Here is a 52,890-nt window from a genome sequence, read left to right as displayed (position 1 = left end):
GAGTCCTGTTCGGGGAGCCACTTGCTTCCATAGCTCAGTAGGTAGAGTGCATCCATGGTAAGGATGAGGTCACCGGTTCGATCCCGGTTGGAAGCTCCATAGCAAAATTGAGGCCCGTTGGTCAAGGGGTTAAGACACCTCCCTTTCACGGAGGTAACAGGGGTTCGAATCCCCTACGGGTCACCACTTTCAATATTGAATTACAATATGGAGGCTTAGCTCAGCTGGGAGAGCATCTGCCTTACAAGCAGAGGGTCGGGGGTTCGAACCCCTCAGCCTCCACCATAAAGTTTACATGTTCTATTATGAAATAGGACAAACTATAAGAAGTACCTCGTTATTGGGGATTAGCCAAGCGGTAAGGCAACGGACTTTGACTCCGTCATGCATAGGTTCGAATCCTATATCCCCAGCCATGTTTGAGCCATTAGCTCAGTTGGTAGAGCACCTGACTTTTAATCAGGGTGTCGAAGGTTCGAGTCCTTCATGGCTCACCATTTAGTTTCACTTGTGCGCGTGTGGCGGAATTGGCAGACGCACTAGACTTAGGATCTAGCGTCTTTGACGTGGGGGTTCAAGTCCCTCCACGCGCACCATGTTTTTGCGGACGTGGCTCAGCGGTAGAGCATCGCCTTGCCAAGGCGAGGGTCGCGGGTTCGATTCCCGTCGTCCGCTCCATATTTTGCGCCCTTAGCTCAGCTGGATAGAGCGTTTGACTACGAATCAAAAGGCCGGGAGTTCGAATCTCTCAGGGCGCGCCACTTTATTCTTCATATGTAACGGGATGTAGCTCAGCTTGGTAGAGCACCTGGTTTGGGACCAGGGGGTCGCATGTTCAAATCGTGTCATCCCGATTGTTACATCTGCGGGTGTAGTTCAATGGTAGAACTCCAGCCTTCCAAGCTGGTAGCGTGGGTTCGATTCCCATCACCCGCTCCATAATTAAAAATGGTCACACTAATGTGACGTTATTGAATAAATCAATTTGAAAAGATTGATTTTTTTGTGCGTTTTTTCAAAAATAGATGTCATGTAATATTGATTATTTTAAACACCGAATCCAATAGAGAACAAAAGAGGCAATGTTAGAAATTAATCTAGCACTGCCTTTTCTTTATTCTGATTAATCAATTTATTGCTTTATCATTTACATATAATTTATACCCGTTAAAATCTATATTCGTATAATCCCCCTCAGAATCTTCGATACTGGTAACATAAGAATCGCCTGTTAATTTGATTTTTGATGTTTTATCTAATTTTAATGTAATAGATTTTGCACTGTTATCACCATTAATAATTCCTTCATAATATGATGAATCCTTCATAGTCATTGCTAATGTTGAAATCGAATCAATTACAATATTTCCGCTTGTTTTTTGATTAGACATCGCTAATGTAACATTCCCGCCATTACTTCCACCATTCCCCCAGGAATCTTTTTGAGCTCTTAAAAAGTTTCCGGTATTATCATTATTAATAAACTGATTATTAGTTAAAGTTATAGCTGCATTAGTGTTAGTTATATAAAATGTGTCTCCATTATTTGTAGTTATTTTACTATCTTTAGCGGTAAATTCAGCATTTCCAGCATCAGCATCTCCACTCATTGATTGATATAAGAATATATTCTTGTAAGTTGTGGATTGCCCGTTTAATTCAGTATTACTATCCGTTAATGCAGTATTATTTATGGTAACACTATTTTTCCCTTCAATAACAATTCCCTCTGAAGCTTTAGATATTAAAGCAGCATTATTAACCGTTATATTGGCAGTTGAATATATTGCAGGAGATCCTTTTCCGGTTGTTGTATATGTTCCTCCATCAACAGTTACAGTTCCTCCGCCTCGATCTGAACGAATAGCAGCACTACTTGTTCCAGCTGTATTTATTGTTAAATTAGTAGCATTCATTGTTCCTCCGCCCGTTGTCATTATTCCGCCGGAGTTATCTGCCTTAGTTGTAATTTTAGAATCACTTATTGTTGTTGTAGTTCCATTCGTTGTAGAGTTACTAGTTGTAGCCGAACCACCATAACTAAAGACTCCATTTGCTCCTGCTGCATTAGTTTCAATAGTTGCATTTTTTATAGAAAGAATAGAACCGCTTTTAGCCAGTATTCCGGAGTTCATACCATAAAAACTTGTATTATCCCCACCATCAGAATCTCCGGTTTTATTAACAGTTATGTTTGATAAAGTTGCATCAATTTTACCAGTTACTAAAATAGCATTTTCATCCGCACTCTCTGATGCATAATCACCACTTGTAATATTCTCATTCTCTGTAATTTTTGTTTTAGCAGAATATGTTACAGGTGTAGATGGTCCTCCAGGAACATTTACTGAATTACTGCTTAAGGTGGCAGCATTATTCATAAATAATTTTTCTGTAATGGCTTTATCCGTATAAGTAAGTCCGCCCGTTATAATTAAAGTTAATAATACGAATATTATGATTTTATAGGATGATATGAATGTTTCTTTAAATGATTTTTTATTAAATCCAGACATAATCAGATAAATGATCAAGGCAGCAATAACTAAACTTTCTAATCCAAAAAGTACGTAATAAACTGGTGTTATTTCAGAACTTACATTTTTGTTTCCCGTCGACTGCATATTTCCGCTTGGCATTTCTGGTGGCTGCTCCATAGCATTTGGATTTGCGCCCTCCGTATTTTGGCCATTACCACTTGGCTTCTCAGGTGGAGTTCCGCCATTACCTTCTGTCATTTCTCCTTGCATTTGACGATTTGACCCAAACAGATTTATTGTTTTTGTTAATGTAAAAGTATCATTATTATTTAAAGAAACTTTATTGCCTGCTTTATATGTTCCATCCGCATAAATACCATTGGATAAAGTTCCAGTGTGACTTCCATTGGTATATAAATAATAGTCACCATTTTCTAGTTTGGAGCTGCTTATAATAATCGTTTTAAAACTTTTGCTGGATTCAAATGTTACTATTTCATCATCATTCGTATTTGTTAATGAAACTAAAGTATTCGGACTTATTGTATTATTTAGAGTGAATGCAATCGTTGTTTGTTTAGAATTATCTTTTGGTGTTTCGATCATATCCATACCAACAGCTACAACTAAACCGCCATTAATGGTATAACCATTTTCCGTATCAATTCCAGAATCTCCGCCTACATCACTTCCCATAACAAATAATGCCCCGCCATTTATGATGGCGTTATTATTTGAGTCAATTCCATCTCCACCGGCATCTATATAAATAGTTCCACCATTAATAGTAAGGGTGCCCCCTTGATCTCCTCCAGTATTTAAACCATCATCATTAGATTTAATAACAACTTCACTACCGTTTATTGTAATAGGTTGATCCGTTGTGGCAATTCCTTCTCCTTCACTACCATTCACAATTAGTTTTCCTTTTCCATCAATGATAAGAGGAATATCACCATATATAGCACCATCATATTCAGTGTTACCGCTATCCGTTAAAGTGTTCGTTGTGCCTTCCTTTGTAGTAACTGTTAAACGGGTCCCTGTTAAACCAATAATAGATGATGTCTCGCTTGAGTTAATGGTTACGCCATTTAAAACTAACTCAACATCACCATCATTTACATCAACAATAACAGAATGATTAAATTCTCCAGATAACTCATAAGTACCGGTTTTTGTTATAGTTACATTTCCTTGATAATCACTTAAATCAATTTTTTCGGTTATAACTTCATTTGTTTTATCAAGTTCGATTTCTTCTTCATCATTTTGTTCTTCCGAGGGCAGATTATTTTCACCGCTTGGCATTTCAGGTGGAGTTCCACCATTTCCTCCTGTCATTTCTCCTTGTAATTGATTATTTGGTATTGAAGTTTGGGTTTTAGCGTAATAAATTGTAAATGCTGTGGTACCTATCATAAGTATTAAAATTAAAATCATAATTATGTTTTTTGCTGTCCTCTTCACTAGTTCTTCATCCCTTTCGCTATAGAAATGTATTAGACGGATTGTAGAACCGCTGGATATTCGCAGATCGTCTAGCACAATGGGGGAGATCACGACTTGCGCCAGAAAGGAAAACGTGAACGTTCTTTCACGTGATTTGTTTCACATGAAGGTACGAGCTTGCTTCTGCAACGAAAGAGCAGTGGCACTTAGCTTTACAATCCATTTATAATTATATACACCTAAATAAACAGAAATAATTAATCCAGAATTTAGTAACATCTAACAAATGCTTTTCCTCCATGTGATTTAATCAATTCCAGTAGAAAGTATACGCTGCAATGGAATAATTAGTGTATAATGAAGGTTTTTTTATATGACATTATATTCTTTTGTCGATTTGGCGAATTTTTTCGGTCGGAAAGTAAAGATTTTCGTGCGTTTTTATTGTATGATATTAGGAAGGCATTAAAAAAGATAAACTGTTAGTAGGGGTTTAGATGGGAGGAGTAACATGACTGAACTTACTGTAACCGCAAAAAGCAATTCTAATAATCTGCTGCGGCGTGATGTACGATTTTTGGGAAATATTCTTGGCGAGGTTCTTGTCCATCAAGGGGGCAATGAGCTTTTAGATATTGTTGAGAAAATTCGTGAAACCAGCAAATCGTTACGTTCCGTATTTTTACCTGAATTGTTCGCAGATTTTAAAAGGATGGTGAGTACGCTTGAACCAGACATTCGTCATCAAGTGATTAGAGCGTTCGCCATTTATTTTCAATTGGTTAACATTGCAGAGCAAAATCACAGAATCCGTCGGAAACGTGATTATGAACGTTCCGCGGGGGAAAGTGTACAGCCGGGTTCCATTGAAAGTGCAGTCCAGGATTTGAAAGATCGGAATTTTACGTATGAAGAAGTTCAAGAGATTCTCCACAGTCTCTCTTTGGAGTTAGTTATGACTGCACATCCAACAGAGGCGATGCGTCGTGCTATTCTCGACATCCACAAAAGAATTTCGGAAGATGTTATGCTCCTTGATAACCCAACGCTTACATTCCGCGAAAGAGAACAGCTTCGTGAGAAACTTCTTAATGAAGTCATTACGCTCTGGCAGACCGATGAGCTGCGCGAACGGAAACCAACCGTATTGGATGAGGTTCGAAACGGAATGTACTATTTTCATGAAACGCTGTTTCACATTTTGCCAGAAGTTTATCAAGAGCTTGAGCGCTGCCTGAATAAATACTATCCCGGTTCTGACTGGCATGTACCTGCATATCTCCGCTTTGGATCATGGATCGGTGGCGACCGTGACGGAAATCCATCGGTAACGGCTGACGTCACTTGGAAGACTCTTGAAATGCAGCGGAAACTGGCGATACGGGAGTATCAACGTATTTTGACAGGGCTCATGAAAAATCTCAGCTTCAGTGCAACGATCGTTAACGTATCCGATGAATTGAAGCAATCCATCAATACGGATCGTGAGAATGTTTCACTGAAGAAGATGGAAGTTTGGCACAATGAGAAAGAGCCATACCGGATTAAGCTTGCTTACATGCTGGCAAAAATGTCCCATGTATTGGACAGCTCGATGACTGGCAAAGAACGTTATCAATCTCCACAGGAATTCATTGAAGACTTGAAGATCATTGATCGAAGCTTGCGGCATCACTTTGCTGATTATGTAGCAGACACCTATATAAAAAAATTGATTCGTCAAGCTGAATTGTTCGGATTCCATACAGCTACACTGGATATTCGTCAGCACAGTCAAGAGCATTCAAACGCAATGACTGAGATTTTGGCAAAAATGAATGTGGTTAAGGATTATTCTGCGCTTGATGAAGAAGAGAAGATCGAGCTTCTGAACAAGCTTCTGAACGATCCTCGCCCGCTGACTTCGCCTTACCAGGAATACAGCGACAGTACTGAAGAATGTCTGGAAGTTTACCGCACGGTGTATCGCGCCCAGAAAGAGTTCGGTGTTAACTGTATTTCAAGTTATCTGATCAGTATGGCGGAAGGCGCGAGCGATGTCATGGAAGTTATGGTGTTCGCGAAGGAAGTTGGATTGTTCAATAAAGATAATGATGGAAACGTAGTGGCCACCCTTCAGGCAGTTCCACTCTTTGAGACAATTGAGGATCTGCATGCTGCTCCAGATATTATGCGCCGACTGTTTAATCTTCCGATTTATCGTGAAGGTGTTAAGGCGATGAATGATCTGCAGGAGATCATGCTGGGCTACTCTGATAGTAATAAAGATGGTGGGGCTGTAACAGCAAACTGGGAGCTTCAGGTTGCTATGAAGGAGATTACTGCGGTTGGTAGTGAGTTTGGTATCAAGCTGAAGTACTTCCATGGACGCGGCGGCTCACTAGGACGCGGTGGTATGCCGCTGAATCGTAGTATTCTTGCCCAGCCTGCAAGTACGATTGCCGGCGGGATTAAGATTACGGAGCAGGGCGAGGTTATCTCTTCCCGTTATTCCCTGAAAGGAATTGCATACCGCAGTCTTGAACAGGCAACTTCTGCATTGATTCGCGCTTCTATAAATGCTCGTTCTCCAGAAGAGAATGCGTCTGAGAAAGAGTGGGAGAAAATCTCCGCAGAAATTTCGTCCGTTTCTCAAAAAAAATATCAGGATCTGATCTTCCGTGATCCGGATTTCCTAAGCTTCTTTAAGGAATCCACTCCATTGCCTGAGGTTGGAGAGCTGAATATCGGTTCACGCCCTTCCAAACGCAAGAATAGCGATCGGTTTGAGGATCTGCGTGCCATCCCTTGGGTGTTTGCATGGACTCAGAGCCGTTATCTGCTTCCTGCTTGGTATGCGGCAGGCACAGGCCTTCAGAGCTATTACCAAGGCAATGAGGATAACCTGAAGACGCTGCAGGATATGTATAATAATTATCCGTTCTTTACTTCTATGATCGACACTCTGCAAATGGCTATGGCTAAGGCAGATTTGATCATTGCCAAGGAATATTCAATGATGACCAAGAACGATGTGGCTCGTCAGCGCATATTCGGCCAGATTAAAGAGGAGTTCAAGCTTACCAAGGAAATGGTTCTCAAAATCACGGGACAGCAGGAAATTCTGGACAATCAACCGGTGCTGCAGGAATCGATCCGTCTCCGCAATCCGTACGTAGATCCTTTGAGCTACTTGCAGGTGCAGCTTCTGAATGAACTGCGGGATCTGCGTGAAAAAGACGAGGATGATCCGAACCTGCTGCGTGAAGTATTGCTGACGATTAACGGAATCGCTGCAGGGCTCCGGAATACAGGTTGATACCTTGACTTGGAATTGAAAATGACAGGGATAGTCTAGAGCGGGGTTCCCTTCGGGAGAGCCTCGCTCTTTTCATTTCTATAAAGAATCAGGACTCGATTTGTTTAAACGCGATAACGTTATGTTTTCCGAATTGTGTTGCATTTTAGAAAAAGTTGAATTACCATTTTAATGATGCTTTTATGACTTTAGATGTTACCCATCAGACCATTCTGGGGGAGTTGTGGTGGACAATTTAGATGTAAGATTAGCAAAGCTTGCCCGTAAAGGGGATCAACGAGCTTTTGCAGAAATTGTAGAGCTTTATAAAGATAAAATTTATCATCTGGCATACCGGATGCTTAATAACCGGCATGAGGCTGAAGATGTGGTTCAGGAAACGTTCCTGCGGGTGTATAAGAACCTGGATCGTTATGATGAGAATCAGAAATTTTCAACCTGGATTTACAGGATTGGTACAAACCTTTGTATTGATCGGCTGCGCAAGCGCAAGCCGTCTTATTCACTTGATGCGGAGATGAACGATCAAGAGGGGATGGACGGTTATTCAATGATACCTAGTGATGATCGCACACCGGAGTCTGAGATGTTGCTATCCGAGACTCAGCGGATCATTCATCAGGCAATCGAATCTCTTCCTGCAAAATACAAAACAATTATGATTTTGCGGTATATTCAGGATATGTCACTTCAAGAAATAAGTGATGTGCTTAATCTCCCTGTAACAACGATAAAAACAAGGGTTCATCGCGGGCGGGAGTATCTTCGCAAGAAATTGGAGTTTAAGTTATAGTTTTTTCTAAAAAATTTTGAAACATCCCTGAATCCCAAACGTATTGAACAATAAGCAAGTCTTATGTCCCTGAATAGGGAGTAGACCCAGCAAAGAGATTGAACGAAAGGACTGGCTCATATGGATTGCAAATTGGCCGTCTCTTTGATGCATGATTATTTGGACAATGACTTGTCCAAACCGCAGCAGCTGGAGCTTAAATCCCATTTGCTGCAATGTGTTGATTGTCGTACCAGGTTCGAGGAACTGGAACAGACAGATATGCTTCTCTTTTCCTTGACTCATCATGATACAGGGCCTTCTGATGATTTGACTGATCGGATCATGGGGATGCTGCCTCAGCCAAAGAAACAAAAAGTCTGGATTACTTGGGTAAAGAATCATCCTGCAATCACTGCAGCAGCTCTATTTCTAGTGGTTATGCTCTTTAGTACCGTTAGTTTATGGAACCAGGATAACCAACTCATCGTAAAAGGCAGTGAGCTTGATAAACTTGTTATTGAAGGCAAGACGGTTATTATTCCGCCGGATCAGGTCATTACAGGTGATATAACCGTGGAGAATGGTAAGGCCCAGGTTTTCGGACAGATTCAAGGAAACTTAACCGTCATCGACGGAGAGCTTTTTCAAGCCTCTACGGCCCACATATCTGGACAAGTAAAGGATATTGATAAAGCAATGGATTGGATATGGTACAAGATTACCAATCTCTTCTCGGATGTCGCTTACCGCTAGAGAGTTTTGTACCTTGAGGAATAACGGCGCCTTTTTTCTCCGGAAAGAAGGCGTTTTTTTGTGAATTTTTGTTATTTTTTTGAAACTAAAGGGAGCTTGACTTGCATCAGAAGGTTTAACGTTATAACCTAGATAGTGTAGAGCACATACTAAATATATAGTCGCAGGCGTTATTAAGGGATGACGGGGGTTGCAGTATGGAGTATTTTGCGGACTTAACCTGGAGAGAGTCCATAAAGGATATAATCGATATACTTATCGTTACCTATATTATTTATCATCTGATACTGCTTGTACGCGGTACTCGGGCTGTTCAGCTGTTAAAAGGGATACTGGTACTGGTGCTTATTTGGGCGCTTAGTACCTGGTTTGATCTTTATACACTGAAATGGCTGATGAATCAGATATTTACGTTCGGTGTTCTGGCGATCTTTATTATATTCCAGCCGGAGCTGAGAAGAGGATTAGAACAGCTGGGACGGGGCAAGTTATTCGGTAGAACGACTGAAATGGATGAAGAAACGAATAAATTAATCGCAGAAACCATTAAAGCCGTGAATTATTTATCACGTAGGAAGATTGGTGCTTTGATTGTTTTTGAACGGTCAACAGGACTGAATGAATTCGTGGAATCCGGTATTCCTATGCGTTCTGTCATTAGTTCGGAGCTCATTATTAATATTTTTATTCCGAATACACCGCTGCATGATGGGGCTGTGATCATTCAGAACAATCAAATTGCAGCAGCAGGCTGTTATTTACCGTTGTCCGAGAATCCTTTTATAAGTAAGGAGCTTGGAACCCGTCACCGGGCAGCAATTGGAATCAGTGAAGTAGGTGACGCGATCTCTGTAATTGTATCGGAGGAGACGGGGCAGGTTTCACTTGCAATTAACGGACATGTAGTCCGTGATATCAAGGAAGAGTCACTTATCTCAAAATTATATGAAGAACTACGACCTGCCGCATCCATAAAGGAGAAACGTTCATTCTTCTGGAAACGGAAGGGAGATAGTGAGAATGGATAGATGGTTTAAAAATAATATGTCAACAAAACTTATAGCACTTGCAGTCAGCGTACTTTTATGGGGAATGGTTCATATGGATAATGGAGCCCCGGCCCCTCCAACGACAATTATTGATACGAAGGTCATTGAGGATGTCAAAATCCAGACGTATGGATTCGATGATAGTGAATATGCGTTGACAGGCATAAATATAGATCGGGTAAACCTGGAGGTCAGAGGCCGCCGGTCGGATATTACAACGATTTTTGCAGATGAATATAAGGTAAAGCTTGATTTACGGGGTGTAAAGGAGCCAGGAACTCATACGCTGCCTTTGACAGCGTCGTATCCAAGCGGAGTAGAGCTGGTATCCATAAATCCGTCTGTTGTAACAGTAACTGTAGAGAAACGTTTAACGAAGCCATTTAATGTAGTAATTGGAACAGAGGGAGAACTGGCTAAGGATTACAGGGCAGGAACTCCTGTGTTAATCGAACCAGGCAGTGTGAATGTTACACTTCCAGAGTCTGAGCTTGCTCGCTTGGCTGAGGTCAAAGGGATCATTGATCTGGATGGGGCTGACGAGAATATTGTGGAGAAAAAGGTAAAACTCGCGGCATATGATAAGGAAGGAAAGGTGATGGCTGATGCCATCATAGAACCTTCTACGGTGGCCGTGGAAGTTCCTGTAGAGGCTTCTTTTGTCACGGTGCCGTTAGAGATTGAATATACAGGGCGTCTGCCTGAGGATCTGGTTCTTTCGAAAGTGAGCACGAAAGTGAAAGAGGTTAAATTGTTCGGAAGCAAAGAAGCTCTTGCAGGAGCTAAGACCTATACAGGAGCCACTATTAATTTATCCAATGTGACAAAGTCAGGAATAACAGTTCTTACGGCCGACTTGACTCCGCCAGAAGGTTTTGAGAAAATCGAGCCTAGTTCTGTTCAGGTGGAAATTGCCGCTGTTTCTCACGGGGAGCGGGTGATGGAAAGAATACCTGTAACTCTGAAGGGAGTGCCTTCAGGGATGGAAGCTAAAATAACGGAGCCAAAAAATCAAACCATGTCGATGACGCTGACAGGAGCACCGGATCTGCTGAATAATCTGCAGCCTTCCGATATTGAACTTGTTGCTAATATGGCTGGATTGAAGGCTGGAACGCATGAGATACCACTTCAGGTCACACTGCCGAACTTTATCAGTCGGGTTGATCAGAAGCGTCTTGTTGTCAAAGTAGAATTAACGGAGATTGATAAGCCTGTAAGCAGCAAGCCGGTAACGAATCCGGATGAAGGTACGAATACGGATAAACCGGCAGCACCAGAAGACAAACCCGTATCAGGCAGTGGAACGGGAAATGGCAGCAGTAATGGTAATGCGGGGGATCAGCAGACAGGGGATGAAAATACAGAGAATCCTGGCACTACACCTCCTGCCGGAGATGAGGATGAAGCTGGAACACCGTCAGGAAACAGTACCGACTCAATCAATGAATAACTATTATCGAGAAGACTAAAGGAGCTAATATAACATGGGGAAATATTTTGGAACAGATGGTGTCAGAGGAGTTGCTAATAGAGAATTAACGGCTGAAATGGCTTATAGTATTGGACGATGCGGGGGATATGTCCTGACAGGTGACAAAGATAAACCGACGGTTGTCATCGGCATGGATACTCGTGTATCCGGAGCAATGCTGGAGTCTTCTCTGGTAGCGGGCCTATTGTCTATTGGTGCACACGTTATTCGTTTAGGTGTCGTGTCGACACCTGCGGTAGCATACATCACAAGACTGCTTCATGCAGACGCTGGTGTCATGATCTCAGCTTCCCATAACCCGGTAGAGGATAACGGAATCAAGTTTTTTGGCGGGGATGGATTTAAGCTAACGGATGAGACGGAGCTGAAGATCGAAGAGCTGATGGACGCAGAGAAGGATGAGCTTCCTCGTCCGATTGGTAAGGACCTGGGCGAAGTCATTGTGGATAATGAATCTAAATATAAATACCTTGAGTATTTGAAAACAACCATTGCAAACCGTTTCGACGGACTCAAAATTGTTCTTGACTGTGCTAACGGTGCTGCTTATGAGCTTGCTCCTAAATTGTTCCGCGAACTCGGAGCAGAGGTCATCACGCTTGCGGCTGAGCCAAACGGGCTGAACATTAACGATCAATGTGGATCGACACATCCTGAACATTTGAAAGAAGAAGTGGTACGTCACGGTGCTGACCTTGGACTTGCATTTGACGGCGATGCAGACCGCTTGATTGCTATTGACCACACCGGAGAAGAAGTGGATGGTGACTTTATTCTCTGCATTTGTGGGGAAGCGATGAATCGTGCTGGCAAGCTGAAGCAGGGAACTGTCGTATCGACGGTGATGAGTAATATCGGATTCTATAAAGCTTGTGATACCTTGAAGCTGAAAACAGCTAAAACGGCTGTAGGCGACCGTTATGTGATGGAAGAAATGCGCCGTGGAGGATTTAACCTTGGTGGTGAGCAGTCCGGCCATGTTATTTTCCTGGATTATAATACGACAGGTGATGGTATCCTAACAGGCATCCAGCTTGTGGATACGATTGTATCTTCCGGTAAACGTCTAAGTGACCTGAAATGCAGTATGCGGAAGTATCCACAAGTGCTTGTGAATGTCCGTGTTGGTGACAAGAGCAAATATGAAGGAAATGAACCGATCAAGGCAGCCGTTATCGAGGTTGAGCAACTGCTTGGTGATAATGGCCGTGTATTGGTTCGTCCTTCTGGAACCGAATCCCTAATCCGCGTTATGGCTGAAGGGCCGGATAAAGACGAGCTTGACCGTTATGTTGCAAAAGTTGCAGATGTTGTGAAGCGGGAACTGGCGTAAGTCGCTGGTAACAATTTTAAAGGTATAAGGGGCTAAGCCTCGCTTGGGCCGGTGGGACTATAAAAATGGTTTCACCGGCTTTGTTGTGGGGTATTGAAAACAAAGAGTGTACATATTGGCCCCCGAACATGGATAAGGTGCCCAGTTGCAAATGTAATAGGGCATGAATATAATGAAGAATGTCATTCAAGAATAGAAAGCGGGGATAGTGAGGTTACGAAGATTCACAAGCGCCAGAGCTTGAGGCTGCGAGGGAACGGCAAACCTGTGAACATCGAAGTTCAGAGGAGAAGAGCCATCGGCAGAGCAAGCTGACGAGGTGGAGGTGTTCGAAATGTTCGGCGGGGGCCTCCCGGTTATCTGCACCAACCGTAAGTCGGATCGGAAAATGAACGGGCGACTGTTCATACAACGTACCGGCAGGTGCCATCATACTATAAGAAGCCATGAGTGTGCGATACACGCGTTGTCGGCGGTGGAAGAAGAGTGCATTCATGTTTCATGTTGATTCTCTATCGGACTATAAGATGTCTGATATGTTATGAACGCTGCTAACTGAATAGATTAAGTCTTCTTCCGAGATGCCGCACGCTCACCGCGTTGTTTCCACACGATCATATATGGAACAAACGGAGGAATTATACGATGTGTGGTATTGTCGGATATATTGGAAATCAGAAGACTCAGTCGGTATTGATCGAAGGATTGAAAAAGCTGGAGTATCGCGGATACGATTCTGCGGGAATTGCTGTATTTACAAATGAAGGCCTTCGTATTACAAAAGCAGAGGGACGTCTAGCTAACCTGGAATCCAAGCTCGAGGCAGATCCACTTGTCGGCACTGCCGGAATTGGACATACCCGCTGGGCTACTCACGGGAAACCATCTGATGTGAACTCCCATCCACATACAGATGAAAGCCATAAATTCTCGGTGGTCCACAATGGTATCGTGGAAAACTATCTGGAGCTGAAGGAAGAGCTGATCGAGCAGGGACATAACTTTGTATCGGATACAGATACGGAGGTTATCTCCCATCTGATTGCGCGTGAATATGAAGGAGACATTGTTAAAGCGGTACAGAAAGCTATTGCCCAAATGAGAGGTGCATTTGCTCTTGGGGTACTAACTGAGTATGAGCCTGATAAATTGATTGCTGTGCGCCAAGCCAGCCCACTAATTATCGGTCTTGGTGATGGGGAGAACTTCATCGGATCTGATATTCCAGCAATTCTGAAATATACGCGCGATGTGTACATTTTGAATGACGGGGAGATGGCACTGCTTACAGCAGATGCTGTCGAACTGATGACAATCGAGGGGAACTTTATTTCTCGGGAAATGATTCGTGTCGATTGGGATGCTGTAACAGCAGAAAAAGGCGGTTATGATCACTTTATGCTGAAGGAGATCCATGAACAGCCGAAAGCATACCGGGATACAATGCTCGGTCGAGTGGATAAAGCGGGACGTAAGGTTGTATTGCCTGAGCTTAAATTGACGAACGAGCAAATTGCGAATATCCGTAATATCCAGATCATTGCTTGCGGTACGGCATACCATGCCGGTCTGATCGGTCGCAATGTCATTGAATCACTGGTTCGTATTCCTGTTGAAAATGACGTAGCATCCGAATATCGCTACCGCTCGCCAATCGTGACGTCAGAGACACTGGTGATCGTGGTCAGCCAATCTGGTGAGACTGCAGATACATTGGCTGCACTGCGTGAAGCGAAGCGCAATGGTGCGCACGTACTTGCCATTACCAATGTGGTGGGCAGCTCGATTGCCCGTGAAGCGGATGATGTGCTTGGTACGCTGGCCGGTCCGGAGATCGCCGTTGCGTCTACCAAAGCTTATACCTCCCAGTTGATTGCTTTTTATCTGTTCGGCCTGTATTTGGCTCAGGTTCGCGGCACGATTACAGAGGATGCTGCGTCTGAGATGCTTGCTGCGATGGAAGCTCTGCCTGAGCAGGTGGAATCCATGCTGGCGAATACAGAAGCGATTAAACATTATGCGGAGCAAATCTCGAAGCATGAGCATTTATTCTTCATCGGTCGCGGACAAGATTATGCCGTAGCTCAAGAAGGATCGCTTAAGCTGAAAGAAATCTCCTATATTCACTCTGAGGCTTATGCAGCAGGTGAATTGAAGCATGGCACGCTTGCGCTGATCGAAGAGGGCATCCCGGTGATCGCCTTGGCGACACAGGAGGATGTGCTCGAGAAGATGGTGAGCAACATCAAGGAAGTGAAGGCTCGCGGTGCTGACGTGATGGTGATCACGCATGAAGAGCAGGTTGTGAACTTGCTGAAGTCCGTGGATCAAGCCTTTGCGATTCCGAAGACGCTGCCGATTCTGACAGCAGCATTGTCAGTCGTTCCGCTGCAGCTGCTTGCTTACTATGCTTCGCTGGCACTCGGTCATGACGTGGATAAGCCACGTAACTTGGCGAAGAGTGTGACGGTGGAGTAGGCTGGGGATAAAGTTGTTCTTAAATTGTAAAGTGACAATAAAGTTGTTAAATTTACAATAAATTCCTTTAAAAAATAATAAATTTGTTTAAATTCCTTATAGAGCTAAAGAGGCAGTTTAGCTTAATAAGACTTATTAGCTTGGAGAAAGATATTTTTTTATTTCACAGATTATCTAATCAAAAAAAACGACAGCACCTTAATTTGAAGGTGCTGTCGCTGTCTCGTTATTTTGCGTTGTATTTAATACTACTACTCCACTTATGATTAATAGTATGCCTATTATTTTGAGAGTGCTTAGAACTTCACCCCATAATAAAACACTGACTAATGTAGTTAATACGGTTCCTGCTCCAGCCCATATAGCATAAGCTAAACTTAATGGCATTATTTTTAGAGTTAATCCTAAGAAATAAAAAGAAAGTCCATAACCAATTATAGCCCCGATTGATGGGAATAATATGGTGAATCCTTCTGCCATTTTGAGCATTGTTGTAGCGAATACTTCACCTACAATAGAGAGTGCTAATAAAATGTATGCTTTCATATATAGTCCTCTTTTCTTTAAATTAATGTGTTCCACCTAAATTGAGGACAATAACTCCTCCGATAATTAAGATTAATCCTAATAGTTTTTTGCTATTGAAACCTTCTTTAAATATAATTATGCCAATTAAAGCTGTCAGAGCTGTCCCCACTCCAGACCAAATAGCATAAGCCATACCTAGTGGAATTGTTTTTAATGATAAGGATAAAGCGTAGAAAGCTAAAGCATAACCTAATATTATTCCTAAAATAGGCAGTATTTTTTTGAACCCATTAGACGCTTTTAGCATTGTGCTTCCAAATACTTCTCCTAAGATTGCTGTAATTAATAATAAATATCCATTCATAATCATCCCTCGCACTTAGTCATTTTCATTAATTGATCAAACACTTCATTGACCCTTTGTTTTTCTAAAGGAGCTACATTCAAGGTTTGTGAGTAGTAAAGACCGTCTAACGTCAATCGGATGAGATCGACAGTTGTTGAATCTAACCCGTCATCTTGTATTTTTGTTAATATCGATTTATAAACCTCAGATATACTTTCTGATACTTCGGAATCCAAAATGGAAGATGCCAGAACTCCGACATTCAGTTCTGCATTTTCAGTTAAATCGGCTTTAGATGCTTCTATAAATGCACGAGTCCACCTTCCTGTCTGAATTGGATCACTATCCGCGATTTTAGAAAAATTGTTTTCAAATTCTTGAAAGATGTATTCCCCTAACCAAGCTATAAGTTTTTCTTTATTTGGGAAATGATATAATAAACCACCCTTACTAATTCCAGCTTTTTTAGCAACTGCGTCTAGAGTAAGTGAGTTAAAGCCATCAGCTAATACAAGCGTTTTCGCTGTTTCTAATATTAGTTGCCGTTTAATATCAGCTTTAGATTGCATTCTAATGTCCTCCTTAACTAATTGTGTTTTTATTATACCGTCCAGACGGTTTTTTTACAATGAATAAATTATGTGAAATAAAGCACTTAAACAAACTGGGGCGTTAGTTGAATAACAAGTACAGTCACTTCCTATCCGGAGGTGGCTGTTTCTACATATTAGATAAAATAAAGCAAACAATCCTTACGAAAACAGCCAAATATAAAGGAGTGTTTGACATGAGTAAAGGGTGCATTAAGGCAGTTTATTATCAAGAAAGTATGCCGATATTTGAAGTTGTACAAAAGGTAAAAAAATACGAACAAAGTAAGTATGAAAATGATGATCGATATAAAGGGGGATTCGGTTCATATTCTAGAGCGGTCGATTCAATCCCTTTAACAATTATTTTTAAAGTTAAGTCATATCAACTTAATCAAGATGTTTATGTAGATTTAAAGGAAGAAATCCTCTCTCATAATAATATGAAGAAAGTGTCTAAAAAGTTAATAGCGTATCTTCAAGATAATAATGAAGGAAAAAAAGTTAGAATATCGAAGATGGATAGTGAATGGACTATTAATCTGGATGATATTGAATCGATTACAGATAAAGTACTAAACAGTTTTTAAACAACTTTATTAAACCAAATTTGAATGAGTAAATAATTATACGTTAAAAATTAAACAACTTTAAAACCACCTTTCAAATTTAGCGATAGGTGTTTTTGCATTTATACGGTTAAAATTAAACAACTTTATTATCTGCACACATAAATTAAATTGATTGTGTGGATTTAAAATAAAGTCGCGATGTTTATAAAAAAAGATGCGAGGTTTAAAATAAAGTTACGACGTTTATAAAAAAGTTGAAAGCTTTGCCCCTTTGGATATGATTATCTAAAGGGGTGTTTTTGTGTCGAAAAGAAAAAGAACATCTAAAATTGATAAGTGGATTAAAGGGGGTCGAGAAGAATTTTATACAGCCGTTACCTATTCATTTTGAGGTAGAACGTCGATTGTCTACATTGATTCGGAGAGGTTACTTGGCGCGAAATCCATTAGATTGAACATTTCTAGAGCGTGTTCGGGTGTTGTATGAATTGCGTGAAGAAGAGGAAACAGCTCATAAATATATAGATGAACGACTAAATTATATACGTTTAACTGCCGATAGCTTATCCATTATCGGTATTTCTGGAATTGGTAAAACAACAGCAATTGAACGTCTTTTGCTTATGTATCCACAAGTAATCAAACATGAAGAATACAAAGGACAACCGTTTAATCGAACTCAAATTGTTTGGCTTAAAATTGACTGTCCATATGATGGAAGTTTATCTACCTTTGCAAAGCTTTTTCAAAGCAATTGATGATTTACTAGGCACTCGATATTTAGAAAAGTACGGTTATTTGAAACGTCTGACATCGACAATGTTATTGCACATGACATCGTTAAGGGTGATGGAATGCCTAAAGTATCTTTGGTACCGCCAAGATTTTGAAATCCTGACGGCATCACAATCCTTGAATGTATTTTTTGAATTTCTGTGAAAATGAACTATTCCTAATTTTCATCCATTTAGACCGGTAAAATGATTCGTACAGTTGTACCTTTTTGTGGCGTGCTTTTTACATTAATAGATCCTCCATGAAGCTGAACCAATTGTTTCGTAATGGCCATCCCAAGACCGGTTCCACTACTGGAATCGCTTGTATTTGTGCCACGGTAATAGCGCTGGAAGAGCTTATCGTTTTGTTGTAAGGTCTCTGTTTATTGATCAAGTGTTGTAATCAGTTCCTTATAGATCCGATATTTCCTTTTTAGTCTCCCTTTTTTATTTAACATGATCGGGTATTGATGGAGATTATATGGTTGTTCATATAAACCTCCTCCAAGGTTTTGAATCCATTTTATCATCGTAATCAATGTAGCCCCGAATTTATGTGCATATCAGAAGATACCCATTACCAATAGAAGAAATAACACTATAAAATTGTGCATCTTTCATAAGAGAAAATTAAGGGGGAATTTCAGTAGGGGTAAGAAAGAAGGCTTATAATAATGGTAGATGGATGAAAACGATTTTTGATACGATTCCCTATCATTAGTATACAGAAAAAAGAGGGAAATCAATAACCGGAATAGGGAATTTTAATCAGGAAAGGTGGAAATGGATCGTCTACATTTAGTTGGACATAAAAAATAGGGGCTAGTAGAATGAAATCAATACTATTAGGAGCGGATCTACTATGCCAAAACAAAGACGCACATTTACAGCAGATTCCAAAAGACAAATGGTTCAGTTATATGAAAACGGAAAGCCAAGAGCATCCATGTGAGAGAGTATGAGCTTAGTCCATCTGCACTAGATCGCTGGATTTAACAAGCCCAAACCTCAGGGTCGTTTTCTGAAAAAGATAACCGAACCGCTGAGGAGAATGAGCTCCTCGCTCTTCGTAAACGAGTTCAGCGGCTTGAAATGGAGAATGACATTTTAAAGCAAGCCGCGCTGATCATGGGACGAAAGTAAAGATCATTAAGCAAAACAGTGATAAATACTTAGTATCGGCAATGTGCGAAGTCCTGCAAATCGCTAGAAGCACGTTATATTATGAAGCGAAAGAAAAAGATAACGAAGACGAAGTAACGACAGCCATTATTGAGATTTTTCATGCGAATCGTAAAGCGTATGAAACACGCAAGATCAAAGTCAAACTTAAGGAACAAGGATTCATCCTTTCCAGGCGCCGAATCGGTCATATCATGAAAGAGCAGGGTCTTGTGTCCACGTACGATAGCGCAGTATAAGCCGCATAAGACGCTTGTAACGAAGCAACAACAGCAAATGTGTTGAAGCGTGAGTTCGATTAAACCGAAGCAAAACGCTTCGTGGTCAGCGATCTCACTTATGTCAAGATTCAGCAGAAGTGGCACTACATTTGTGTGCTCATTGACTTATTTAATCGAGAAATCATTGGCCACAGCGCATGTCCCAATAAAGACGCTGCTCTAATTTCTCGTGCCTTTGCCACGGTAGAAGGCAACTTAAGCGACATTCAGTGGTTTCATACGGATCGTGGAAGTGAATTTAAGAACCAGGACATGGACGAGCTGCTGGGGACTTTTGATATTGGTCGCTCTCTGAGCATGAAAGGCTGTCTTTACGACAACGCCGTTGCTGAAGCCACCTACAAAGTGATGAATACAGAATTCGTAAACCAGATGAATTTTCAAAGCCTTCATCATCTAAAGTTGGAATTATATGATTATGTGAACTGGTTCAACAAGCATCGTATTCATGGCACATTAGGATACATGACGCCAATTCAGTACAAAGCTGCTGCCCTTAAAAAAGTTGTCTGATTTACTGTTGACAGTCCATAATAGGGATTAGAATCTCATGCTCATAAAAAGATCGCTAAATTTTCATTTGGTATGAAAAAGAAGCTTGGTATTGCACAAGCCATAGGGCAGATTGTTAAAATAGGCACAATGGATGAGCTTAGAGCATTCTATAGGTCGACAATCACTGTAAAGCTCAAGCATTCTACGATACAGAAAGCTAAACAGGTAACATTACAGCAATGGCTGGAATCGGTTGGAACGGATGTAGTAATGAATGACTCCTATGTAACTATCAATATTGATGAAGAAAAAAAAATGCTGAAATGATACGGGCATTTAATCATTATAAGGTAGATGTCCTTCGTGTAGAAGTGGAAGAACCATCTCTTGAAGATATATTTCTGGATGAATAGTTTTAACGAAATATAAGAATAGTAGTTTAGAAATATAGGCGGTGATTTTTATGTATTCTCAAATGAACGCACCTCAAAAGCGATTATCCAAGGATGCGGTCAAAGTATGGATTATAAGTGAAATGATCATGAATCTAATCGGATTCATGATCCTTGGGGTTTTACTTTACCTAGATTATCGTTTTTCATGGAAAGAGTGGATCGGTTGGATTCTGATTGGTATAACAGCGATCTCTGTGCTAGGTTTGGCTTGGTCATTTACCAGCCCGTTTTTACTTTATAAAAACTGGCGTTATGATGTAGATGAAGAGTTTTTACAATTAAAATCAGGCGTTATTTATGAAGAGCATCAACTTGTCCCGATGACAAAAATTCAATCGGTTGCAACTAAACAAGGACCGTTACTTAGAAAATATGGACTCTGTTCAATTTCAATTGAAACAATGGGGTCATCTCACACAATTCCTGCCCTATCTAAAGATGTAGCTATCAAGTTAAGGAATCAGATTGCTCGTTATGCGAAAATTAAGGAAGTGGAGTCATGAAGAAGGCAAAACGATACAATCCACTTCTCATACTTTTTAATTTGTGTAAATTAGTCAAGAGCTCTATTTTCTTTGTGATTTATTTATTTGTGATTAAAGCTGGTTCGGGATCAGCCTTTATCACCTACGGTAGAATTGCTTTTTTCCTAGTTTTAGGAATTACAGTTATTTCAATAATACTGAAATGGTTCACCCATAAATATGAACTCGATGATAGGTCCTTTTATCTTTACAAAGGAATTTTCAGCAAATCGGAGCGAACTATTCCTTGTTCTAAAATTCAAAACATAAATCGTCATACTTCTTTATTTCATCGGTTTTTTAAAGTTACTAGCATCAGTTTTGAGACAGGAATGGCAGGAGAGGATGCTTCTGTTAAATTTGAAGTCATTTCTCAACTAGAAGCAGATCGAATGGAAACGTATGTGACAAGCACTGTTCGCGACGAATCGACGTTTGATACAAAAGTCGATAATATTGAATTATCTTCTAAAATGATTACAGAAGATGTACATTCAAATCGAACTATTCATTTTAGGCCAGCGAATAGGGACATTTTGAAAGCCTCCTTTACATCTCTAAGCTTTTTAGCATTGATCCCTTTAATTGGCTCTTTTTATTTTAAAATCAATGAAATTTTTAGTGTAGAAAAAGAAGCCGAAGGAATTTTTACAAGTATCATAAGTTCCTGGCAGATGGTGACAATCATCATCACTCTACTTGTCATTGCTTCCGCCATTTTTGGAATCGTGCGGACTTATTTAAAATATGGAAAATATGAAATTTCCTCAGACAATGATCGCATCTACATTACAAAAGGTGTAATTGATGAAACTACCTTTTCTATTTCAAAAGAAAAAGTGCAGGCAATAGAAATTAAGCAGTCCATCATGAAACGATTGCTTGGACTTGCTGAAGTGAAGCTAATCAGTGCAGGTAGTTTGAGTTATGGAGAAGATACACTTGAAATCAATTCACTATATCCATTTTTACCTGTTAAACGTTCATATGAAATGATTTCGGAAATTTTACCATCTTATGAAGTAACAACAAAGATGATTCGTCTCCCGGTAAAATCCCTATGGATTCGTTTGTTTAAGCCAAGTTGGATCTGGATCATTGCAACGGCTATCTTATTTTATTTCAAACCGAGTATTCTAAAAGTGGAGCAAGCTTGGTGGATCATACCTGCTGTCTTGTTCATTCTTATCGCTGTATCAAGATTGCTAGACTACTTTAATACCCGATACATTTTGAACGATCAATTCATTCAATTCAAAACAGGGAGTCTGACCACTTCTTTATTTGTGTCAAAACGAGATAAGATTATTGAAGTGAAAGTAACCCGGAACATCTTTCAACAAATAGTTGGTCTCGCATCTATCCGAACAATCAATCGAGCTAAACCGATTCATCATACTGGTGTTGACGACGTGCCGTTAGAGTTGGCTGCCTCGCTTTACCCATGGTATATGGGGCGTAGAAATGAAATCAAAGTTGAATGAATTCATGTTTACTACTCCTATTATGATCCAATAAATTCATTTATAGGGCGTGTTTAATAGGGGGATGATGTTACGATATTTCAGTTTTTTTGATCAACTTTTTTATAATAATTAAATGAAAATTTTTAAAAAGGACTATCCATTTTGATCTTTACTTAGAAATATACTTTATAAAATACTTGGTTGGTTTGATATCTGTACAAGCACTGCGTGATCAGGGTTTCAATGGGTGAACTGAAAGTAGTTTACATTGCCGAAGAGGGAATACTCCAAGCACAGTTCGCAGTATATCTTGTATGGTTGCAGAATCTTTCGATGATTGCACTGATGGTTGCTTTCAGTGTTGCTACTGCAATCAGTACGTTGATTACGGCAACATTACAGGCGAAGCGTGACTTCCCTTTGCGGTTGGCAGGCCGGTCTTGGATACGAATCCTTCAGAGCCGCGTGGCCAAGGAGCTGCTTGTGGGAGCAGTACAAAAATACGATCAATCTACTATATTCGCAGTAGATTGATCGTAAAGTTATTTCTATAGAGATTGTCTAACTTCTTGAGCGGCCTGAACCATGTTGGTCAGGCTTGGCTCGATTTCTTTCGTATTACGCGTTTTTAATCCGCAGTCAGGATTTACCCACAGCTTTTCAGCAGGCAGCTTCTCAAGCATCTTCGTTAATGTAAGCTTCATTTCCTTAACACCTGGGATACGCGGTGAGTGTATATCATAAATGCCTGGTCCAACTTCTGTCTTAAATTCATTGCGCTTGAGTACGTCAATAAGGGACAGGTCAGAGCGTGATGCCTCAAAGGTTATCACGTCGGTATCCATCGCATCAATTTCTTTAATAATATCTTCGAACTCACTGTAGCACATATGTGTGTGAATTTGGGTTTCTGCTTGTACTCCGCTGTGCACCAGTCTAAAGGCAGGTATTGCCCAATCGAGATACTCCTTATTCCAGTCAGAGCGGCGCAGCGGCAGCTTCTCACGTAATGCGGCTTCATCAATTTGAATGATTCGAATATGATGCTGCTCCAAGTCGAGCACTTCTTCGCGAATAGCGAGTGCAATCTGGAGTGCGGATTCCTTTAAGCTGATATCCTCACGCGGGAACGACCAATTCAGTATCGTAATCGGTCCTGTAAGCATTCCCTTCATCGGCTTGGATGTCAGGCTTTGCGCATAAACGGAATAGTCAACGGTCATCGGCTTGGATCGGGAGATGTCACCCCAGACAATAGGAGGCTTTACACACCGTGTACCGTATGATTGTACCCACGCTTTCTCTGTAAATAGATACCCATCCAGGCATTCTCCAAAATACTCAACCATATCATTGCGCTCAAATTCACCGTGCACGAGCACATCTAGTCCGATCCTTTCCTGCATCTGAACACACTCTGCGATTTTTTTCTTGTTGAAGGCTACGTATTGTTCTTCCGTAATGGAACCCTTCTTGAAAGAAGCCCGATTAGCCCGTACATCCTGCGTTTGGGCAAAGGAGCCAATAGTCGTTGTCGGAAGTAGAGGTAGCTGGAATGCCTCTTTCTGCAGCTCCTCACGCGCTTCAAATTCAGGCAAACGGATAAAATCCTTATCCTCTAACGCAGCGATCTGTTGTTGCACCGCTTGATTAGGAACAACTCTTGAACCATTAAATAATGCCTTATTGGTTGTAAATAGAGGGTGATTCGATACCTGCTCATGCTGTTCTGCTAAGATTATCTTTAATTCAGCAAGCTCAGACAGTTTTTCCTGCGCAAATGCAAAGTGCTTCTTATGATCAGAGGATAGCTTCGATTCCTGTTCTAACGAATAGGGAACATGCAGCAACGAGCAAGATGTATTGAGGATGATTTGATGACAATGCTTCTGCAGTCTACCGACAATAGAAATCGTTTTCTCGAACTGATTTCGCCAAATATTTTTACCGTTAATAACACCAGCGAAGAGCTGCTTGCCTGTAGGGAACCCGTATTGCTCGATCAGGTCAATGTTCTTAAGTCCCTCTGCAAAATCAAGTCCAATTCCATCGAAGTCCAATTTGGTGAGTTCGCTGTAGCAGTCGCGAACGTCACCAAAATATGTTTGGACGAGCACCTTGCTCGCACCTTTACGACCCAGAATTGCGGTGTACAGCTCTTGGAACAGCTGAATATCAGCCAAAGTTAAATCCTTAACCAATGCAGGCTCATCGAACTGTACCCATTCTGCTCCGAGTGTGTTAAAGGTATCCAGCAAGGAACTGTAGCTGGTGATAAAATCAGCCTTTACATCAGCGATGTTCTTCTTACCTGTGAATCGCAGCAGTTTGAGCAATGTAAATGCACCGAGCACGACCGGCTTCGTACGAATGCCTTGTGCGAGTGCTTCTTTGAAATCATCGAACGGCTTGCTTCCTGTCAGTTCAATGGATGTACCGTCTTCGAGCTCAGGCACAATGTAATGATAGTTCGTGTTAAACCACTTCTTCATCGCGAGCGCCTTTACGTCGCCGTTAGGGCCTTGGTATCCTCTAGCCATTGCGAAGTAAGTATCAATAGCACTTAGGTTAAGTTTGCGATAACGATCTGGGACAATATTGAATAATACAGCAGTATCTAATGTCGTGTCATAAAATGAAAAATCATTGGATGGAATATAGTCAATACGATATTCCTGTTGGATGATCCAATGCAGCTGACGAAGCTGTTTGGCTTGCTCCTGTAGTTCAACCGCCGTGATCTCATCCTTAAAATATTTCTCTAAAGTAAACTTTAGTTGTCGGTTTGCTCCTATACGAGGATAACCTATTATCGATGTTTTCATATGATCCGCTCCTACTCGTAAGTTTCTGATTCGAATACCGAAAGTATAGTGCAGCGGGATGGACATATGATAATACCTAAAAGTTATGATTTGCTATAGATTTAATTTATAGCAATATTGTAGCTGCGAATGTACTGCTTGAGTTCATTCAAGTATTCAGTTGAGACAGGACTTAGCCCAAGATGGCTTTGCTTGATATAGCCAATCCGCATAATTTCATCACTGATTAAAGGAACAGACACAATATTCCCTCCGTTCAGATCCTCACTTAAGATACCCGATGAAATGGTGTAGCCGTTTAAACCAATCAGAAGATTAAACAAGGTAGCGCGATCGCTTACGACAATGCTCTTCGGGTGATAGACAGTGCTGTGGAGCTCTTCGGAAAAGTAAAAGGAATTCACGGTACCTTGCTCATAAGATAAGCATGGATACGGGGTCAAATCCTCTAGTGTGACCTGCTTCAGCTTAGAAAGCGGATTTTGTGTGCTTACAAAAATGTGAGGATAAGCTTTAAATAAGAGATGAAAGGATAAGCCGCTCTCCTTTATCAGTTTCGTCAATACTTTCTCATTGAAATTACTTAAATAAATGATCCCAAGCTCACTTCTTAATTGCTTGACGTCTTCTATGATTTCATAAGTTTGAGATTCGCGAAGCGTAAATTCATATTCCGACGCATCATATGTCTTGATGAGATTAACGAAGGCATTGACCGCGAATGCGTAGTGCTGTGTCGAAACAGAAAAGACACGACGTCGCGGAGTTGTCCCTTTATATTGCTGTTCTAATAAATCAGCCTGCTCGATCACTTGGCGTGCATACCCCAAAAACTTTTCGCCTTCCTCTGAAAGCAGCAGCCCTTTGTTGGTACGAAGAAAAATATGAATACCCATTTCTTTTTCAAGCTCTTTGACAGCGTTAGATAAGCTAGGCTGTGAGATATACAGCTTAGCTGCTGCGGCATTCATGGACCCTGATTCGACGATTTGGATGATATATTTTAATTGCTGTAATGTCATCTAGCTCATCAACTCCTCTATTAAAAAAATAGGAATCTATTCAGATATTCCGCGACTTTGATCTAAAATCTATTAGTTTATAGTAGCAATAGTGAAGAGAGTTACACAAGTGAGGTGGTACAAATTTCTACAGTTTTAGACCTCTTGATATTTTGAATTAAAAAGGGTAGACTTGTAGAAGTGATACAATATATAGTCTTTATTTATGATCAGAGCACAAAATATAGAAAAAATTAAAAAATACGAAATGATGGCGTCAGTAATGACTTAATAGGGAATCTGGTTATAATCCAGAGCTGCCCCCGCAACTGTAAGTGTGGACGAATTGAGCATGCCACTGTATAGGATCGTTTAAAGCGATATATATGGGAAGGGTTCAAGGAGGATGAGACACAAGCCAGTAGACCTGCCGCATTTCTCATGTTTCATATCTTCGGGGTGTGAGAAGGTGAAACGGCGCAGCAGCAATCAAAGCTGAATTTATGCTTTATTTCATTGTGTCTTTGCGTCGTATACACAGCTCCCCTTAATCGAGGTGGGCTTTTTTAGTTTATAAAGCATGAAGCGGGGAAGCTATCAAGGAGGGAGTTTATGCGAATTGTGTTTGATTCCAAAACAGGGAATGTCAAAAGATTTGTTCAGAAGCTCGGTATGGAATGTGATCAGATCAAGCCGGATCTGCAGATCGATGAACCTTTCATATTGATTACTTACACAACAGGCTTTGGGCAAGCGCCACAGGCAACGAAAAATTTTCTGAGCAATAAGGGGCATTTACTGCAAGGTGTCGTTTCAAGCGGCAATATGAATTGGGGTAATTTCTATGCGCATGCTGCTGACCTGATCTCAGAACAATATGATGTGCCCATATTGATGAAGTTTGAATTAAGTGGAACAAATAAAGATGTCGTAAGATTCAAGCAGGAGGTTGAACAAATTGTCTACTCAAATCGCAAAATGGATTCAGCTTAATAATGAAATTATGGTACGGAAAGACGGGAGCTTTCAATTCCATAAAGATCTTGAAGCAGCCAGAAGTTACTTTGTTGATCATGTCAATCAAAACACGGTGTTTTTCCATAATCTAAAAGAAAAGATCGATTACTTAATTGAGAATAATTATTATGATAGAGAGATCTTTGATCAATACAGTTTTGAAGAAATAAAGTATATATATGATTATTTATATGCGAAGAAATTCCGCTTTCCTTCCTTCATGAGTGCATTTAAGTTCTATAATAATTATGCATTAATGACCGATGATGGCACGAAGGTACTCGAACGATACGAAGATCGAATAGCAATCGTGTCTTTATTCTTGGCAAGAGGGGATTTTGAAAAAGCAAAGAGCTATGCGGATATACTCATTTCGCAGGAATATCAGCCTGCAACGCCAACTTTCCTGAATGCAGGCAAGAAACGTCGCGGCGAGCTTGTAAGCTGCTTTCTGTTGGAAGTAAACGACTCTATGAACTCGATTGGCTTTGCCATTAATTCTGCGCTGCAATTAAGTAAGATTGGCGGAGGCGTGAGTTTGAATTTGAGTAAGATTCGGGCAGCGGATGAACAGATCAAGGGATTGGATGGTAAAGCAAGTGGGGTCTTGCCTGTCATGAAGCTGTTTGAGGATGCCTTCTCATATGCAAATCAATTGGGACAACGAGACGGCAGCGGCGTTGTTTATCTGAATATCTTCCATGCCGATATTCAAGAGTTTCTGGACACGAAAAAGATTAACAGTGATGAAAAAACGCGTATTAAGACACTTTCCTTAGGTGTTGTAGCACCGAATATCTTTTTTGATCTGGTTGAACAAGATAAGGACATGTATTTATTCTATCCTTTGACCGTTCATAAAGAGTATGGGATGCACCTGGATGATATGGATATAACCGCCATGTATGAAGAGCTGATTAACAATCCAAGAGTACGCAAGAAGAAGGTTGCTGCGCGAGACCTTATTCTCAAGATTGCTCAGACGCAGATGGAGTCCGGGTATCCATATATTATGTTTGTCGATAATGCTAATGAGTATCATGCACTAAAAGAGCTGGGGCGGGTCAAGTTTTCAAACCTATGCAGTGAAATCGCTCAGTTAAGTGAAGTATCTACCATTAATGATTATGACGAAGAGGATATTATTAATCGGGATATTTCCTGTAACCTTGGATCGCTCAATATTGTGAATGTGATGAATAACAAGCGCATGAGAGAAACGGTTCATTATGCGATGGATGCGTTGACAGAGGTCAGCGACCGTTCCGATATAAGGATTGTTCCGTCAGTAGCTAAGGCTAACCGAGAATTGCATTCCGTAGGGCTTGGTGCGATGAACCTGCATGGTTTCTTGGCTAAAAGCAAGATAGCCTATGAGTCGAAGGAAGCAAGAGATTTCGTCCGGACCTTCTTTATGATGATGAATTATTATTCGATTGAACGTTCTATGTTGATTGCCAAGGAACGTCAAGAAACGTTTGTGGGCTTTGAGAAGAGTGAATATGCGAACGGAAATTATTTTGATCGATATCTGGAAACGGACTATTCCCCAGTAACGGACAAGGTGAAGGAGCTGTTTGCCGGACATGAGGTCCCAACACTGGAAGATTGGAAGCAATTGAAGGAGGATGTAGCAGAATACGGTTTATACCATGCTTATCGCCTAGCGATTGCTCCAACAGGATCTATTTCATATTTACAATCCTCTACTGCTTCGATCGCGCCGATTACACAACGAATTGAAGAACGCGAGTACGGTGATTCCAAGACCATTTACCCGATGCCTTATCTAAGTGAAGAGAACTATTTCTTCTACAAAGAAGCTTATGACATGGATATGTTTAACCTGATCGATCTTGTTGCTGAGGTGCAGGTGCATATTGATCAAGCCATATCCACTGTATTGTATGTCAAGGATGATCTCACAACGCGGGATCTGGCGATGTATTACATCTATGCGCAGAAGAAAGGGCTTAAGACGCTCTATTATACACGAACGAGAAAGAAGACAATCGATGAATGCGTAAGCTGTGTCGTCTAAGGAGGATAATGTAGATGAATAAATATGAAGCTGTAAACTGGAACTCGCCTGAAACCGATTATACCGAACTCCTGTGGACGCAGAATACCTCGCAATTCTGGTTGGATACCGAAATTCCGATCTCGAAGGATCTGAAGTCATGGACCAAGATGAGCGATAAAGAACAACTTGCTTACATGCGTGTACTAGGCGGCTTGACGCTGCTGGATACCGAGCAGGGGAATGTCGGGATGCCGATGATCGCACAGTTTGTGCAGGAAAAGCAGAAAAAGGCGATTCTCATCTTCCAAGCAGCAATGGAAGAAATTCATGCCAAGAGCTACAGTACTATCTTTACGACAGTGGCCAGCGTAGAAATGATCAATGAAACATTCGAGTGGGTAAAGGAAAACAAGCACCTTCAATATAAAACATCTGTTATCGATTCGATATATAGAGATATCAAAGCAGAAGACGGCCTAAGCTTATATAAAGCGATGGTAGCATCTGTATTCCTTGAAAGTTTTTTGTTCTACTCGGGATTCTTTTATCCGTTATACTTGGCTGGTCAAGGAAAGATGGTCGCAAGCGGGGAGATTATTAAACTGATCATTCGTGATGAAAGCGTCCATGGTGTATTCGTTGGCCTGCTTGCTCAAGAAATCTTTGCAGGATTGAATGAAGAAGACAAGCAGACAGCGACAGAATTTGTTCCGAAGCTTTTGAATGATCTTTATCGTAATGAACTGGAATACTCTGAAATGTTGTATGATGACATTGAACTGACGCATGAAGTGAAAAAATATATTCGCTATAACGGAAATAAGGCGTTAATGAATCTTGGACTTGAGCCTATTTTTGAAGAGGAAGATGTTAATCCTGTTGTACTGAACGGAATTCGCACAGAGACCAGCACGCATGATTTCTTCTCAACAAAAGGTAACGGCTATCAGAAGGGCAAGGTTGAACCATTACATGATAAAGACTTTTTACTATTAAATGATAGAGTCAAGCAGTCTAATATTTTTTAAATTAATAAAGATAGAGATAATTGAGGAATATATCAGTTTGTCGGGGCAACCGCTGTATGTGCAGCAGTTGTCCTTTTTTGCATGAAAGTTATGTACTAAAAATTTACACAGGGTGTAAATTTTTAGGGGGACGCTTCCAATTAAATAACGGTTGGCAATTCATGAAAAGTAATTCATGGTATGATGGGATGATAGAGATTGGTTTCTGCATAAAAAAGTCAGCATACAAAGGAAGGAAATCATGGGATTTAAAGAGGAAATGAGACGCGAAATCCGCAATGTAATTAGAGATGTCGAAAAAGAAGCGCACAAAACGTGGGATATCGATTATAAAGGGCATTCCATTCAAATTAATCACCAGTTAAAAGAAGAGCATCTTATCATCGACGGAGTGACGGTAGACAGCAACAAACGAAAATATCTCCTTTCCCATCTCATGCCGTATTCACGGTTATCAGGAGTACTGGATTTAGGTGACGGCAAAAAGCATAAGGTATCCGTTAAGATCGGGGGATTTTCCAGGTTTAACTGTATTGTGAAAATAGGCCGGGAGAAGATATTGGCCGAATCGCTCAAGCTTGATTTTCTCCCGTGGAATCATAAAGAAAAAATTGTACCCTTTATTCACCGCCAGGTGGAGGCACATAACCGGATTATCGATGAACGCCTGCCAGATGACGAGTACCTCTATGATGAGAATCAGCCGAGAATGGCCGCAGGATTAGCGGATCATTTAGCCGATGACATGCCAACCCCGTTATTTGCCGGAAAGCTGGTGAGGCTTTTGGAAAAACAGCTGAAGTCTCCGACGGATAAAACCCGCAAGGCAACCTATGAAGCCATCACATCGGACAATATCGCCAGCTACGGGGAACAGTTCATCATGCGATTTGAAGAAGCCGAGCTCGACCCATCTCTTGTACAGCAGGAAGCCATGTGGCTGCTGGAGCATGCTGCTCACCGGGAGGTAGTGAAATTTGCACTCACGGTGCTTGGCTGTACAAATTGTGAGGATTATAAAGAACGGTTAGTCCCGATAGGCCTGCATGAGGAGTTTACTTCCTATGTCATCTTTGCACTGAGAAACGGAACGAGAGAAGGGAATCATTATATCTGGCAGCTCGCTCAAAGCGTCCATGGCTGGGGCAGAATGGCAGCGGTTGAACAGCTGGAGCCTGCAACTCCGGAAATCAAGCATTGGCTGCTGACCAAGGGCTGTGAGAACAGTTTAATGAACGGACATATCGCTTATACCTGTGCGGTTAAGGGAGAGCTTGCTTCAGCGCTGTATCAGGAGACGATTTCCAAAGAGCTTTATGACGGAGCGGGTCTGATCATCCAGGAGCTGCTGGATGAAACAGAAGAAAAAGCTGTGGATGATTATTTATTTGAAAATGCCATTCTTTATCGTTTCGTTTCCCACGCCTGCACTCATTGTGATTCCCTGGATGATTTTTACCCGCTTCTGAAAATAGCCCAGTTTCTGGCGGATGAAGAAGTCTGGGAAGAACAGGCGGACGATGCATGGAAGCAGGGGGAGCGCCGTGTGGTTCAGAAACTGCTTGAACCTTTGATCCATGATTCGAAGTGGCCGCGGCTGTCGGTGGAGGCCCTGCAGCATGATTTTCATGAGAAGGCGCTTGAAATCGCTAGCTTTTATCAATTAGATATCATTTCGCAATTGTTTAAGCTTTTGGAGAGGTACCCTGCCAACAGCGAGATTTATTTTGCCATTATGGACACTCAGAATCGTCAGCATATCATCAGGCTCTGCGAGTTTGCAGAACAGCATCTAACGTTATCCGACCTGTCGGATGATGAAGAGGATTGTCTGCGGTTTATTGTCGGAGATCTGCATGACCATGAGGACGTGGGTCTGCCGCTGATTTTGGCTGCTCTTGAATCGGATATTGGAGTCCTGCAGTATCAGGCATTAAGCGTGCTTCAAGAATGGACGCCTGCCAGTTGGAATCAGCCAGCTGTACTCGCCGCCATTCAGAACATCGCAGCCACCGCAGGGGATAAAGTGGATCGCAAATTAGCGAGTCAGCTGTTAGCAAAATAAACGAAATGGAGGTTCTGATCGAGGACCCCGATTTCCGTCACACTCATTCATGCCGGCCGGATTGACACGCCGTACGCTGAGCATGCCAAGAGCTATCTGGACAAACAGCCTACCCATCAAGGCATGATTTATCCGCCGGAATCGGTGGCAGAAGCGATCCTGTATGCTGCCGAGCATCCGAAGCGGGATATGCACGTGGGCGGACAGGCTAAGCTGTGGGCGATCCTAGGTAATGTTGCACCGTGCCTGACTGACAAAATCGCCGAGGCTATTATGTTCCGCGGACAGCAGTCTGTGGACCGGCCATCCAAGCCGCAGGATGACATGCACTCTACCAACCGGGTTACGGCATGGAAGGGCGCGGACGGAACGAAGGTTATATCCGTTCAGGAAGTTACTACGTGAAGGCCTCCAAGCATCCTGTCCTGCCAACAGCGGCGATTTCAGGAGCCGGGATGCTTCTTTGGAAAAATGTCCCGTCCGAAAAGGTAAATGGTATGGAGGATAAATTCTATATGCAAGGAAAAACAGCCCGTCAGATGACGGGCTGTTTTTGCTTTGCGAATGAATATTTATTTTGATCCCTCATCCGATTACTTTGGCGTGATGGGTCACTGTGACACTCCGTCGTCCATTAATCCCTCGGACTTGTAGACTACAGCTTCATAAGGCCGCAGGGTGCCGGAAGGAATATGAATGTTCGGATGAACGTGTTGTGAGTCTGAATAATTACCGATGATGAAGGAGGCCTGCCGCATCCGATCCGCTTCGTTATCTGGCAGTTCGTACCCGGCTTCTTCCCCGGAGAAATTTAGCAGAACAAGCCAAGCCTCATCGTCCATCCAGCGTATATAGCCAATAATCTGTGAATGGTTCTCGAGCACGATTTTAAAATCCCCATAGGTCAAGACTTTGTTTTCTTTACGTAAAGCAATCATTTTTTTATAGTAATTCAGTACAGAATGAGGGTTCTGCTGCTCGGCAGCAACATTGATCTCCTTATAGTCCGGATGAACAGGCAGCCACGGCTTGCCTGTCGTAAATCCTGCTGCATGGCTGTCGTCCCACTGCATAGGGGTCCGGGCGTGATCCCTGGATTTTTGCCGAATTCGCTCCATAATTTTCTCTTCGTTTTCCCCGCGCTCCCGAACCATTACATCGTAATAAGCCAGCGCCTGCTGTTCTTTAAAATCCTCGATATGGTGCAAAAGAGGGTTATGCACCATGCCAAGCTCCTCTCCCTGATGGATAAAAGGCGTGCCACGCAGTGTCAAGAGCAGGGTGGAGAGCATTTTGGCCGACTGGATCCGGTAATTCACAGGGTCACCGAATATATTTACCATTCTCCGTTGATCGTGATTGCTGAAATAAATCCCGAACCAGCCGCCGTCTTCGCCGATATCCTTCTGCCACATCGTCAAAATGCTGCGCAAGTCGTCCAGCGTCCATTCCTGAGTCTGAAATTCATCTTCGGTCCGGTCGGCAAGAGTAGAGGCTTCCGGGGAAAGAACCATATTCAGCTCCTTCCGGGCGGGGTGTGTATAGAGCAACACATTCTGTTCAACGACCTTCGAGGTTTCTCCGGCGGTCACAATGTCGTAATGTGAGAAAACCTCCTTGTGCATTTCCTGCAGGTATTCATGGATATGGGGGCCGTTTTTCGTAAAAGGCTCTCCGCTGGCTTGAAGCTTTTCCTGATGCGTATCCGGAAAGCGTTGATCCTTGGATATCGAATTCACCGCATCGATCCGGAATCCGTCAATCCCCTTATCCAGCCAGAATCGCATCATCTTGTACATATCCTTGCGAAGCGGGGGATAATCCCAGTTCAGGTCAGGCTGCTTGGCATTATAGAGGTGGAGATAGTACTCCCCGGTCTGTTCATCCAGGGTCCAGGCCGGTTTCCCTAAATAAGAGGTCCAGTTGTTAGGCGGACTTCCGTCTTCTTTGGCCGGCCGCCAGATATAGTAATCCCGGTAAGGATTATCCTTCGAAGAACGGGACTGCTCAAACCATGGATGCTCATCCGAGGTATGATTAAGAACCAGGTCCATCAATACACGAATGCCCCTTTGGTGCATCTCCTGAAGGAGCAGCTCAAAATCCTCCATCGTTCCGTACTCGGACTGTATAGTGTAATAATCCGAAATATCATAACCGTGATCAATATCGGGAGACGCATAGATCGGTGTGAGCCAAATGGTGTCGATGCCTAAATCCTTGAGGTAATCGGCTTTGGATAGAATGCCCGGCAGATCGCCAATCCCGTCTCCGTTCGAGTCTGCAAAGCTGCGGGGATAAATCTCATAGATCGTGCTTTCTTTCCAATGTGTCATGTTCATTTGGTGAGCCCCTTTCTATATCTTAGGTGCCTTCAAAAAATAGTTCACTTCTATTCTTTTACCCGTAGTAAATTGAATCCAAGCTAATGAACAAGCCCAGTACCGATACGGCACTGGGTTATTTTTAAATAAAGTGTATTTGTTTTGGGAAGCTCTCTGATTTATTATTTCTTTCCAGCTAAAGATAGCGTTATTGTGCTGGACTCTTTGGGGATAACTTGTTTTCCGTTTTCCTTGATCAATGAAATGGTCATTTCAACAGTATTTTGATTCGTAAGATCTACTGGTATTGATCGATAATGAAATTCCTCAAACCATCCACTGGTTACCCTCGTAACCAGCTCATTTTCAGATTGCTTACCATTTTCATCTTTAATGGTTGTTTGAAAAACTCTATCGGGTATTTGATCGGACCGGTAAGACCACTTATTAAACCAGAGGCCAAAATGAATTTCTTTAGATTGAGGCAGATAGTATACCGGTGTTATATGTACATTGGGATTCGATAATTTTTGATTGTGGTCTGTAATCTGAATGGGCTTCTCATTGTTTTTATAGGGATTGGACCATTGTATCGGCAAAATTTCACCTGACTTTAAACTGTTTAGCTCTCGGTTACTATACAAATATGAAGCTATTATGATGATTAAGAGTACGAGGGTGGAGATAATCAGCTTCTTTTTTTTCATTCTTTTGCCTCCACTTGTTTAATCATATTAATAACCCATTTGACGATGATTACCTTTTAATACCATTAACTAATGTTTTTGAAACAAATCCCGGTTATTCATTAATAATAGGCCCTGCTTATCAAGCAGAGTCTATTTGTGTTGAACGTGAGGAAGGGAGCCTCTATTTAACCCGCTCCCGCCCCAGCGGAATGATTAGCGGTGTATGGGAGACCGGATCTTCAATGACCTTACACTTTAGGCCAAAAACCTCTTCGACCAGTTCTTCGGAGACAATCTCGGAGGGCTTGCCTTGGGCGATGATTTTGCCTGCTTTCATGGCGATCAAATGGGTTGCATAGCGGGCAGCATGATTCAAGTCATGCAGGACAGCCACCAGTGTATTTCCTTGTTCGTTGAGGTCTGTAAATAATTCGAGCAGCTCAATTTGGTGGGCAATATCCAGGAAAGTGGTCGGCTCATCTAACAGGAGCAATGGGGTCTGCTGAGCAAGCACCATCGCGACCCATACCCGTTGGCGCTGACCTCCGGATAGTTCATCTACAAAGCGGCCCGACAGCTCGGTTGTATTGGTTAACTCCATCGCCTGCATTACAGCCTTTTCATCTTCCTCAGTCCATTGTTGAAAAAGGCTTTGATAAGGATATCGGCCATATGCTATCAAATTTGCGACAGTGATTCCATCAGGGGCCGTTGAGGATTGGGGCAGAAGACCGAGCTTTTTTGCCACTTCCTTAGATTTGTATGTACTGATCTGTTTCCCGTCCAATAACACATGGCCAGCTGAAGGCTTAATCAGATTGGAAAGGGTACGTAGAAGAGTTGACTTGCCGCACGCATTAGGTCCAATAATGACCGTAAAGGACCGGTCCGGAATCTCGAGTGAGAGATTCTCGGAAATGACCCGATGGTCGTATTGGGTAGTGACATGTTCAACGCCAAGCCGGGAACGAATGGGTGAAATGGTTTGGTTTTGCATGTCCGGGTTAGTTGTAACCATATGAATGACAACCTCTTTCAAAATAGGAATAACGGAATGAATTACACCGTTTTACGATACGTTTAAGAAGTCCGCAGCTTTATTTTTATATGGCAGAACGCGCTTGACGAAACAATAACCAAACTAAATACATACCTCCAACAGATAGCGTTAGTACACCTACAGGGAGAACCATTCCAGGAACCAATCGCTGTGCCAGAACATCAGCACTTAATAAGATAAACGCGCCGACAGCCGCCGATGGAGCAAGACTTTCGGATGTCTTGGTAAAGCGAATGGCAATTTGCGGAGCAGCTAATGCAACAAAGGTAATGGGCCCCATGATGGCTGTCGCAGACGCAGTGATGGCCACGGCAATCACAAGCAATAACAATTGAGAACCTTCGAAACGGACACCATGTGACTTGGCTGCATCCTTGCCCAGCTCCATTTCGCGAAGAGGCCGATTCATCATCATGGCCAAAATAATGAGCACACATACAGCCAGGATTGCTGGAAGAGCATGCTCCCAACTGATTCCGTTCAGAGACCCAACTCCCCAGGCACCAGCCGTTAACGCAACCTCAGCTTGGCTTTGAAGCAGCAGCATGGAATTGACACTGCCTAAAATGGTTGAAATGGCTATACCGACAATAATTAATCGAAAGCCTTGAGTGCCTTTGCGAAATGCAAATAAATAAATAACAAGAGCCGTTGCGAATCCGCCAATCAGTGCACCCATTGCGATTGAGGTAAAGGCCATCGATTTGAATACCAGCATCACGATTAAAGCTCCTGTATACGAGCCGGTAGTAAAGCCAAGAATGTCAGGCGATCCCAAAGGGTTTCGGGTAATCGACTGGAAAATCGATCCGCTTACAGCAAGGCCCGCACCCAGCACAATAGCGGCTAAGATCCTCGGCATACGCCACTCCAAAACCACAGTCCGCTTAATTCCCGTCATATCACCAAAAAGTGCAGAAAACACCTCTGCCATACTGAGCTTAATGGTTCCAACCATAAGAGAAAATAAGGCGACGCCTATTACCACTCCGAGAATAATGGCAGTAACGACCATACTCCTGATATCTAGGCGTATTTTTACTGGCCCATTTAGCTGCAAGTATTTTCTGCCGAAATCAATGCGCCCCATGAAACACACTCCTTTTAATGATCAGTCTTCTTCAGTTTCGTCATTATAAACCAATGGTTTTTCGCCGTCTCATCAGGATAAGGAGGATAGGGGCACCAACAAATCCTGTGATAATACCAACCGGGATTTCTCCGGGAGAAATGACGACCCTGCCAATAATATCAGATAGAAGCAAGATCAATGGGGCAATGACAAGAGAATAGAGAAAAATCCAGGGCTGATCCGGACCAATAAACCACCGCACAAGGTGGGGAACCATTAAACCGAGAAATACAATGGGACCCGCAATAGCCGTTGCGCCCCCCGCAAGCAGCGTGATGGAAATCAGACCAAGAATCCGGGTTAGGTTTACATTCACACCAAGAGAGGAAGCACGATCATCACCAAAGGCAATCGTATTTAATGCCGGAGCAATCATGAAAGCTAATAGGGTGCCCACAACGAGAAAAGGAGTAATCGTCCCAAGATCCTCAAGGCCTTTTCTTGCTATGGAGCCCACTCTCCAGCTCAGCAATCCCGCAAATGCCCGACTATCTATCAAGGACAATGCCGTTGTAATTCCGTTCAATGCTGCAGCCATAGCTACTCCGGCCAGTGTAATCTGTTCAGGTGTCGGTGATTTCCTGCCTGCACCGGCACCGATAAAATAGATGGCTATGGTTGTAATTAACGCCCCAGCGAGAGCAAACCATATATAGCTTGACATCGAAGTCATAGAAAAAATGCCTACGGCCAATGCAACAGCAAAAGCTGCCCCTGCATTCACTCCAAGAATTCCAGGGTCAGCTAATGGATTGCGTGTTAAAGCCTGAATCACAGCCCCTGCCAGACCAAAGGCAGGTCCAACCGCAAGGGCGATGATTGTGCGAGGCAATCGGGATTCATGAATAATTGCATAGTCATAGCTATTCGAGTCAGAAGAGAATAGAGCATCCCATACAACATTCATGGACAGTGGCTTAGATCCAATCATGAGGCTTAGGAAGACAACCACCACTAAAAGGAATAAGGCTAAGACTAATCCTGCTATTCGCTGCAGCCGCAAGGCAGTCATTGGTTTCTTTTGAACTGTTTTATTTGATGCACCATTTGGCTGCTTACTTGCTGTCAATAATCTCACTCCCCGCCTTGTAAGGCTTTATCAAACATAGCTGGCAATTGATCAATTGCCCATAATAAGGCTGGTGCGGTACCTGCCGAAAAGGCATCTGAATAATCACCTTCAACAATTACAGATCTTCCCTCAGCAACGGAAGGGATTTTTTGATAGAGCGGATTGCCGGTGATTTCTTTGGTGTCCACCCAAATCGGGATCACAACGGTTAAATCAGCATCTAAAAGCTCTAATTGCTCGTCAGCTACCTGTACATAGAAAACACCGTTCGCTTGTTGTTCAATTTCTTCCTTATTTTTAAATCCTAATTTGGTCATAAAATCAACCCGAGCATCACCACTTACGTATGCTCCCCAACCTTCAGCGGTGTATGCCCCGACTGCGACGGTTTTATCCGCGAATTGCGGGTATTCTTTTTTAGCTTTTTCAAAAGCAGAGTCAATATCCTTCAGGATTTGATCTCCTTCTGCTTCCTTGCCAAGGGCTTTCGCTATGATTTGAACTTGCTGTTGATAGGTGGTCAAGTAGTTATCGCCGCCTTCCGGAACACCGATCGTGGTCGCAATTTCAGAAAGACGGTTGTAACGTTCTTGATCTCCTGAGGATCTAACATCCAGGATGAGGTCCGGCTCAAGGGACGCAATCTGCTCATAATCGAGTTCCATGGTTCCAAGAATGGTTGGTGCAGTTTTATACGCACCTTTTAACCAGGGACCTACACCTTCACCTCCAAAAGCAAGCCAGTCACTGGCACCAACCGGCTCTACGCCAAGTGCCAAAGCTGTTTCTGCATCACCCCAGCCAAGGGCAACAATACGTTTAGGCTCTTTATTAATTTCTATATTACCGAATTTCGTTTCAATCGAAGTACCGTTAAAGCTATTGGATTCATTATCTGATTTACCCCCGGATTCCTTACTTGTCTCAGAGCCACATCCAGCTAATCCAATCGCTACAATCATGATCATGATAAGACTAAGTAATCTGGTTGAACGTAGGTGCTGCTTCATTATTGATATAGTCCCCTTTCGAAATTCAAATATTACATCGATGATAATCATTATCAATATATTATCAATATAATATCATTATATTATATTTTTTGGGTCACACTTATTTTGGCAACGGTTGAAGAGGGAGCATGCCTATATAAGCACCCGGGTGTACTCATCGGCATCATGAATAATGGATGGATATATCGTTAACCAACCTCAACTTTCAATGGTATTGTTTATGTTCGTGCTAGTCTACTGAAGGAAGGACAGAATCAGGAAAGCATGGCGATTGTCACAAGTTTTCCTTTTTCTACATTTTATTTTTCTGTGCGCTAAAAAAAGCATTGTAATGAAAGCGCTTGTATGGTAATTTATGCTTATAAAAACGTTTTTATAAAAAAAGGAAAAATAATATGGCCAAAGTGACGATAAAAGATGTCGCAAGAGAAGCCGGGGTTTCCATTTCAACGGTTTCCAATGCGCTGAATGATGTGGACGTGTTAAATCCCGAAACCAAATCGCATGTGCTCAATGTCGCGAAGCGGATGAATTATGTGCCGAACCTGAACGGCAAGCTGCTGAAATCCGGGAAGACGAAGATGCTGGGCTTCTTTACGACCAGCGTATCCGGACCGTATTTCTACACGCTGGTGGAATCCATGTCGAGAGAATGCGACCGTCTGGGCTACGGGCTGAACGTGTTTGTGACGAAGGACAAGAAGGTTATTATGAGCAACATTCTGGGCCGGCGAGTTGATGGCGTCATCATCTTCGAAGAGAACATGATCGAGGAGCAGGATATTGCAGCGATGGAAAAGGACAGGGTGAAGGCGGTATTTCTGGACCGGGTGATCGAGAATGAAAACATGGGCAGCATCATCTTCGATTCCTACATCTCAGCCTATAAGGCAACGCAATACCTGATCAGCCTGGGACACCGCCAAATTTCCTACATCTCCGGCGTGGACACGATGTTTGACAGCGTACAGCGGAAGGAAGGGTTTCTCGCCGCGCTGCAGGAATTCCAGCTTCCATTCGATCCTGACTTTATACTCCAGGGCTATTTTGAGGAAGAGGGAACATATCTCGCGGTAAAGTCGTTTTTAAAGCAGCATCCCGGCAAAATACCGGATGCCTTTCTCGCCGGTAACGACGTGAGCGCGATTGGCTGCATTAAGGCACTGAACTCCATAGGATATGAGGTTCCACGGGATATCAGCGTGGTCGGCTTTGACGATATTGATATTGCACAGTACTTTACCCCGCCGCTGACCACAGTACGCAACCAGATCGCGAGGCAGGGCATGCTCGTGGTGAACCATCTGGTGCGGATGATTCAGAAAAAGGAACAGGGCAAGGTGGTAAAGCTCGCTGGTGAACTCGTGGTTAGAGAGTCCAGCACCGTAAAGCTCCCAAGGGATTAAACCCTGCATCAGGGCGAAGCCGGAATGATGGCGCATAACAACGGGTATATACGACCGCTTCGCCTTGGAAATAAAAACGTTTTTATATTTTCGGTAAGATGGCAGGTAATTAAAAAGGGGGCAAAGCACGTGAACAAAAAAGCCGTGGCTTCAACCGCAGTCCCGGAAGGATTAAAACTCGCTGGCAAAAAGCCAAGAAAACAGCGGGTGCGCGAATTTTTCGTAGACTTCGGGCGGCAATGGGAGCTCCAATCCATGATTCTCCCGGGCGTCATCTTTATGTTTATATTCAGCTACATCCCGATTTATGGACTGACGATCGCGTTCAAGAACTATACGGTTATCGATACGCTGGACTCCGCTCCCTGGGTAGGGCTGGACAATTTCAAAATCATTATGTCGGATAGGTATTTCTGGGACTCCGTCATCAATACGCTGGGGATCAGCTTTCTGAAGCTGGCGATCGGTTTTGTCATTCCGATTATCCTCGCCATCATGATTTACGAGGTTAGCCTGAGCCGGTTTAAGAAGGTCGTACAGACGATCTCTTACCTCCCGCACTTCCTGTCCTGGATCGTGCTTGGCGGTATGCTTATCACCTGGTTCTCAACATCCGGACTATTTAACGAGCTGCTTAGAGCATTCGGCCTTATCTCGCAGCCGCAAAATATTTTGCTGGATCCAAGCAAGTACTGGTGGATTGCCACGCTGTCGGATATATGGAAAGAAGCCGGATGGGGCACGATTCTATATCTGGCGATCATGGCGAAGATCGATCCGACCTACTATGAGGCCGCGAAGATCGATGGCGCAAGCCGTATCAGACAGATCTGGAACATTACGATTCCGAACATGAAGATGATCATCAGCTTGAACCTCATCCTGACGGTCAGCGGTTTGCTTGGCTCGAACCTGGATCAGACGCTCGTGCTGATGAATTCCCAAAACCGGGAAAAGGCCGAGGTCATTAACTCGTACGTATACCGCATGGGTATGGCGCAAGGAGATTTCTCGTACGCCACCGCTGTGGGTCTCGGCGTTTCGATCGTTTCGGTCATCCTGCTGGTAACAGCGAACAAAATCACTAGTAAACTAAACGACAACGAGTCTGTTTTGTAAAACCCGGGGGAGGTCAATGCGATGAATCTAAAAGCGCTTAAAGGTGACAGGGACAGCCGTATTTTTGACATCATCAATATTACGCTGCTGCTTCTGTTCACGATCATCATCATCGTTCCCCTGTGGAACGTTGTTGTATCATCCTTCAGCTCGGGCCGGTCCCTGGCGGAGGGCGGGTTTATTTTCTGGCCTAACGAATTTTCAACGGAAAACTACCAGGCGGTATTCCGCGATGATCATATATGGCAGGCCTTCTTCATTTCCTTTGCCAAAACGGTGGTCGGAGTCATCACCCACGTATTCTTTTGCGCGATGGTTGCATACGGCCTCAGCAAAAAAAATCTTCGTGGACGCAAGTTTTACATGTCGATGGGCGTCGTTACGATGTTTTTCTCAGGCGGGATGATTCCTACCTACTTGCTCATCAAGGATCTCGGCATGCTGAACAGCTTCTGGGTCTACATTATCCCGGCACTGCTGAGCTTCTACGATGTCATTATTCTCATGAACTTTTTCCGCAGCGTGCCAGATGCGCTTGAGGAGTCGGCTAAGATTGACGGGGGCGGCCACTGGCGGATATTCCTGAGTATCTTCATCCCGCTGTCTATGCCGGCCATGGCGACGATTGCGCTGTTTAACGGCGTCGGGCAGTGGAATGATTTTATGACGACAAAGCTTTACATCACAGACCAGTCGCTCTATCCGCTGCAGATGATGCTGTACGAAATTATCGTGCAGTCCCAGACGCAGTCCATGCAGAATATCGGGTCTGTGGCCATCGAAACCACCACCAAAGGGGTTCAGCTAGCAACAATTGTAGTAACCACACTGCCGATTGTTGTGATGTATCCAATATTGCAAAGGTACTTTATCTCTGGAGTGATGCTGGGGGCAGTCAAAGAGTAACAAAGGGTATCGTTATACAAACGGCAAGGTCTCATGCGGCAAGAAGAAAAAGGAGGACACAAGTATGTTGGGGATAAAGGCGATAGGAAAGAAAAGCTTCACGGTTATGGCGTTTATGATGGCGTTTGCGCTCGTAGTCAGCGGCTGCGGCGGCGGTAATTCCGACTCGAAGAAGGGCAAGGAGGTTTCCATGGAAGGCCGCTATACCCCGGATCCGGAAACGCCGGCATGGAAGCTGGACAAGAAGGAGGAGCCAACACAGCTGACCTGGTACGTAAACGCGGACTGGTGGAACACCGATTTCGGCAAGGATGTCGTTACCAAGAAGATCAAGGAAGATCTGAATATCGACATCAAGTTCATTACCGGTGATGATACAAAGCTGAATACATTTTTTGCAGGCGGCGAAATGCCAGACCTGATCACGACATTCGACGCCAGATCCTCGGTAGTGCAGAAGGCTTCAACATGGGCGCTGCCGCTGAACGAGCTGGCTGAAAAATATGATCCTTATTTCAACAAAGTGGCAGCTCAGGACACGCTGAACTGGTTCAAGCTGAAGGACGGAAATACGTACGGCTATCCTAACTATTCCAATACTCAGGCTGACTATGACAAGGGCACCATCCCGGCCAAGACAGCATTTATCATCCGCAAGGACGTGTACGATGCAGTGGGCCAGCCTAAGATGGGAACGCCAGAGGAATTTGAAAAGGCATTGACTGATATCAAGCAAAAGTTCCCTTCACTCATTCCGATGGGCTTCAACTCCATTGGTGAAGGAACAGGTTCGCTCGGTGATGTATTCCAGGACTTTATCGGAGTACCGCTGGAGGACGAAAACGGCGGATTTTACAACCGCAATCTGGATGAAGATTACCTGACTTGGATGAGAACGCTGAATAAAGTTTACCGCGGCGGTCTGATCAGCGATGACAGCTTTGCAGACGACGGTACTTCATTTGAGGAAAAGGTTAAGTCCGGTAAATATGCAACGATGATGCTGGACGGCACACCGCAGCAGGGCGGTAACCTGCAGAGCTTCAAGAGTGCGAACCCGGGCAAAGAATATATTGCTATCGACGGTCCACAGAGCACGGTTGGTAACCAGCCTACGCTGAACCAGTCAGGCATTACCGGCTGGATGATCACTTTTATTACGAAGCAGAACTCGGATCCTGCAAAATCCCTTCAAATCTTCACATACCTGCTCAGTGAAGAGGGACAAATGCTGATGAACTATGGTATTGAGGGCGAAACGTATAAAAAGAATGCCGACGGCACTGTGGAATTTTTACCGGAAATCCGTGATCTGCAGCTGAACAACCCGGACAAGTTCAAAAAAGATTACCGTATGGGTGAATTCATGTTCTTCGGTCATGACCGCCACAAGGCGCTCAGCAGCGATGCATTCCCTGAAGCGATCAAGCAGATGCAGGATTGGGGCAAGGGCAAGCTGAAGCCGCACTTTGTGCTTGAAAATATCGAGCCTGACCAAGGTACACCGGAAGCACGTTCCCTGACAGCTATCAATTCGAAATGGAACACGGCACTGGTCAGCATGATCCGCTCCAAGAGCGAGGCTGACTTCGACAAGGTATTGAATGACTACAAGAAGTTCCTGGATGACAATAATTGGGGCAAAATCGTCGAAGTCCGCAGCGAGAAAATGAAAGCAAACAAAGAGAAACTGGGTCTGTAATAAGAAGTATAAGGATCGGTTATCATGGAGCCGGAGGGAAGCAGCATGCGGGACATAACCATTTATCAGTCAAACGGGGAAGACGAGCTGTTTGTTGAAAAAAAGAAGGAGCAGCTTGATGCCGTATCACCGGCAGGAAAGCTGCATCAGATCGAAGTTGATGAGCGTGTAGCCTACCAGGAGATGGACGGATTCGGCGCATCATTCACGGATTCGTCAGCCTATCTGATTCACCGGATACTGGAGCCGGAGCAGCGGACTGCTCTAATGCGGAAGCTGTTTGATGCGGAGGAAGGAATCGGCCTGTCCGTCCTCCGGAATCCGATGGGAGCCTCCGATTACGCGCGGGATTTCTACAGCTATAATGATATGCCGGAAGGCGAGACGGATGTGGAGCTGAAGCATTTCTCGATTGCGCATGATGAGGAGGATATTGTTCCGCTGCTGCAGGAGGCGCTGCGCCTGAACCCGGATATCAAGCTGATGGGCTCCCCATGGAGCCCGCCGGGCTGGATGAAGACGAGCGGCTCGATGATCGGTGGTGAACTGAAGAAGGAGTACTATCCGGTATATGCAAATTATTTTGTTCGCTATCTCCAGGCATACGGCAGGTATGGGCTTCCAATATACGCGGTCACGCCGCAGAATGAGGCGCTCTATTCACCGGGGCATTATCCCGGAATGATTATGAAGCCGGAAGTGCAGAGCGATTTTATTAAAAACCATCTGAAGCCGCAGTTTAGAGAGAACGGCATTACAACGAAAATTCTATGCTACGATCATAACTGGGATGAGCCGGGCTACCCGCTTGAGGTTCTGGAGAAAGCCCGGGATGAGGTTGATGGCGTCGCATGGCACTGGTACGGCGGAGCTCCATCCGCTCAGACTGATGTGTACGAAGCTTATCCGGACAAAGAGGTTCATTTTACGGAAGGCTCAGGCGGGGAATGGATCCCGGCGTTCGAGCCGGCATTTTCCAACGTGATGCGGACCGGGATTGAAATTTTGCGGAATTACAGCAAATCCTTCGTCTTGTGGAACATGGCGCTGGATGAGAAGAACGGGCCAACCGTGCCTGGATTTGGACAGAGCACCTGCCGCGGTATTGTAACGGTGAACCAGCAGTCGCGTGAACTGACGTATACGCTTGACTATTATGCGCTCGCGCATTTCAGCAAGTGTATCCGCCCGAAAGCGGTGCGGATAGCATCGCCAAGCAACGAGAAGATTCGCTCGGTAGCGTTCCGCAATGTGGATGGCTCCGTCGCCGTAGTGCTGTTTAATGACAGCGAAAGCCCGGAGAATACATCGGTTATTGTACGCGGTAACGAGGTGGTCTCGCTTGAGATGCCTGCGAAGAGTGCACTGACCGTTATGGTGAAAGGCCAAGAGTAGCGTCCAGTCAATATTTAAAAAAATTTGCTAAGCCTTCAATTAGAGTGCACCTTTCCTCACCGGAGGACTCACATGTAACGTTGACACCCAGAGCTGTCCAATGTTACTATTCAATAAATTCATTAAGAGGAGGCTCGTTATCTATGCTGAACTCCATGCGTATCAGATAAGATGGCAATAAAAAAGTGTTCCGCAATTGTGGGCTTTTTTTGAGCTGCTTATTTGTACGGATGAAGGCATAGATGGCGATGAGTACAGCTTATTTGGCTGTACTGTCATATCGCCGTGTCCTCTCCCGTGATAAATACAGATCTGAAGCCCGCATATGGCCTTGGATCTGTATTTTTTATGCCCACAAAAGCAATTCATGAAGGGAGCTTTGACGATGAAAAGGATGCACTGGTACTTCTTTATATAATCCTCACTTCTCAAATCGCAGGTCCACCTGCGAATCGAAACTGCGATTTTAGAAGGAGGAAATGAAAATGGAATTATTAATAAAAGCAGAAGATATTTATGTGGAGTACAAGGGACAGGATGTATTAGATATAGATGGGTTGGAGCTTTACAGTTATGACCGGATCGGTCTGGTAGGGGCGAATGGAGCGGGCAAGAGCACGCTGTTAAAGGTGCTGCTGGGTGAAATTCAGTTACCTCATACCCAAATTGTTCGGGAAGGCAGCTTCACCTATATCCCGCAGCTGGATGATGTCACCTTACAAGAGGTCAAGGATTATGCTCTAATGGGGAAACTCGGAGTAGATCGTTCTTCTTATTCGGAGAAGATGAGCGGCGGCGAAGAGACACGGCTGAAAATTGCCCAGGCGCTGTCGGAAGATGTACATGGTATTTTTGCGGATGAGCCCACGTCTCACCTGGACAGGGAGGGTGTAGACTTTTTGATTCATCAGCTTAAATATTATTCTGGTGCTCTGCTCGTGATCAGTCATGACCGATATTTTCTGGATCAAGTTGTTGATAAAATATGGGAACTGAAGGATGGCAAGATTACCGAGTATTGGGGCGGATATTCAGAGTACTTGGCTCAGAAGGAAGATGAGCGGCAAAGCCAGGCTGCGAGATATAAGCAATTTACAGAGGAGCGAGAGCGGCTTGAGAAGGCGATTGAAGAAAAGCATAAACAAGCCCGAAAGATGGAACAGAAGGCAAAGGGAGCTTCGAAAAAAAACAGCACTGAAAGCGGTGGGCGATTAGCTCATCAAAAGCCGACCGGCAGTAAACAGAAGCAGCTTCATAATGCCGCCAAAAATATGGAGCACCGCATCGAAGCGCTTGGTAATGTATTGCCACCTGAAACGAAACGTTCTATTCAATTCAGACAGAGTAGAGCCTTGGGGCTGCATAATCCATTTCCGATTACGGGAAGTGAGATCGACAAACGGTTTGGTGACAAGGTTATTTTTGAGAGGGCATCTTTCCAGTTTCCACTCGGCTCGAAGATCGGGATAACGGGTGCCAATGGAACGGGGAAGACAACTCTTTTCCAAATGATTTTAGATAAAGAAGAGGGAATCTCGATATCGCCTAAAGCGAAGATTGGTTATTTTGCACAAACCGGTTACAAGATGAATCGTACCCAAGGAATTATGGAATATATGCTTGAAGACTGTGACTATCAAGTGCCGGAAATTCGAGCGGTATTAGCCTCCATGGGTTTTACACCTCAGGATGTGAGGAAAGAGATATCGGTTTTAAGCGGCGGAGAAATCATTAAATTGCAGCTTGCCAAAATGCTATTGGGGCGGTATAACATCCTACTTATGGATGAACCAAGTAATTTTCTTGATATTCCTGCAGTAGAGGCCTTGGAAAATTTGATGAAGAGTTATGAGGGAACGATCCTCTTTATAACACACGATGTTCGTTTATTGGAGAATGTAGCGGATCATGTGTATGAAATACAAAGTGGTAATATAATTCAAAAGGCATAATGAAGCCGGGCACACTCAGAACATTATCTGGGTTGTGCTCGGAATCGGCTTCAGATCTAGATCCTGTGCGATAAAACTCCTTGTAACTTTATCACTTGAGTGGTAAAGTGATCTTAACAACGACACTGGAGAGGGGGAAATGAAATGCAAAATAATACGATTGGATCATTAATTTGGCTGCGTTTGGTGCGTTTCACGAACCAGAGCAACCAGATGTCGAATGAATTTCTGAAGCGTTTTGATCTGACCACCGCACAATTTGATGTGCTTGCACAGATTCATGTATATCAGCCGCTGACTCAAATAGAGCTTGCAGAGAAAGTAACGGTAACCCAAGGCGGAATCTCACGCATGCTCGCCCGTCTTGAGAAGGAAGGGTATATTGAACGGAAGCAGGACTGGAAGACAAAGACGATATCGTTAACAGCGCAAGGAACAGCCATTTTGGAAAGGGCTATGCCAGAACAGCTTGCGTTCCAGTCTTCTTTCTTTGATGACGTGTTGACAGATGAAGAGAAGAAAACATTGTACACCCTCATGACACGTGTTCATAAACATAGCGAGAAAAAAGAAATACCGCCTGAGTCCATGTCATAGTTTCAGTACAGGGTAAAAAGTTTACCATGACTCAGAACATATTTTTTTAAGGTATCACTTGATTAATCAAGTTATTAAATCTGATAGAGGAGGATTTCAAATGTATACCATTCCGGGACATCATCATGTCTCTATGATTACGAAAAACGCTCAAATCAACAGCCAATTCTATCGAGAGGTACTTGGCCTGCGGCGGGTGAAAAAGACCGTTAATCAAGACGATCCATCCATGTATCATTTATTTTATGGAGATTTGACGGGAAGCCCGGGTACGGAGTTATCATTTTTTGAAATGCCGATGGTAGGTCGTACTGTTCGGGGTACGAATGCAATCACGGGGATTGGCCTGCTTGTTCCTTCACTGGAGAGTCTGAATTATTGGAAGAATCGGCTTGAAGCCTTTGACGTCAAGCACTGGGACATTACGACATATGCCGGCAGAGAGGCACTTCCTTTTGAAGATCCTGAAGGACTGCGTCTTGTTTTGATTAATAGCGAGGGTCAAAAGGTACCGGATTTCTGGGCAGCTTGGGAAGGCTCTGCAGTTTCACAGAAACACCGCATTCTGGGCATGGGAACTGTTGAGATGACCGTGCGAAATATAGATACGATGGCGAGAACACTCAAGGATATATTCGGATATATCGAGGTTTCGCGTTCTGAAGCTGAAGCCGTTTACCAATCCGTTAGCGGAGAGGTTATCGGTGAAATTGTGGTGAAGCAGAAAGAGGGTCCAAGAGAAAAACCAGGCCGGGGAAGTATCCATCATCTGGCGATCCGTGTGAAGAATGATGAAGAGCTCGCACACTGGGATAATGAGATCAAGGCTAGAGGTCTCAACTCATCAGGAGTAATTGACCGCTATTATTTCAAGAGTTTATATTTCCGTGAACCGAATGGTATTTTATTTGAGATTGCAACGGATGGACCCGGGTTTGCAGTAGATTCGAATATGGAGGAGCTTGGGAGTAAGCTCGACTTACCGCCTTTTTTGGAAGATAGACGAGCAGAAATTGAAAAAATGCTTACACCATTAGATTAAGAAGGAGATGGCCCCATGGAACAATATCGCATGGATACACATAAAGGAATAGAGATTGGCTTATATTCGATCGGGGATCATTTACTTGATCCGTTAACCGGTCACCGGATAAGTGCAGAACAGCGTATCCACGAAATTATCGAGGCCGGCAAATTAGCTGACGAAGCGGGACTCGATGTGTTCGCTGTAGGTGAGAGCCATCAGGAGTTTTTTACAACACAGGCACATACGGTCATTCTCGGTGCTATTGCTCAAGCAACCCAAAATATTAAGATTGCAAGCTCCGCAACTGTACTCAGCACTTCTGATCCGGTACGTGTATATGAGGACTTCGCAACACTGGACCTGATCTCCAGAGGCCGTGCTGAAATCGTGGCAGGTCGCGGCTCTCGGGTTGGCGCGTACAGTCTGCTCGGTTATGATGTGCGTGATTATGAAGAATTGTTCGAAGAGAAGCTGGAGCTCTTAATGAAGCTGAATGAGGAAGAGAGAGTAACGTGGGAGGGCCAGTTTCGTGCACCGCTTAAAAATGCAGCCATTCTTCCTCAGCCTCCAAGTGGAAAAATGCCGATTTGGCGGGCCGTTGGAGGTCCGCCGGCAAGTGCGGTTAAGGCGGGTTATGCAGGGGTTCCGATGATGTTAACGACGCTCGGGGGCCCGGCGATTAACTTTAAACGGTCGGTTGATGCATACCGGGAGGCGGCTGCGCGGAGTGGTTTTAATCCCAAAGCCTTGCCGATTGCGACAACAAGCTTATTCTATACAGCGAAAAACTCGCAGGATGCACTGCGTGAATACTTTCCATATCTTAACTCCGGTATGGCGGCGCTAAAAGGCAGCGGCTATCCAAAACAGCAATTTGAGCAGTCCACCGACTATCGTGAGGCATTGATGGTGGGGAGTCCGCAGCAGATTATCGAGAAGATGTTATACCAATACGAGCTGTACGGGCAGCAGCGGTTTATGGCACAGATTGATTTTGGAGGCCTGCCATTTGAGAAAATCATGCAGAACATTGAACTAATCGCAACTGAAATTATGCCGGCGGTGAAGAAGCATACAGTAAAATGAGCATTTAGTAAGAAAGACGAGGGGATAAGGTGTCATTTTTTAATAAAACTCTTGCCGACTCAGAGCATCGGATAAGCTGGTCGGAAACAGGAAGAACAAATGGAGATTCCATTTGCGTTTCCTCTCCCGTTGGAAACCCCGCTTACGCTTTCCAGACAACCGGTTTGGCTGCGCACAGGCCTTGATATTGAGAATGCGATGGATCCGAAAGACCGGGATTTTATTGAAGTGACACCTCATCCGTATGCTGCTGTTGTTTTTGATGCCGTATCCGAACTGGGCTTCCGTTTCAAAAGCGCGACCTGTGAGTACAATTCACGGATGGGCCTGGGGATTCCCTTTGTTCAAGAAATTGAATTTTACCCTGGCCATGAGTTTGCCGATCGGGTGAAAGAGCTGGAATTGATTATGCATCTGTAGCGGGATGGATTGTCTGTTCTGGTGGAAGTGGATCGGAGAGGCAAAGGCCTGTCTGGATGGCTCGAGCAATCATTCGATATGAACGAACGCCATGCCTGGTTAAGGTTAGAGGACGCAGAACTGCAAAAGGGTACCTCATATATTGCAGGCCTGCTGGAGAACTTGATTTATTCGAAGACACGATAAGAAAATCTTTTAATAGCCATATAATTGAAATTTATGGTATTCATCCACCTTCATTCTAGTATAATAGATTATAATGAACTACTAGAAAGGATGATATATATGAAGTTTTCTGAATATCCGTATACACGTCCGGATATCAAGGAAATTGAACAGCGGTTTAAAACTTTGCTCAAGCAGTTTGATGAAGCATCCTCCTTTGAGGAACAGGATAAGGTTATGTCTGCTATTAACAGCCTTAGACAAAATGTAGATACGCAAGCGACTTTGGCCAGCATCCGTTACTCGATCGACACGAACGATTCCTTTTACAAGGCAGAGCGGGACTTCATGGATGAGGCGGAACCCGTATTGCAGGAATACATAACCGATTATTATAGAGCGCTTGTACACTCCAAGTTCCGTACCGAGCTCGAGGCAAAGTGGGGACGGCAGTTGTTCGCGTTAGCTGAATTGTCGCTTAAAACATTTAGCCCGGAAGTGATCGAGGATTTACAGCTGGAGAATAAATTGGCGACGGAGTACACGCAGCTGATCGCATCGGCAAAGATTCCTTTTGATGGCGAGGAGCTCACGCTTGCCCAGCTTACTCCACATGAGTCATCTAAAGACCGGGAAGTGCGGCAGCGGGCTTTTACAGCCCGGTATCAGTTTATGGCTGAGCATGAAGCGGATTTTGACCGGATCTATGATGACCTGGTTAAAGTGCGGACGAGAATTGCGAAGAAGCTTGGCTATAACAGCTTCGTGGAACTGGGTTATGCCCGCATGGCGCGTACCGATTATAACGCGGATATGGTGGCGAATTTTAGACAGCAAGTGCAGGAATACATCGTACCTATTGCAACGAAGCTGAAGGAGCGCCAGCGCAGCCGTATTGGCGTTGATGATTTGTTGTTCTATGACGAGGGCTTCACATTTAAGTCCGGAAATCCGAAGCCGAAGGGTGATCCGGATTGGATTGTTGAGAACGGTAAAAAAATGTACAGCGAATTATCGCCGGAGACCCATGAATTTTTCAACTTTATGTTAGACAATGGTCTCATGGATCTGGTGAGCAAGAAAGGCAAGCAGGCTGGAGGATACTGTACGTATATCCCGGATTACCAGGCACCGTATATTTTCTCTAACTTTAACGGAACGTCTGGAGATATCGATGTACTCACGCACGAGGCAGGCCATGCCTTCCAGGTGTATGAGAGCCGTGGTTTCAATGTGCCGGAATACAGCTTTCCGACCTATGAAGCCTGCGAAATTCATTCTATGAGTATGGAGTTCTTCACTTGGCCTTGGATGGAGCTGTTCTTCAAAGAGGACGCAGACAAGTATAAGTTCAGCCATCTGGCTTCAGGCCTCGAATTCATACCTTACGGCGTATCTGTGGATGAATTTCAGCATTTCGTGTATGCTAACCCGGATGCAACCCCGGCTGAACGTAAAGCCGCATGGCGTGAGATTGAGCGCAAATACCTGCCGCATCGTGATTTTGCAGGGAATGAATATCTGGAGAGTGGCGGTTT

Annotated in this window: 40 protein-coding genes, 10 tRNA genes, 3 pseudogenes and 1 riboswitch; of the genes and pseudogenes, 40 read left to right on the top strand and 13 right to left on the bottom strand. The window is 43.5% G+C overall.

Annotated elements, in window-relative coordinates; all coding sequences use genetic code 11:
* Positions 1-23: 23 nt before the first annotated feature.
* From BN1234_RS04135 to BN1234_RS04090, 10 genes are all read left to right on the top strand, one after another.
* A tRNA-Thr gene (locus BN1234_RS04135) sits at positions 24-99 on the top strand.
* Between the two features lie 12 nt (positions 100-111).
* Positions 112-186: transfer RNA gene (locus BN1234_RS04130), tRNA-Glu, on the top strand.
* Positions 187-209: 23 nt separating this feature from the next.
* Positions 210-285, top strand: a tRNA-Val gene (locus tag BN1234_RS04125).
* 56 nt (positions 286-341) lie between these two features.
* Positions 342-416: transfer RNA gene (locus BN1234_RS04120), tRNA-Gln, on the top strand.
* A 5-nt stretch (positions 417-421) separates the two neighbouring features.
* Positions 422-497 (top strand) — tRNA-Lys (locus BN1234_RS04115).
* A 15-nt stretch (positions 498-512) separates the two neighbouring features.
* A tRNA-Leu gene (locus tag BN1234_RS04110) sits at positions 513-596 on the top strand.
* Positions 597-603: 7 nt separating this feature from the next.
* Positions 604-678 (top strand) — tRNA-Gly (locus BN1234_RS04105).
* Positions 679-684: 6 nt separating this feature from the next.
* Positions 685-761: transfer RNA gene (locus tag BN1234_RS04100), tRNA-Arg, on the top strand.
* 19 nt (positions 762-780) lie between these two features.
* Positions 781-854: transfer RNA gene (locus BN1234_RS04095), tRNA-Pro, on the top strand.
* Between the two features lie 11 nt (positions 855-865).
* Positions 866-939 (top strand) — tRNA-Gly (locus BN1234_RS04090).
* A 188-nt stretch (positions 940-1,127) separates the two neighbouring features.
* On the opposite strand, the gene BN1234_RS04085 is transcribed toward BN1234_RS04090, so the two are convergent.
* Positions 1,128-3,950, bottom strand: coding sequence for a carbohydrate-binding domain-containing protein (locus BN1234_RS04085; protein ID WP_156337139.1), 2,823 nt, complete (start codon positions 3,948-3,950; stop codon positions 1,128-1,130).
* Positions 3,951-4,443: 493 nt separating this feature from the next.
* On the opposite strand from BN1234_RS04085, the gene ppc reads away from it, so the two are divergent.
* From ppc to glmS, 7 genes are all read left to right on the top strand, one after another.
* On the top strand, positions 4,444-7,230 hold the full coding sequence (gene ppc / locus BN1234_RS04080; RefSeq protein ID WP_054955391.1) for a phosphoenolpyruvate carboxylase: 2,787 nt from the start codon (positions 4,444-4,446) through the stop codon (positions 7,228-7,230).
* Between the two features lie 226 nt (positions 7,231-7,456).
* Positions 7,457-8,023, top strand: coding sequence for an RNA polymerase sigma factor SigW (gene sigW, locus BN1234_RS04075; RefSeq protein WP_054955390.1), 567 nt, complete (start codon positions 7,457-7,459; stop codon positions 8,021-8,023).
* 120 nt (positions 8,024-8,143) lie between these two features.
* Complete coding sequence (locus tag BN1234_RS04070; RefSeq protein ID WP_054955389.1) at positions 8,144-8,758, top strand: zf-HC2 domain-containing protein; 615 nt, start codon at positions 8,144-8,146, stop codon at positions 8,756-8,758.
* A 197-nt stretch (positions 8,759-8,955) separates the two neighbouring features.
* Positions 8,956-9,786 (top strand): diadenylate cyclase CdaA, encoded by an 831-nt coding sequence (cdaA, locus tag BN1234_RS04065; protein WP_054955388.1) that lies wholly within the window; start codon positions 8,956-8,958, stop codon positions 9,784-9,786.
* Complete coding sequence (locus tag BN1234_RS04060; protein ID WP_054955387.1) at positions 9,779-11,260, top strand: CdaR family protein; 1,482 nt, start codon at positions 9,779-9,781, stop codon at positions 11,258-11,260. The genes cdaA and BN1234_RS04060 overlap by 8 nt, the downstream gene beginning before the upstream one ends.
* 34 nt (positions 11,261-11,294) lie before the next feature.
* Complete coding sequence (glmM, locus tag BN1234_RS04055) at positions 11,295-12,635, top strand: phosphoglucosamine mutase (RefSeq protein WP_054955386.1); 1,341 nt, start codon at positions 11,295-11,297, stop codon at positions 12,633-12,635.
* Between the two features lie 645 nt (positions 12,636-13,280).
* Positions 13,281-15,113 (top strand): glutamine--fructose-6-phosphate transaminase (isomerizing), encoded by a 1,833-nt coding sequence (gene glmS, locus BN1234_RS04050; RefSeq protein WP_054955385.1) that lies wholly within the window; start codon positions 13,281-13,283, stop codon positions 15,111-15,113.
* 198 nt (positions 15,114-15,311) lie between these two features.
* Here the strand turns inward: glmS and BN1234_RS04045 are convergent, their stop codons facing one another.
* Genes BN1234_RS04045 through BN1234_RS04035 form a run of 3 tightly spaced genes read right to left on the bottom strand, consistent with a single transcriptional unit; the run spans position 15,312 to position 16,556 of the window.
* Positions 15,312-15,659: a DMT family transporter gene (locus BN1234_RS04045; RefSeq protein WP_054955384.1), complete on the bottom strand. Its 348-nt coding sequence runs from the start codon at positions 15,657-15,659 to the stop codon at positions 15,312-15,314.
* 22 nt (positions 15,660-15,681) lie between these two features.
* The gene (locus BN1234_RS04040) at positions 15,682-16,005 is read right to left on the bottom strand and encodes a DMT family transporter (RefSeq protein WP_054955383.1); all 324 of its coding nucleotides are present in this window, start codon (positions 16,003-16,005) and stop codon (positions 15,682-15,684) included.
* A gap of 2 nt (positions 16,006-16,007) precedes the next feature.
* Positions 16,008-16,556: a TetR/AcrR family transcriptional regulator gene (locus tag BN1234_RS04035; RefSeq protein WP_054955382.1), complete on the bottom strand. Its 549-nt coding sequence runs from the start codon at positions 16,554-16,556 to the stop codon at positions 16,008-16,010.
* Between the two features lie 218 nt (positions 16,557-16,774).
* On the opposite strand from BN1234_RS04035, the gene BN1234_RS04030 reads away from it, so the two are divergent.
* Positions 16,775-17,167 (top strand): hypothetical protein, encoded by a 393-nt coding sequence (locus BN1234_RS04030; RefSeq protein WP_054955381.1) that lies wholly within the window; start codon positions 16,775-16,777, stop codon positions 17,165-17,167.
* 470 nt (positions 17,168-17,637) lie between these two features.
* On the top strand, positions 17,638-17,907 hold the full coding sequence (locus tag BN1234_RS23175) for an AAA family ATPase (protein ID WP_442417708.1): 270 nt from the start codon (positions 17,638-17,640) through the stop codon (positions 17,905-17,907).
* A 209-nt stretch (positions 17,908-18,116) separates the two neighbouring features.
* On the opposite strand, the pseudogene BN1234_RS22720 reads toward BN1234_RS23175, so the two are convergent.
* Positions 18,117-18,281: pseudogene (locus BN1234_RS22720) on the bottom strand (sensor histidine kinase); the annotation flags it as partial.
* A 506-nt stretch (positions 18,282-18,787) separates the two neighbouring features.
* Between BN1234_RS22720 and BN1234_RS21735 the strand changes: the two are divergent.
* The 4 genes and pseudogenes from BN1234_RS21735 to BN1234_RS03995 all read left to right on the top strand — a co-directional run bounded on the left by BN1234_RS21735 (position 18,788) and on the right by BN1234_RS03995 (position 22,862).
* A pseudogene (locus tag BN1234_RS21735) lies at positions 18,788-19,901 on the top strand (IS3 family transposase).
* 445 nt (positions 19,902-20,346) lie between these two features.
* Positions 20,347-20,841 carry a PH domain-containing protein gene (locus tag BN1234_RS04005; RefSeq protein ID WP_054955378.1) on the top strand — a complete coding sequence of 165 codons (495 nt, stop codon included), beginning with the start codon at positions 20,347-20,349 and terminating at the stop codon, positions 20,839-20,841.
* The gene (locus tag BN1234_RS04000; RefSeq protein WP_054955377.1) at positions 20,838-22,346 is read left to right on the top strand and encodes a PH domain-containing protein; all 1,509 of its coding nucleotides are present in this window, start codon (positions 20,838-20,840) and stop codon (positions 22,344-22,346) included. The genes BN1234_RS04005 and BN1234_RS04000 overlap by 4 nt, the downstream gene beginning before the upstream one ends.
* Positions 22,347-22,571: 225 nt before the next feature.
* A complete protein-coding gene (locus tag BN1234_RS03995; RefSeq protein WP_054955376.1) occupies positions 22,572-22,862 on the top strand; it encodes a hypothetical protein in 291 nt (96 codons plus the stop codon).
* A gap of 14 nt (positions 22,863-22,876) precedes the next feature.
* On the opposite strand, the gene metE is transcribed toward BN1234_RS03995, so the two are convergent.
* Positions 22,877-25,153, bottom strand: a complete 2,277-nt coding sequence (gene metE, locus BN1234_RS03990; protein WP_054955375.1) for a 5-methyltetrahydropteroyltriglutamate--homocysteine S-methyltransferase — start codon at positions 25,151-25,153, stop codon at positions 22,877-22,879.
* Positions 25,154-25,254: 101 nt separating this feature from the next.
* Complete coding sequence (locus tag BN1234_RS03985; protein ID WP_054955374.1) at positions 25,255-26,175, bottom strand: LysR family transcriptional regulator; 921 nt, start codon at positions 26,173-26,175, stop codon at positions 25,255-25,257.
* A gap of 233 nt (positions 26,176-26,408) precedes the next feature.
* Positions 26,409-26,603, top strand: a riboswitch (cobalamin riboswitch).
* 163 nt (positions 26,604-26,766) lie between these two features.
* Between BN1234_RS03985 and nrdI the strand changes: the two genes are divergently transcribed.
* The 5 genes and pseudogenes from nrdI to BN1234_RS22715 all read left to right on the top strand — a co-directional run.
* Entirely contained in the window at positions 26,767-27,147 is a 381-nt protein-coding gene (gene nrdI / locus BN1234_RS03980) for a class Ib ribonucleoside-diphosphate reductase assembly flavoprotein NrdI (protein WP_054955373.1), read from the top strand.
* Positions 27,148-27,157: 10 nt separating this feature from the next.
* Positions 27,158-29,212, top strand: a complete 2,055-nt coding sequence (nrdE, locus tag BN1234_RS03975; RefSeq protein ID WP_054955395.1) for a class 1b ribonucleoside-diphosphate reductase subunit alpha — start codon at positions 27,158-27,160, stop codon at positions 29,210-29,212.
* A gap of 14 nt (positions 29,213-29,226) precedes the next feature.
* A complete protein-coding gene (gene nrdF, locus BN1234_RS03970; RefSeq protein WP_054955372.1) occupies positions 29,227-30,222 on the top strand; it encodes a class 1b ribonucleoside-diphosphate reductase subunit beta in 996 nt (331 codons plus the stop codon).
* Between the two features lie 241 nt (positions 30,223-30,463).
* Positions 30,464-32,287, top strand: coding sequence for a hypothetical protein (locus BN1234_RS03965; protein WP_054955371.1), 1,824 nt, complete (start codon positions 30,464-30,466; stop codon positions 32,285-32,287).
* 21 nt (positions 32,288-32,308) lie between these two features.
* Positions 32,309-32,868, top strand: a pseudogene (locus BN1234_RS22715) (SDR family oxidoreductase); the annotation flags it as partial.
* Positions 32,869-32,898: 30 nt separating this feature from the next.
* Here the strand turns inward: BN1234_RS22715 and BN1234_RS03950 are convergent.
* The 6 genes from BN1234_RS03950 to BN1234_RS03925 all read right to left on the bottom strand — a co-directional run bounded on the left by BN1234_RS03950 (position 32,899) and on the right by BN1234_RS03925 (position 39,574).
* Positions 32,899-34,629, bottom strand: coding sequence for a glycoside hydrolase family 13 protein (locus BN1234_RS03950; RefSeq protein WP_054955368.1), 1,731 nt, complete (start codon positions 34,627-34,629; stop codon positions 32,899-32,901).
* Positions 34,630-34,793: 164 nt separating this feature from the next.
* On the bottom strand, positions 34,794-35,318 hold the full coding sequence (locus BN1234_RS03945; RefSeq protein WP_054955367.1) for a hypothetical protein: 525 nt from the start codon (positions 35,316-35,318) through the stop codon (positions 34,794-34,796).
* A gap of 163 nt (positions 35,319-35,481) precedes the next feature.
* Positions 35,482-36,318, bottom strand: a complete 837-nt coding sequence (locus BN1234_RS03940; protein ID WP_054955366.1) for an ABC transporter ATP-binding protein — start codon at positions 36,316-36,318, stop codon at positions 35,482-35,484.
* Between the two features lie 85 nt (positions 36,319-36,403).
* On the bottom strand, positions 36,404-37,450 hold the full coding sequence (locus BN1234_RS03935; protein ID WP_054955365.1) for a FecCD family ABC transporter permease: 1,047 nt from the start codon (positions 37,448-37,450) through the stop codon (positions 36,404-36,406).
* Between the two features lie 43 nt (positions 37,451-37,493).
* Positions 37,494-38,570 (bottom strand): FecCD family ABC transporter permease, encoded by a 1,077-nt coding sequence (locus tag BN1234_RS03930; protein WP_245640088.1) that lies wholly within the window; start codon positions 38,568-38,570, stop codon positions 37,494-37,496.
* Complete coding sequence (locus BN1234_RS03925) at positions 38,567-39,574, bottom strand: iron-siderophore ABC transporter substrate-binding protein (RefSeq protein ID WP_054955363.1); 1,008 nt, start codon at positions 39,572-39,574, stop codon at positions 38,567-38,569. Before BN1234_RS03925 ends, BN1234_RS03930 begins: the two co-directional genes overlap by 4 nt.
* A gap of 398 nt (positions 39,575-39,972) precedes the next feature.
* Here BN1234_RS03925 and BN1234_RS03920 point away from each other — a divergent pair, with 398 nt between their 5' ends.
* From BN1234_RS03920 to BN1234_RS03870, 12 genes are all read left to right on the top strand, one after another.
* A complete protein-coding gene (locus BN1234_RS03920; protein WP_054955362.1) occupies positions 39,973-40,983 on the top strand; it encodes a LacI family DNA-binding transcriptional regulator in 1,011 nt (336 codons plus the stop codon).
* Positions 40,984-41,112: 129 nt separating this feature from the next.
* Positions 41,113-42,102: an ABC transporter permease gene (locus BN1234_RS03915; protein ID WP_170307985.1), complete on the top strand. Its 990-nt coding sequence runs from the start codon at positions 41,113-41,115 to the stop codon at positions 42,100-42,102.
* Between the two features lie 21 nt (positions 42,103-42,123).
* Positions 42,124-43,008: a carbohydrate ABC transporter permease gene (locus tag BN1234_RS03910; protein WP_054955361.1), complete on the top strand. Its 885-nt coding sequence runs from the start codon at positions 42,124-42,126 to the stop codon at positions 43,006-43,008.
* Positions 43,009-43,072: 64 nt separating this feature from the next.
* Positions 43,073-44,710, top strand: coding sequence for a type 2 periplasmic-binding domain-containing protein (locus BN1234_RS03905; protein WP_054955360.1), 1,638 nt, complete (start codon positions 43,073-43,075; stop codon positions 44,708-44,710).
* A 45-nt stretch (positions 44,711-44,755) separates the two neighbouring features.
* On the top strand, positions 44,756-46,105 hold the full coding sequence (locus BN1234_RS03900) for a glycoside hydrolase family 30 protein (protein WP_054955393.1): 1,350 nt from the start codon (positions 44,756-44,758) through the stop codon (positions 46,103-46,105).
* A gap of 485 nt (positions 46,106-46,590) precedes the next feature.
* Positions 46,591-48,057 (top strand): Msr family ABC-F type ribosomal protection protein, encoded by a 1,467-nt coding sequence (locus tag BN1234_RS03895; protein ID WP_054955359.1) that lies wholly within the window; start codon positions 46,591-46,593, stop codon positions 48,055-48,057.
* Positions 48,058-48,201: 144 nt separating this feature from the next.
* Positions 48,202-48,654: a MarR family winged helix-turn-helix transcriptional regulator gene (locus tag BN1234_RS03890; protein ID WP_054955358.1), complete on the top strand. Its 453-nt coding sequence runs from the start codon at positions 48,202-48,204 to the stop codon at positions 48,652-48,654.
* A 100-nt stretch (positions 48,655-48,754) separates the two neighbouring features.
* Complete coding sequence (locus BN1234_RS03885; protein ID WP_054955357.1) at positions 48,755-49,696, top strand: ring-cleaving dioxygenase; 942 nt, start codon at positions 48,755-48,757, stop codon at positions 49,694-49,696.
* Between the two features lie 15 nt (positions 49,697-49,711).
* The gene (locus BN1234_RS03880) at positions 49,712-50,767 is read left to right on the top strand and encodes an LLM class flavin-dependent oxidoreductase (RefSeq protein WP_054955356.1); all 1,056 of its coding nucleotides are present in this window, start codon (positions 49,712-49,714) and stop codon (positions 50,765-50,767) included.
* A 99-nt stretch (positions 50,768-50,866) separates the two neighbouring features.
* The gene (locus BN1234_RS22710; RefSeq protein ID WP_054955355.1) at positions 50,867-51,187 is read left to right on the top strand and encodes a sporulation protein; all 321 of its coding nucleotides are present in this window, start codon (positions 50,867-50,869) and stop codon (positions 51,185-51,187) included.
* A 9-nt stretch (positions 51,188-51,196) separates the two neighbouring features.
* Complete coding sequence (locus BN1234_RS22705) at positions 51,197-51,373, top strand: hypothetical protein (RefSeq protein ID WP_245640087.1); 177 nt, start codon at positions 51,197-51,199, stop codon at positions 51,371-51,373.
* A 99-nt stretch (positions 51,374-51,472) separates the two neighbouring features.
* Positions 51,473-52,890: M3 family oligoendopeptidase (locus tag BN1234_RS03870; RefSeq protein WP_054955354.1), on the top strand; the 1,418-nt coding region annotated here is incomplete at its 3' end.

It is taken from the genome of Paenibacillus dakarensis (assembly GCF_001373415.1).
Classification (GTDB): domain Bacteria; phylum Bacillota; class Bacilli; order Paenibacillales; family Paenibacillaceae; genus Paenibacillus_AQ; species Paenibacillus_AQ dakarensis.
This window is presented reverse-complemented; position numbering and strand designations above follow the sequence as displayed.

What these genes read in the sequence shown, in the direction of transcription:
- ppc (WP_054955391.1), top strand. Translation starts at nt 4,444, where the DNA reads ATGACTGAACTTACTGTAACCGCAAAAAGCAATTCTAATAATCTGCTG.
- BN1234_RS04070 (WP_054955389.1), top strand. Translation starts at nt 8,144, where the DNA reads ATGGATTGCAAATTGGCCGTCTCTTTGATGCATGATTATTTGGACAAT.
- cdaA (WP_054955388.1), top strand. Translation starts at nt 8,956, where the DNA reads ATGGAGTATTTTGCGGACTTAACCTGGAGAGAGTCCATAAAGGATATA.
- BN1234_RS04060 (WP_054955387.1), top strand. Translation starts at nt 9,779, where the DNA reads ATGGATAGATGGTTTAAAAATAATATGTCAACAAAACTTATAGCACTT.
- glmM (WP_054955386.1), top strand. Translation starts at nt 11,295, where the DNA reads ATGGGGAAATATTTTGGAACAGATGGTGTCAGAGGAGTTGCTAATAGA.
- glmS (WP_054955385.1), top strand. Translation starts at nt 13,281, where the DNA reads ATGTGTGGTATTGTCGGATATATTGGAAATCAGAAGACTCAGTCGGTA.
- BN1234_RS04045 (WP_054955384.1), bottom strand. Translation starts at nt 15,659, where the DNA reads ATGAAAGCATACATTTTATTAGCACTCTCTATTGTAGGTGAAGTATTC.
- BN1234_RS04040 (WP_054955383.1), bottom strand. Translation starts at nt 16,005, where the DNA reads ATGAATGGATATTTATTATTAATTACAGCAATCTTAGGAGAAGTATTT.
- BN1234_RS04035 (WP_054955382.1), bottom strand. Translation starts at nt 16,556, where the DNA reads ATGCAATCTAAAGCTGATATTAAACGGCAACTAATATTAGAAACAGCG.
- BN1234_RS04030 (WP_054955381.1), top strand. Translation starts at nt 16,775, where the DNA reads ATGAGTAAAGGGTGCATTAAGGCAGTTTATTATCAAGAAAGTATGCCG.
- BN1234_RS04005 (WP_054955378.1), top strand. Translation starts at nt 20,347, where the DNA reads ATGTATTCTCAAATGAACGCACCTCAAAAGCGATTATCCAAGGATGCG.
- BN1234_RS04000 (WP_054955377.1), top strand. Translation starts at nt 20,838, where the DNA reads ATGAAGAAGGCAAAACGATACAATCCACTTCTCATACTTTTTAATTTG.
- BN1234_RS03995 (WP_054955376.1), top strand. Translation starts at nt 22,572, where the DNA reads ATGGGTGAACTGAAAGTAGTTTACATTGCCGAAGAGGGAATACTCCAA.
- metE (WP_054955375.1), bottom strand. Translation starts at nt 25,153, where the DNA reads ATGAAAACATCGATAATAGGTTATCCTCGTATAGGAGCAAACCGACAA.
- BN1234_RS03985 (WP_054955374.1), bottom strand. Translation starts at nt 26,175, where the DNA reads ATGACATTACAGCAATTAAAATATATCATCCAAATCGTCGAATCAGGG.
- nrdI (WP_054955373.1), top strand. Translation starts at nt 26,767, where the DNA reads ATGCGAATTGTGTTTGATTCCAAAACAGGGAATGTCAAAAGATTTGTT.
- nrdE (WP_054955395.1), top strand. Translation starts at nt 27,158, where the DNA reads ATGGTACGGAAAGACGGGAGCTTTCAATTCCATAAAGATCTTGAAGCA.
- nrdF (WP_054955372.1), top strand. Translation starts at nt 29,227, where the DNA reads ATGAATAAATATGAAGCTGTAAACTGGAACTCGCCTGAAACCGATTAT.
- BN1234_RS03965 (WP_054955371.1), top strand. Translation starts at nt 30,464, where the DNA reads ATGGGATTTAAAGAGGAAATGAGACGCGAAATCCGCAATGTAATTAGA.
- BN1234_RS03950 (WP_054955368.1), bottom strand. Translation starts at nt 34,629, where the DNA reads ATGAACATGACACATTGGAAAGAAAGCACGATCTATGAGATTTATCCC.
- BN1234_RS03945 (WP_054955367.1), bottom strand. Translation starts at nt 35,318, where the DNA reads ATGAAAAAAAAGAAGCTGATTATCTCCACCCTCGTACTCTTAATCATC.
- BN1234_RS03940 (WP_054955366.1), bottom strand. Translation starts at nt 36,318, where the DNA reads ATGGTTACAACTAACCCGGACATGCAAAACCAAACCATTTCACCCATT.
- BN1234_RS03935 (WP_054955365.1), bottom strand. Translation starts at nt 37,450, where the DNA reads ATGGGGCGCATTGATTTCGGCAGAAAATACTTGCAGCTAAATGGGCCA.
- BN1234_RS03925 (WP_054955363.1), bottom strand. Translation starts at nt 39,574, where the DNA reads ATGAAGCAGCACCTACGTTCAACCAGATTACTTAGTCTTATCATGATC.
- BN1234_RS03920 (WP_054955362.1), top strand. Translation starts at nt 39,973, where the DNA reads ATGGCCAAAGTGACGATAAAAGATGTCGCAAGAGAAGCCGGGGTTTCC.
- BN1234_RS03910 (WP_054955361.1), top strand. Translation starts at nt 42,124, where the DNA reads ATGAATCTAAAAGCGCTTAAAGGTGACAGGGACAGCCGTATTTTTGAC.
- BN1234_RS03905 (WP_054955360.1), top strand. Translation starts at nt 43,073, where the DNA reads ATGTTGGGGATAAAGGCGATAGGAAAGAAAAGCTTCACGGTTATGGCG.
- BN1234_RS03900 (WP_054955393.1), top strand. Translation starts at nt 44,756, where the DNA reads ATGCGGGACATAACCATTTATCAGTCAAACGGGGAAGACGAGCTGTTT.
- BN1234_RS03895 (WP_054955359.1), top strand. Translation starts at nt 46,591, where the DNA reads ATGGAATTATTAATAAAAGCAGAAGATATTTATGTGGAGTACAAGGGA.
- BN1234_RS03890 (WP_054955358.1), top strand. Translation starts at nt 48,202, where the DNA reads ATGCAAAATAATACGATTGGATCATTAATTTGGCTGCGTTTGGTGCGT.
- BN1234_RS03885 (WP_054955357.1), top strand. Translation starts at nt 48,755, where the DNA reads ATGTATACCATTCCGGGACATCATCATGTCTCTATGATTACGAAAAAC.
- BN1234_RS03880 (WP_054955356.1), top strand. Translation starts at nt 49,712, where the DNA reads ATGGAACAATATCGCATGGATACACATAAAGGAATAGAGATTGGCTTA.
- BN1234_RS22710 (WP_054955355.1), top strand. Translation starts at nt 50,867, where the DNA reads ATGGAGATTCCATTTGCGTTTCCTCTCCCGTTGGAAACCCCGCTTACG.